Source organism: Motilibacter aurantiacus, assembly GCF_011250645.1.
Classification (GTDB): domain Bacteria; phylum Actinomycetota; class Actinomycetes; order Motilibacterales; family Motilibacteraceae; genus Motilibacter_A; species Motilibacter_A aurantiacus.
Window position 1 is genome coordinate 848245 of the sequence record NZ_JAANNO010000001.1, and the last position, 44596, is coordinate 892840.

Below are 44596 nucleotides of genomic sequence, written 5' to 3' on the forward strand. Positions count from 1 at the left end.
ACGGCGTCTGGCGGGTGCAGCCGTTCGGCGGCCCACCGCGGGACGGCGCACCCGACCCGGAGGCCGCGCCCGGCCTGGCCGCGGCGTACTCGGCCGGGCTGGCCCTGGGGCGCGGCGGGCTGGCGGTCGTCGGCCGCGCGGACGACGACTACGGCACCGAGGTGTCCGTCGTCGCGCCGGGCAAGGAGCCGCGCCGTCTCTACGCGCACGCCGAGAGCGCGACGGTGGGTGACCTGTCCGAGGACGGGGCCTGGGTCGTGCTGGCCCACTCCGAGCACGGGGACTCGCGCCACCCGGCCCTGCGCGTGCTCCGGGTCGCCGACGCGGCGACGGTCGCCGAGCTGTCCGACGCGCCGGGCAAGGGGCTGCACCCGCTCGGCTTCGCGCCCGTCGACGGCGACCCCCGGCTGCTCGTGGCGCACGAGCGCCGCGGTCGCTCGGAGCTGCTGTTGTGGGACGTGGCGAGCGGCGCGGTCGACGAGCTCGACCTCGGCCTGCCCGGCGAGGTGGGCGCGGAGTGGTTCCCCGGCGCCGCGGCGCTGCTCGTCGAGCACGAGCACGCGGCGCGCAGCGAGCTCTACCGGTTCGACCTCGCCGAGCGGTCGCTGACCCGGCTGGAGACCCCGCACGGCGTGGTGGGCGCCGCGACCGCCCGCCCCGACGGCGTCGAGCTGTCCTGGTCGTCCTCGGCCGAGCCCTCCGTCGTGCGCGACCTCGCCGGCCGCACGGTGCTCGCCCCGGCCGGCCCGCGGCCGCCGCGCTCGGTCCCCGTGCAGGACGTCTGGGTCGACGGGCCCGGCGGCCGGATCCACGCCCTCGTCTCGCTGCCGGCCGGCCCTGCGCCGCACCCGGCCGTCTTCCTGGTCCACGGCGGCCCGGCCTGGCAGGACTTCGACTCCTTCGCCGCCGATGTCGCTGCGTACGTCGACTGCGGGCTCGCCGTGGTGCGGGTCAACTACCGGGGGTCGACCGGCTACGGCTCGGCCTGGCGGGATGCGATCGAGCACCGGGTCGGGGTGACCGAGCTCGAGGACCTCGCCGCGGTCCACCACGAGGCCGTCTCCCGCGGGCTGGTCGACCCCGGCCGGGTGGTGCTGTCCGGTGGGTCCTGGGGCGGCTTCCTGACCCTGCTCGGGCTGGGCCGACAGCCGCAGCTGTGGTCGCTGGGCGTCGCGGCCGTGCCGGTGGCCGACTACGTCGCGGCCTACGCCGACGAGATGGAGCCGCTCAAGGCGTACGACCGCTCGCTGTTCGGCGGCTCGCCGGAGGAGGTGCCGGAGCGCTACCGGGAGTCCTCGCCGATCACGTACGTCGACGACGTGCGCGCGCCGGTGCTCGTCATCGCCGGCGAGAACGACCCGCGCTGCCCGATCCGGCAGGTGGAGAACTACCTGCAGCGGCTGCGCGGGCGGGAGGCGCCGCACGAGGTCTACCGCTACGACGCCGGTCACGGATCGCTCGTCGTCGAGGAGCGCGTGCGCCAGATGCGGGTCGAGCTCGACTTCCTCGCCCGGCACGTCCCCGGCGTCCGGGCGCCGGGGTGACACCTGCGCTGGCCCGATCGGGTCAGGAGTTCTACACAAGGCCGGGTGAAGCCTGCGCTGCTGGGCAGACCGTTTGCTGTGGGGGACGGTCCGCCCGACCGGATAGCGGCGGCGCTCGACGCGACGAGCGACGCCATTCTCTTCGTCGATCACAGCTGGGTCGTGCAGTACGTGAACAGCGCGGTGAGCGCGGTGCTGCGCCGCCCCGCGTCGGAGCTGCTGGGCAGGCGGCTGTGGGACGAGTACCCCGACGCGGTGGGGACCCGCTTCTGGGAGGCGTACCACCGGGCGATGGACACCGGCATCCCCACCACGGTCGAGGAGTACTACAAGCCGCTCGACGCCTGGATCGAGGTCCGCTCCTTCCCCGGCCCCGAGGGCCTGACCTTCTTCCTCCGTGACGTGACCGGCCGTCACCGGGCCTTCGCCCTGCTCGCCGGGCAGACCGCGGCGCTGCAGGGCATCGTGGCGGGGGTCGACGTCTTGCGGACCTTCGAGGAGGTGACCCGGCTGGCCGAGGAGACCCTGCCCGGCTCGGTGGCCGCGGTGTTCGTGCTCGGCCCTGCCGGTGATCTCCTCGAGCTCGCGGCCGGGCCCCGGCTCCCGCCGCCGCTCGCCGATGCGGCCCGCCGCCTGGCGGTCGGGCCTGCCGGTGGGGCGGTCGGCAGCGCGGCCGAGCGCGCCGAGCTCGTGGTGGGGGACGCCGCGGGCACCTGGCCTGCGGACGCCGGGCTCGCCGTCCGGGCCGGTCACGGCGTCCTGGCGTCGTGGTGCCATCCGCTGCACGGGCGCGAAGGCCGGGTGGTCGGCGTCCTCGGCTGCTTCCTCGACCGCCCCGGCGGCCCCGACGAGGTCGAGCAGGCCCGGCTCCGGCTCATCGCGGAGCTGGCGGCGCTGGCCCTCGAGCGCAGCCGGCTGGACCAGGAGATCCGGACCCAGGCCCTGCACGACCCGCTGACCGGCCTGCCGAACCGCGCGCTGCTCATCGACCGGCTGGAACAGGCGCTCACGTCTGCCCGGCGCGACCGCTGCGGCGTGGCCCTGCTCTTCTGCGACGTCGACCGGCTCAAGCCGATCAACGACTCGCTCGGGCATGCCGCGGGCGACGAGCTGCTCCGGGCCCTGGCCGAGCGCCTGCAGGCCACGGCCCGCTCGGCGGACACCGTCGCCCGGCTCGGCGGTGACGAGTTCGTCGTGCTGTGCGGGGCTCTGGGTCAGGAGCTCGAGGCGGTGGCGATCGCCGACCGGCTGCTCGCGGCGGTGACCCAGCCCCTCGCGCTGCTCGGGCAGGAGATCCGGCCGTCGGTGAGCATCGGGGTCGCCTTCAGCGAGCCCGGCCGCCACCAGCTCCCGCCCTCGACGGCCGCCGCCCTGCTCCTGCGCGACGCCGACGACGCGATGTACCGGTCGAAGGCGGACGGCGGCGAGCGCATCAACGTCTTCGCCGAGCCGATGCGGGCGGAGGCCGAGCGGCGGTGGGAGCTCGAGCGCGGGCTTCGCGATGCCCTGCGGCGCGGGGAGGGGCTCTCGGTGGCGTACCAGCCGCAGGTGGACCTGCGCACCGGCCGGGTCGTCGGGGTGGAGGCCCTCGCCCGCTGGACCACCGATCGGGGGACGATCGTCCCGCCCGGCGAGTTCATCCCCGTCGCCGAGGGAACGGGGCTCATCAGCGACATCGGCGCGCGGGTGCTCCACGAGTCCTGCGCCGCGCTGGCTGCGCTGCCGTCGGCGCTCGGCCGCCCGCGCCTCTCGGTCAACCTCTCGGCCCGCCAACTGCTCGACGCCGGGCTCCCGGCCCTCGTGCAGTCGGCGCTCGCCGGCGCCGGGCTGCCGGGGGACCGGCTCTGCCTGGAGATCACCGAGACCGTGCTGATGGAGGACGCGCCCGGCCTGCTGGAGACGCTGGGCCGGCTGCGCGACCAGGGCGTGGCCATCTCGATCGACGACCTGGGCACCGGCTACTCCAGCCTCGTCTACCTCAAGCGGCTGCCCGTCACCGAGCTGAAGGTGGACACCTCCTTCGTGTCCGGCCTGGGCCGCAACGCCGACGACGAGGCGATCGTCGGCGCGGTCGTCCAGCTGGCCGCAGCCCTCGGCCTTGACGTCGTCGCGGAGGGCGTCGAGACCCGCGCGCAGCTGGACAAGCTCGTCGAGCTCGACTGCGCGACGGCACAGGGGTTCTTCTTCACTCCCGCCCTGGAGGCCGGGCGGCTGCAGGCCTACCTGCAGGACGCGCTCGCTCGCGGTGCCACCCCCACCACCGACCCCGCCGGGCGCTGATCCCGCAGCCGGCCGAGCCGCTCACAGCCCGCTGGCCGCCCACCGACCGCGGGAGGCAGGATGGTCACATGGCCCGCCGCGACGACCCCGACGACATCGACGCCCTGCTCGCCGAGGTCGACCGCACGCTCGGCGACGCGCCGAGTGGCGGCGCTCCGCGCGCGGGCAAGGGCGCGAGCCCGGTCCCGAGCGGTCGCTCCCCCGAGCCGCGTGCGCGCGGCAGTCTCCCCGACCGTGCCCGCACCGCTGCGCTGAGCGCAGCGGCCGGCGCGGCCGTCGTGTTCGCGCTCTTCGCGTTCCTGCCGTTCCTCGGGGCCTGGTCGGGCGCGGCCGGCGCCTTCCTCGCGACGTTCGTCGCGGTGTTCCTGCTCCGGCGGCGCTGAGCCGCAGCCGCCGGAGGACCGTGGCGCCCGGACGGGGGTCAGCCCTCCCACTCCAGGCCGTCGTCGAGGTCGCCCTGCCGGACGAAGCGCCAGGCCGCGCGGACGGCCGCGTCCGGGCCGACGACGTAGCGCAGCTCGTACTCCCCCGGCGTGCCGGCCGCGACCACGGTGGCTGAGCCCTCCGGCGCTCCCGGGTCGACGAGGGAGTACACCTCGCCCCCCGCGTACGTCACGTAGACCACCAGCCCGGCGTACGCGGAGCCCCCGCAGGCCAGGTGCGCCCCGTCCGGCCCCGCGAACACGACCGCGGTCGTGTCGATGCCGTCCAGGGCTTCGACCAGTTGACGGACGGTCCCCTCGTCCCAGTCCGGCTCCCACTCGCGCTCCACGGCCGAGCCGCGGATGGCCGACGCCACACTCGTCACGAACATCGGGTCAGCGAATCATGGCGGCCGCGGGCCGGCGTACGCCACCCGGCGCCCCTGCGTCCCGGCCGGGCAGCGGGGCGACGCGACGCCGGCTCGGTGAGGCCGGCTCGGTGAGGCGGGTAGCGGGGCTCGGGCAGGAGCGACGGCGCGCCCGCCTGCACCGGCCCCCGCCCCCCGGTCACTGCTCGACGAACTCCTCGGCGACCAGCTCGGCGATCTGGGCCGTGTTGAGCGCGGCGCCCTTGCGCAGGTTGTCGCCGCAGAGGAACAGGTCCAGCCCGTTCGGCTCGTCGAGCGAGCGCCGGACGCGGCCGACCCAGGTCGGGTCGGTGCCGACGACGTCGGCGGGCGTCGGGAACTCGTGGTTGGCCGGGTCGTCGGAGAGCACCACGCCGGGCGCCTCGGCGAGCACGGCCTGGGCCCGGGCCTGGTCGACCTCGCGCTCGAAGACCGCGTGGACGGCGAGGGAGTGCGTGGTGACGACCGGAACCCGGACGCAGGTGGCGTTGACCTTCAGGCCCGGCAGGCCGAGGATCTTGCGCGACTCGTTGCGGACCTTGAGCTCCTCGCTCGACCAGCCGCCGTCCTTGAGCGATCCCGCCCACGGCACGACGTTGAGCGCCAGGGGCGCGGGGAACGGGCCGGTGTCTCCGATCACCCGGCGCACGTCGCCCGCCTGGGTGCCGAGCGTCGCGTCGCCGGCGACCTTGGCGATCTGCTCGCGCAGCGCGTCGACACCGGGCTGCCCGGCGCCGGACGCCGCCTGGTACGACGCCACGACCAGCTCGCGCAGCGTGTACTCGCGGTGCAGCGCGCCGAGCGCGACGATCATCGACAGCGTCGTGCAGTTGGGGTTGCTGATGATGCCGCGGGGACGCTGCCGCGCCGCCTCCGGGTTGACCTCGGGGACGACCAGCGGCACGTCGGCGTCCATCCGGAAGGCGCCGGAGTTGTCGACGGCGACGGCGCCCTTCGCGGCGGCGACCGGCGCCCACTCCGCGGACACCTCGTCCGGCACGTCGAACATGGCGATGTCGACGCCCTCGAACGCCTCCGCGGACAGCGCGACGACCTCGAGCTCCTCGCCCCGGACGCGCAGCTTCTTGCCGGCCGAGCGGGCGGACGCGATGAGGCGGATGTCGCCCCACACGTCCTTGCGGGTGCTGAGGATGTCGAGCATCACGGTGCCGACGGCGCCCGTGGCCCCGACGATCGCGAGCGTGGGGCGCCCGTCGCGGCGCCGGAGGGTCGGAAGAGCGCTCATCGGCCGGTCCCTGCGTAGACGGTGGCGACCTCGTCGGTGGCGTCGAGGTCGAAGGCCGTGTGCAGGGCCTGCACCGCGGCGTCGAGGTCGTCGGCGCGCACGATCACCGAGATCCGGATCTCGGAGGTCGAGATGATCTCGACGTTGACGCCGGCGCCGGCCAGGGCGTCGAAGAACGTCGCGGAGACGCCCGGGTGGGAGCGCATGCCCGCGCCGATGAGCGACACCTTGCCGATGGCGTCGTCGAACAGGATGTCGTCGAAGCCGATCGTCGGCTGCACCTTGCGCAGCGCGGACACCGCCGTCTGGCCGTCGGACTTGGGCAGGCTGAAGGAGATGTCGGCCCGGCCGGTCGCGACCGAGGAGACGTTCTGCACGATCATGTCGATGTTCGTGCCGGCGTCGGCCAGCGCGCGGAAGACCGCCGCGGCCTCGCCCGGCTTGTCGGGCACCCCGACGACCGTGACCTTGGCCTCGCTGCGGTCGTGAGCGACGGCGGAGATGATCGGCTGCTCCACGTCCTGGCCTTCCTCGGTTGCGCGCGGGGTGTTGGTGACCCAGGTGCCCTCACGCTGGCTGAACGACGAGCGCACGTGGACGGGCAGGTCGAAACGGCGGGCGTACTCGACACAGCGCAGGTGGAGCACCTTGGCCCCGCTCGCGGCCATCTCGAGCATCTCCTCGTAGCTCACCCGGGCGAGCTTGCGGGCGGTCGGCACGACCCGGGGGTCGGCCGAGAAGACGCCGTCGACGTCGGTGTAGATCTCGCAGACGTCGGCGTTCAGCGCCGCGGCGAGCGCGACGGCCGTGGTGTCGGAGCCGCCACGGCCGAGCGTGGTGATGTCCTTGGTGTCCTGGCTGACGCCCTGGAAGCCGGCGACGATCGCGATCGCGCCCTCCTCCAGCGCCTGCGAGATGCGGCCCGGCGTGACGTCGATGATCCGTGCCTTGCCGTGCGCGGAGTCGGTGATGACGCCGGCCTGGCTGCCGGTGAAGGACCGGGCCTCGAGGCCGAGGTTGCCCAGCGCCATGGCGACCACGGCCATCGAGATGCGCTCGCCGGCGGTCAGCAGCATGTCCAGCTCACGGCCGCCCGGGATCGGCGTGACCTGCTCGGCCAGCTCGATGAGCTCGTCGGTCGTGTCGCCCATCGCGGAGACGACAACGACGACGTCGTTGCCGGCGCGCTTCGTGGCGGCGATGCGCTGCGCGACTCGCTTGACGCTCTCGGCGTCGGCGACCGACGAGCCGCCGTACTTCTGCACGACCAGGCCCACGGCTATTGACTCCAGATCCACGGCGACACGGGCGAGGGTCACTCTACCGGCGCGCACCTGGCGTCTTCCTCGAGTTTCCACGGTGTTACGGCACGCCCGCCGGACAGGCCCGGCCGAAGCGGACGTCCCGTCACGCCCACCCCCGTCGCGTCGGGCGTGCCCCCGGGTCCCGCGGTTCGGCTGAATGACACATCCACCCGATAGGTCCGTCTCGATGTCGCATTCGGCCGTGGGCGGTCCGTGACAGTGGCGCATCGTGGCGAGGGCGGTCGGTCCCGGTGGCGCACCGTGCCCAGACGGTCCGTCCCGATGCCGCATCCACCCGCTGGGCCCGCCCCGATGGGGCATCGTCGCTGCCGGGGCGTGGCTCAGACGTCGGCGAACCGCTCCGCGTGCACCTGCTCGGCGGGCACCCCGAGCTCCCGGAGGGCCTCGACGGTCGCGACCACGAGGGGAGGCGGCCCGCAGACGAAGGCGTTGCGCTCCCGGACGTCGGCCGGCAGCACGCGGGCGAGCAGCCGCGCCTCGACCCGCCCGCGCTCGCCCGGCCAGCCCTCGGGCGGGTCGGACAGCACGTGCACCACGCGCAGGTCGAGCCGTCCGGCCAGGTCGTCGAGCTCCTCGCGGAACGTCACGTCCTCCCAGCGCCGGCTGGCGTAGACGAGCACGAGCGAGCGCGGGTCGCGCTCGTCCGCGAACGTCCGCAGCAGGCTCATCACGGGCGTGATCCCGATGCCGCCGGCCACGAGGACGTACGCGGCGTCCGGCCGGGCCGGGGAGAAGGACCCGTGCGGGCCGTCGAGCAGCACCCGCGATCCGGGCTCGAGGGCGCGCACGCCCGTCGTGAAGTCGCCGACGGCCTTCACCGTCAGCTCGACCTGCGCCGGCCGGGCGGCGCTGGAGGCGAACGAGAAGGGGTGCTCCTCCAGGGCGTACGGCGAGCCGGCGGTCTTCAGCCAGGCGAACTGGCCGGGGCGGAAGGGCACTCCCCCGTGCCCCACGGCGCGCAGCCGCAGCGTGGTCGCGCCGCCGCGCTCGGGGGTGACCTGCTCCACCTGGTACGGCCGTCCCGCCGCGGCGAACGGCCGGGCGACCCGCAGCGCGAACACCGCTCCCGCGCCGAGCACGGCCAGGGCGGCGACCGACGCCTGGACCGCCCCGAGGCCGAGGTAGCCCCCGACGCCCACCACGTGCCCGAGCGCAGCGGCGACCACGAGCACGCCGAGCAGCAGGTGGCTCCCGCGCCACGCCTCGTACGGCATACGCAGCGGGCGCCGCCACAGCGACAACGCCACGAGCAGGGCCAGCGCGCCCGTCGCGACGACGCCCGCGCGCGCCCGCCACGGCGCGGTGACCGGGTTCAGCAGGGCGAGCCGGCCGGGGTCGTCGGCCATCAGCAGGACGACGTGCAGGACGGCCAGGGCGAGCGCGCAGCCGCCGATCAGGCGGTGGAAGCGGAGCAGGACGTCGACGCCGAAGGGGCGGGTGAACAGCCGCAGCCGGGCCGGGAGGACGAGCTGCAGGGCCAGCATCGCCAGGGCGGAGAAGCCGATGCCGTCACTGGCGTTGGTCAGGCCGGAGCGGCGGGCGGCGTCGGGGGCCACGAGCACGAAGGCCATCGGCGCGAGCACGAGCAGGACGTACGCCGCCAGCCAGAGCACGCGCCGGCCCGCGGCGTCACCGGTCAGCCGTCCTCCGGCTGCGCCTCGTCACCACCGCCGGACCCGTCGTCCCCGCCGCGCCCGCGGCCGCGGCCGCGTCCCCGGCCGCCGTCCTCCTCCGGGGTGGCCGACGGGGAGGCGGTCGCCGCGGGCGACGTCCCGCCGGTGCGCGGCGCGACGGCCGGCGACGACGGCGCGACGGACCGGGTGGCATCGCGGTCGGCCGGGGCCGCGCCGGACGGCGGGGCCGCCGGGCTCGCGGGTGCCTGCGGTGGTGGGTCGGCGTCGCCGTCACCTGCCGCGATCGTGAACGCGACCCCGGCGGCGACGGCGACGATCAGCGCGACCAGCCCCAGGACCAGGCCGAGGGCTCCTTCGCGGCGTCGCATGGGCGGGGTCTACCCAGCCCGTCGCCGTCCCGATCCCCTGCGGAGGGAAGCGACGGGCCGAGGGCCCGCAGGCCTCAGGGGGCGGTGCGCGGGACGAAGTCCTGCGGCGGGGCGACGGCGCTGGCCGCGGTCTCGGCGAGCAGCCGGTCCTCGACCGCGAGCTCGGGGTCGTCCGCGAGGGCGTCGAGGCGTACGTGGGACACCACCGACTGCAGCGCGCGCAGCGCCGCGCTGGCGGTGGAGCCCCAGTTGGACAGGTAGGAGAACTGCCACCACCAGAGCGCCTCGACGTGGCGCCCGGCCTTGTAGTGCTGGAGCCCGTGGACGAGGTCGGACACGACGTCGGCGAGGTCGTCCGAGAGCGTGGTCGTCACGACCTCCGGCGGCTCGCCGTACGGGTCGAACACCTCGGAGTACTCGTCGACCGGGTCGAGCAGGTTGCCCAGCGAGGACCGGATGCCCTCGACGTCGGCGTCGTCGCCGGTGTCCGGCTCGAAGCGCTCGTCCGGGACGATGTCCTGCACCGCCCCGAGCCGCCCGCCGGCCAGCAGCACCTGCGAGACCTGCAGCAGCAGCAGCGAGACCGCGGTCTCCGGGCTCTCGCCGGCGGCGATCTCGCGGACGGCCAGGACGAAGCTCTCGACCTGGTCGGCGATCTCGGCGGCGAAGTCACCCCAGTCCTCGGCCGGGCCGACCGGGGGCCCCTCGTCCCCGGCGAAGTCGGTCGTGAGGTCGGGGGTGTAGCCCCCGCCCCAGTTCGCAGTGGTCGGGTCAGACATCGAGCAGCCGCCTTCCTTCGAACGCACGCCCCAGCGTGACCTCGTCGGCATATTCGAGGTCGCCACCCACCGGGAGCCCGCTTGCGAGCCGGGTTACCCGAAGTCCCATCGGTTTCACCAGCCGGGCGAGGTACGTGGCAGTGGCCTCGCCCTCGAGGTTCGGGTCGGTGGCGAGGATGAGCTCGGTGACCGTACCGTCCGCCAGCCGGGCCAGCAGCTCGCGGATGCGCAGGTCGTCCGGGCCCACGCCCTCGATCGGGCTGATCGCCCCGCCCAGCACGTGGTAGCGCCCGCGGAACTCGCGGGTGCGCTCGATCGCCACGACGTCCTTGGGCTCCTCGACCACGCAGATGACGGCGAGGTCGCGGCGCGGGTCACGGCAGACCCGGCACTCGTCCTCCTCGGCCACGTTGCCGCAGATGCGGCAGAAGCGGACCTTCTCCTTGACCTGCTCGAGCGCCACGACGAGCCGGCGCACGTCGACCGGGTCGGCCGCGAGCAGGTGGAACGCGATGCGCTGGGCGCTCTTCGGCCCGACCCCGGGCAGCCGGCCCAGCTCGTCGATGAGGTCCTGGACGACCCCTTCGTACACGGTCCGGCCTACTCGGCGCCCGGGAGCGCCGGGCCGCCCGGCAGCCCGCCGGGGAAGGCCGCACCGAGCCCCTCGCTCATGGGGCCCATCGCCCGGGCCTGCAGCTCCGCCGCGCGCGTCGTGGCGTCTCGGACCGCGGCGACCACGAGGTCGGCCAGGGTCTCGGTGTCCTGCGGGTCGACCGCCTCGGGCGAGATCTCCAGGCCGAGCAGCTCGCCCGCGCCGGACACGGTCGCCGTGACGAGCCCGCCGCCGGAGGTGCCCGAGACCTGCGCCTCGGCCAGCTCGGCCTGCGCGTCGAGCACCTGCTGCTGCAGCTGCTGGGCCTGTCGCAGCACGGCCTGCAGGTCGAGCGAGCCGTCACCTGGGAACACGTCGGGCCTCTTCTTCACAAGACGTCGGTAGGACGGCGCGTGGAGCGCCGTCTCGGGGTCGAACGCGCGAGGCGCCCGGGCCGTGCCAGGCTCCGCGACGAGCCTCGGCAGGGGGCCCGGAGAGCCCGCGGCGAGCCTACGCGTTGTCGTACTCCTCGATGACCCGCGCGCCGAGGTCGCGCTCGAGCAGCTGCACGCCGCTCAGCCCGCTGTCGTCGAGGTCCGGGTCGTCGGCCGCAGGGGTGTCCTGCTCCGGCGGGACGGAGGGCGTACGCGGGGGCGGGGCCGCCGCTGCCGCCGCGCGTCCCGGTGCCCGGCCGAGATCGTTGCCGGCCGCTGACGCGGCCGGGCCCGGGCCCGTCGGGGCGCCGGGGCCCGGGGCGGGCGGCGCGCTGGCGACCGCGTCGCCGGGCGCACCCTGTCCTGCGCCGGAGAAGGGGCCGCCGGAGAAGGGGCCGCCGGACGAGGGGCCGCCGGGCCAGGAGGCCGGGCCGGGTGAGCCCGCGGTGGCAGGAGCCGGCGGCGGCGGGCCGTAGCCCTGCGCGTCGGTGGCCGGCGGGGCGTACGCCGGCGGGCTGTAGGCCGGCTGCCCCGACGGCGCGCCGGACCGCGGTGGCGCTGCCGGCGGCCCGCCGTCCCCGGGGCCGCCGACGATCGCCTCGACCCGCCAGTCGACGCCGAGCACGTCGATGAGCGCCTGCCGGACGTACTCCTCGTGGTCCCCGCGGGAGCTGAACCGGTCGCGCAGGCCCGCCGTCGCGAACGAGAGCGTCAGGCGGCCGTCGGACAGCCCGGCAACCGTGGCGTTCTGCGCGACGAGGCTCCACGTCGTCCGCTTGAGCCCCGCCAGCGTGGACAGCACCACCGGCCACATCCCGCGGACGCCGGCGAGGTCCATCCCCCCGGGGCCACCGGGGCCACCGGGGCCACCCGGGCCACCCGGCCCGCCGGCCCGGCCCGCGGACAGCTCCGGCACGGGGGCAGAGTCGGGCACGGGGGACTGTGTGGGGGCGGGTGAGGGCTGCGGGGTCGGCGACGGTGTGGGGGCGGGTGAGGGCTGCGGGGTCGGCGACGGTGCGGGGGTCGGCGACGGAGCAGGCGTCGGGGACGGCTGCGGGGCCGGCGACGGGGCGGGCGTCGGCGACGGGGCGGGCGTCGGCGACGGGGCGGGCGTCGGCGTGGCGGCCGCCGGCAGCGGCGTCGGGGCGGGCATCGGCCCACCGCCGCTGACCCGGCGCTCGAGCCGGTCGAGCCGGGCGGCCAGCGAGCGCTCGTCCCCCTCGGCGGCGGGCAGCAGCACCCGCGCGCACATGAGCTCCAGCTGGAGGCGTGGCGCGGTCGTCCCACGCATCTCGGTGAGCCCGGCACTGAGGATGTCGGCCGCCCGGGAGAGCGCTCCGGTGCCGAACCCGCCGGCCTGGGCGCGCATCGCCTCGAGCTGGTCGGGGGGGCAGTGGCTGAGCAGCGCCTCGGCCGAGTCCGGCACCGCGTCGAGGATGATCAGGTCACGCAGCCGCTCGAGCAGGTCCTCGGCGAAGCGGCGGGGGTCGAGCCCGCCCTCGATCACGCGGTCGACCATGGTGAACACCGCCGCGCCGTCACCGGCGGCGAATGCGTCGACCGTCGCGTCCAGCAGTGAGGCGTCGGTGAAGCCGAGCAGCGCCGTCGCCAGGGCGTACGTCACGCCCTCCGGCCCCGCGCCGCCCACCAGCTGGTCGACCAGCGGCGCCCACGCGCGCACCGAGCCGCGCCCGGCGCGCACGACGATCGGGAGCACGCCCTTCTCGACGGTCACGCCCTCGCGCGCGCAGATCGCCGCGAGGTGCTCCTGCAGCTTGCTCGGCGGCACCAGCCGGAACGGGTAGTGGTGGGTGCGCGAGCGGATCGTCCCGATGACCTTCTCGGGCTCCGTCGTCGCGAAGACGAACTTGACGTGCTCGGGCGGCTCCTCCACGACCTTCAGCAGTGCGTTGAAGCCCTGCGTGGAGACCATGTGGGCCTCGTCGACGATGTAGACCTTGAAGCGCGAGGAGGCGGGGGCGAAGAACGCGCGGTCGCGCAGCTCGCGTGCGTCGTCCACGCCGCCGTGGCTGGCGGCGTCGATCTCGATGACGTCGATGTTGCCGGGGCCGCCGCGGGCGAGCGAGACGCACGAGTCACAGACCCCGCACGGCGTGGGCGTGGGCCCCTGCTCGCAGTTGAGGCAGCGGGCCAGGATCCGGGCGCTCGTCGTCTTGCCGCAGCCGCGCGGGCCGGAGAAGAGGTAGGCGTGGTTGATGTGGCCCTTGCGCAGCGCCTGGCCGAGCGGGCCGGTCACGTGCTCCTGGCCGATCACGTCGGCGAAGGTCTCCGGCCGGTAGCGGCGGTAGAGGGCTTGGGACACGCTTCGACAGTAGCCGGGCGGGCGGACAGCCGGTGCCGCCCCGGACGGTCCCGTGGACGACCGGGAGAGGGCTGGGGACGGGCCGGGGAAGGGCCGGGGAAAGGCCTCGGGACGCACAGGGCCCCTCGCGCACCCGCCAGAGCCTGCCTACCCTTGCTGCCTTCCGGCCCTGGGGGGGTTCAGCGGGATAGCGCCACGCGAGGGGCTGGGCCGAAGCGTACCTGCTGGCGGGCCGGCGGGGCTCGCCCGTCACCCCGGTGGGCCGTCTCCTGCGTGCGGAGCGGGGCGGGCCCGTCGGCCACCGCGGCGGTGCCGCTATCCTCGCCGACGGAGGATTCGCCTAGTGGCCTAGGGCGCACGATTGGAAATCGTGTTGGGGGCAACCCCTCGCGGGTTCAAATCCCGCATCCTCCGCGTCCCGACGGCGCCGCGGCTCCCCAGCCGCGGCGCCGTCGTCGCGTCCGGGGCACGCACCGCCGGGCCGGCCGCCCGTCCGCCCTGCCTCACCAGGACGCCGTCAGCCCGCCGGGCACCGCGGCGCACGCCGGGCAGAAGGTGCCGGATCGGCCTCGACTAGGCTTCGCGGGTGCTCTTCAAGGCGGTGGGCGACGGCAGGCCGTACCCGGAGCACGCCACCTCGCAGCGCGACTGGGCCAGGGTGCCGCCGCGCCAGGTGCGGCTCGACCAGCTGGTGACGACGAAGCGCACGCTCGACCTTGCGGCGCTCCTGGCCGAGGACTCGACCTTCTACGGCGACCTGTTCGCCCACGTCGTGGCGTGGCGCGGGGAGCTCTACCTCGAGGACGGGCTGCACCGCGCACTGCGGGCCGCGCTGCAGCAGCGCAACGTGCTGCACGCCCGGGTCCTCGAGCTCGAGCCGGAGGCGACGCCGTGAGCATGCTCACCCCGCGCGGCTTCGACCCCTCCCGGCTCGGCCGCTCCCACGGGCGCCGCCGCAGCCGGGCGCGAGGCCTGCTGGCCGCCGTCCTGGCGCTCGCGCTGCTGGCCGGTGCGGGCTACGGCGGCTGGTGGGCGTACGACCGCTGGCAGGGCCGCGAGGACGGCAGCCCGGCGGCCGGCTCGGCCCCCGTCGCGTCCAGCACGTGCGCGCCCGGCAGGCCGTCGCCGGCCGCGAGCCCGCAGCCCACCCCGCCGGCGCCGCGCCAGGTCACCGTGAACGTCTACAACGCGACGACGAAGGCCGGGCTCGCCGCCACGGTCAGCAGCCGGCTGCAGGCGCGCGGCTTCCGGGTGGCCGAGGTGGGCAACGACCCCGTGGGCCGGCCGCTGCGCGCGACCGCCCAGGTGCGCTCCGGCCCGCAGGGGGCCGCCGGTGCGCGGACGGTCGCGGCGCAGGTCCCGGGGGCCGAGCTGGTGACGGACAGGCGCCGAGGCACGACCGTGGACCTGGTGCTCGGCAGCTCCTACTCGCGGCTGCGCGCTCCCGGTGCTGCCGCCGCGGCGCTCGCCCCGTCGCCCGCGCCCACCCCCGGCTGCTGACGGCGGGCGGCGGCGCGCTTCAGCACGGCCCGTCCCCTGCCGAAGGCAGGGGGACGTCCGCCGCGCCGAGCACGAGGAGCGCCTCGCCCATGGGAAAGCACTCCCGGCCCCGCACCCCGCTGCGCCCGTTCGCCCGGGCGGTCTCCTGCGCCCCGGCCCGCCCGTTCGCGAGCGCAGCCGCCGTGTCCGGGCTCGCCGCCGCCGGCGGGCTCGTGCTGTCGGCGCTGGCCGCGGCCCCGGCCTCCGCCCTGCCGGACGGCACCGTCTACGCGGTCGCGGCCTCCCAGGTCTACGCCGTCGACGAGCCCGGGGGCGCACTGGTCCCGCTGCCCGGCGCGCTTCCCTTCGCCACCGATGCCGCCGCCCGGCAGCCGGGGACGGGCCTGCTGTACGTCGTCTCCGCCACCCCCGGCCCGGACGGCCGCTTCGCGGTGGCGGCGTACGACCCGGCCGCCCAGTTGCCGGCCGTCCTGCCTGCGACGCTCGACGTCCCCCTCACCGGGCTCGCGTTCGCCCCCGACGGCCGGCTGCACGGCATCGCCGGCGACTCGCTCGTCGAGATCGACCCGACGACCGGGGCCGAGCTCTCCCGCTCCCCCGTGGCCGGCCTTCCCTCCGGCGCCCGCGCCGACCTCGCGTACGCCCCCGACGGCACGGCCTACGTCCTCACCGACGCAGGGCTCTTCGCCCTCCCGCCCGGCGCGACCGTCGCGGCGTACGCCGCCGCGCCGGGGGCCGCTACGGCCGCCTCCTCCGGGCTCGCGGTCACGGCCGACGGGCGCGTGCTCAGCGGCACCGCTTCTGCGGACGGCAGCTCCCTCGTCACGGACGCCCAGGGGCTGCCCGTCGCCACCGGCACGGCGCTCGCACTGACCGACCTCGCGTCCGAGCCCGGGGCCCCCGCGCCACCCCCGGCTGCTCCCGGCGCGGGGGCCGTCCCGCCGGTGGTGGCCGCCACGCCGGCGGCCCTTCCCCCCGCCCCGGCGGCGGCGACCTCACCGGCGACTGCCGCCCCGCCGACGCCCGCCGTGCCCGCTCCCGCCCTGCCCGTTCCCGCCCTGCCCGCTCCCGCCCTGCCCGCTCGCGCCCTGCCGACGCCGCTTGCGGCCACCGCGGCCCCCGTCCCGGCTCCCCCGTTCTTCACGTCGCCGACGGCCCCCACGTCCCCGGCAGCCTCCCCCAGCCACCTGGAGCCGGCCCCGGTCGCGACTCCCGCCGGCGGGGAGGGAGCGGCACGCCCCGCGGCCGCTTCCCGGCCCCGGTCGCTCGCACCCGCGGGCACCGCCGCGCTGCCGGCTGCGGCCCCGACGGCACGGCCGGACCGCCTCACGCTCCCCGCGGGAGAGCGCACCGGGACCGCCACGGTGCTCGCCAACGACGCGCTGCACGACGTCTCCTATCCCGTCGTCGTCGCCAAGGAGCCCGACCACGGGTCCGCCGAGGTCCTGAGCGACGGCCGGGTCCGCTACACCGCCGAGCGCGGGTTCTCCGGCGACGACAGCCTCACGTACGCCCTCGTCGGCCCGGACGGCGAGCCCTCGGTGGCGGTCCTGCGCGTGAGCGTTCCGCCGGCGGCCATGACGGTGGCGCAGAGCGCCCCTGCTCGACTGGCGAGGACGGGTGCCGACGTGCGCACGCTCGCAAGTGCCGCGATCGTCCTGCTCGCAGCCGGTGCCGGGCTCTGCGCGGTGGGTCGACGCCGCCGGCAGGAGCGCTGAAACGCGAGGACCGTGGAGTGCCGGCCGCGTGCCGGCACGGTCAGCGCTCCACACGAACCCGGGCGGAGGCCGGCGCGGGCTAGAGCCAGCCGTTGCGGCGGAAGAGCCGGTGCAGCACGACGCAGGTCGTGACGATGACGCCGAGGACCACGAAGTAGCCGTACTGCCAGCGGGTCTCGGGCATGTTCTCGAAGTTCATCCCGTAGACCCCGGCGATGGCCGTGGGCACGAGGGCGATGGCGGCCCAGGCGGAGATCCGCCGCATGTCCGCGTTCTGCCGCAGCGCGATGGCGCTGTGCGCGGTGGTGACGCGGGCGGCGTTCGCCTGCAGCACGTCGGTCAGCTGCCGCTCGAACCCCTCGACCTGCTCCGCCGCGCGCAGCAGGTGGTCGTGCACGTCCCGGAAGTACGCGCGCGCCGCCGTCGGGACGTGGGGGAGCGCCCCGGTCATCAGCCGCTCCAGCGGGCGCGCCAGCGGCAGGACCGCGCGGCGGAACTCGGCGACCTCGCTCTTGAGCTTGTAGATGCGCTCGGAGTGGTCGTCCCCGCCGGGGCCGAACACGAGCGCCTCGATCTCGTCGATGTCAGCGTTGATCCGCTCGACGGCCTCCTCGTAGCCGTCGACGATCAGGTCCGCAGCGCGGTAGAGCACCGCTGCGGCGCCGAACCCGTCGAGCGGCTCGTCCAGGCCTGCGTCGAGCTCGAGCCGCACGCGGTGCAGGACGTCGGACTCGCCGTGCCGCACGGTGACCACGAAGGACTCCCCGAGGAACACCGCGAGCTCCGCGACGTCCACGACCTCGTCGTGGTCCACGTACCGGACGGGCTTGAGCACGGCGAACAGGACCTCGCCGTACACCTCCAGCTTCGGCCGCTGGTGCGCGTTGACCGCGTCGTCCACCGCCAGGGCGGGCAGCCCGAACTCGGCCGCGGCTTCGGCGATGTCCTGCTCGGACGGCTGCTGCATGCCGATCCACAGGAAACCGTCGGTCCCGCGCGCCGCCTGCCCCGCGTCGACGAGGGGGATCCGCTCGCCGCGTCGCCGGCCCTGCTCGTAGACCGCGCAGTCGCCGACCACGGCGTCGGCGCCGCCCCGCCCGCGGCTGCCGGAGCCCCGGGCTCCCGTGCCGTCCTGCTGCTCGGTCACCTGCCGGCCCTCCTCTCGTCTCAACTGACGTGAACCCGCGGCCGGCGCCCGACGTCGGGCTCGGCTTCGCGGAGCACCTCGCGCGTCACCGGCGCCACCTCCCCGGCCCCGACGAAGAGGAAGCGGAGCAGGTTGCGGAAGGGGCTCCCCTCGGTCCAGGTGAAGTAGACGTGCGGGATGGCGCCGGTCAGGCCGCGCATCTCGAGCAGGAGCTCGGCGATGGTGTTCGGGATGACCGAGCTGGCGACGCGGAGGATCCGGTACCCGAAGCGCTCTTCGCCCTTGACGACGAGGTCGGTCTCGAAGTCCGAGGCGTCGGTGACCGTCACCTCGAGGAAGACCAGCGGCGCCCACGCGGGCAGGTCGTTGTCGAGCCGGACCTCCCGGGCCTTCTCGCGGTACTCCTTCGCATCGCGCGCGCCCGGCTCGTTGGCGACGATGCGCAGCGTCCCGGACTTCGCCGCCTCCCGGAGGTACTGCACGGCCGCCGGGTCGAACCGTACGCTCGCCGCGCGCAGCTCGAAGGCGCGTCGCGTGCGCGAGGCGATCGACACCGCGAGGATCGCGACGATGAAGCAGGCGCCGATGCGCACGCCGTCCGGTCGTTCCACCACGTTGGTAGCGGTCGTGTAGACGAAGACGGCCGCGACGGAGCCGAAGAAGACGGTGAGCCGGCGCTGCCGCTTGCGCCGGGCCGACAGGGTCACGGCGACGGAGGCGGACGTGATGAGCACGAGGACGCCGGTCGCGTACGCCCCTCCCTGGGCGTCGACGTCCGCCTCGAAGTACCACGTCACGAAGAACGCGACAGCCGTGAACACGAGCACCAGCGGTCGGACGGCCCGGGCCCAGCGCGGGGCCATGCCGTAGCGCGGCAGGTAGCGCGGCACGAGGTTGAGCAGCCCCGCCATCGCCGACGCCCCGGCGAACCAGAGGATGGCGATGGTGCTGATGTCGTAGACCGTGCCGAAGGCGTTGCCGAGGTGCTCGTGGGCGAGGTACGCGAGGGCGCGGCCGTTCGCCTCGCCCCCTTCCCCGAACTCCTCCGCCGGGATGAGCAGCGTGGTCGTGAAGCTCGACAGCACCAGGAAGACGCTCATGATGAGCGCGGCCGTGGTGAGCAGCTTGTGGGTGCCGGCGATGCGTCCCAGTGGCCGGTCCTCGGTGTCGTCCGGGCCGCCCTTGACCTGCGGCATGACCGCGACGCCGGTCTCGAAGCCGGACAGCCCGAGGGCCAGCTTGGGGAACACGATGAGCGCCATGCCGAGGACGCCGAGCCAGTGGGGGTGCTCGGCGACGAGCAGGTCCTGCCAGTCGCCGACGACGTGCGGGTGCGCGGCGACCTCGGCCAGCGCGACGGCCACGACCACCGCGTTGAGCGTGAGGTAGACGCCGACCAGGACCACGGCGATGCCGATCGCCTCGGTGAAGCCACGCAGGAAGACCGCGCCCAGCAGCGCGAGCAGCCCCATGGTCAGCAGCACCTCGTGGCCGTCGACCCAGGACGGGGCGTACGGGTTCTCGATCGCGTGTGCGGACGCGTCGGCGGCCGAGAGCGTGATCGTGATGAGGAAGTCGGTCGCGGCGAAGCCCAGCAGGACGAGCACGAAGAGCTTGCCGGCCCACCACGGCAGAACCCGTTCCAGCATCGCGATCGACCCCTCGCCCTTCGGGCTCTCGCGCGCGACCCTGCGGTAGACGGGCAGCGCCCCGAGCAGGGTGAGCGCGACGAGGACGAGGGTGGCGATGGGCGCGACGGCCCCGGCCGCGAGCGCAGCGATGGCCGGCTGGTAGCCGAGCGTGGAGAAGTAGTCGACGCCGGTGAGGCACATGACGCGCCACCAGGGCTTGCGGTGCTCCTCGCCGGTCGTCCGCCCGTGCGGCCCCTGGATCTTGGTGGCGCGGTCCGACAGGCCCTCGAGGAGCCAGGCGCGCAAGCCCGGCCGCTCCGGGGCAGGCGGGGATACGGGAGCAGTGGCCGTGCTCATTCGCGGGTTCCTTCGCGGCGTCCGGAGGGGCTGGCCGCGGGCAGGGTCAGCGTCATCGTCAGTCCGCCCCCGGGGGTGTCGTCGGGGACGAGGGTGCCACCCATGGCCTCGGCGAGCCCGCGCGACAGGGCGAGCCCCAGCCCGACCCCGGTCGCGTTGTCGGTGTCGCCGAGGCGCTGGAACGGCACGAATGCGCGCTCGCGGTCCTGCTCCGGGATGCCGGGGCCGCGGTCGACGACGCGCAGCTCCACCGAGTCACCGAGCGTGCTGGCGGCCAGGTGCGGCGGCTTGCCGGGCGGGGAGTAGCGCAGCGCGTTCGAGACGAGGTTGGCGACGACTCGCTCGAGCAGGGCGGGGTCGGCCCGGACGGCGGGCAGCGTCTCCGGTACGTCGCTGGTGACGTCCAGCCCGGCCGGCCCGAGCGTGTCGAGCGCGAGCGGGATCACCTCGTCGAGCGGCACGTCGCGGAGGAACACGCTCAGCGCGCCGGCCTCGAGCCGGCTGAGGTCGAGCAGGTTCTCCACGAGCCGGGTGAGCCGGTCGAGCGACTCGTCCGCGGTCTCGAGGAGCTCGGCCTCGTCCTCCGGGCTCCACTCGACCTCGTGCGAGCGCAGGCTCGCGACCGCCGCCTTCGCCGAGGCGAGCGGCGTGCGCAGGTCGTGGCTCACCGCGCGCAGCAGCGCCGAGCGCACCCGGTCCGCGCGGGCCATGCCCTCTCCTGCGGCAGCGGCCTGCGCCAGCCGCTGGTGCTCGAGCGCAGCCGCCGCCTGGGCCGCGAACGCGCCCAGCACCCGCCGGTCCTCGCTCGGCAGCGGCCGGCCGCGCAGGGCCAGGGTGAGCCGCTCCCCCACGGGCACCTCCACGTCGGCCTCGCCGGGGGCGCGGCAGGCCAGCGGGCCGCTGGAGCCGGCCACGGCCCACCGCCCCGTGTCGTCCCGGCGCTCGAGCAGGCTGACCGAGGTCATGCCGAAGGTCTCGCGCAGGCGGTCCAGGAGCGCGGCCAGGGCGGTCTCCCCGCGGAGCACGCTCCCGGCGACCGCCGACAGCGTCGTCGCCTCCGCGGTCGCCCGGGCCGCCTGGCTGCGGCGGCGCGCGGCCAGGTCCACGATCGTGCTCACCATCGCCCCCACCGCCAGGAACACGACCAGGGCGAGCAGGTTGTTGCGCTCGGCGATGGTGAAGGTCCGGACGGGCGGGGTGAAGAACCAGTTGAGCAGCACCGTGGACAGCACGGCCGCGACGGCGGCCGGGATCGCGCCGCCCACCAGCGCCACCGTGACCACGGCCAGGAGGTAGAGCAGAACGTCGCTGGTGAGGTTCAACGCGTCGTCCGTGACGAGCAGAGCGGGGGTCAGCAGGCCCGGCAGCAGCACCGACAGCAGCAGGCCCCACCACCGTCGGCGTACGTCGACGCCCGTCGTGGGCATCGGCAGCCGCCAGCTGCCGGCGGCGTGCTCGTGCGTCACGATGTGGACGTCGATGTCGCCGGACATCCTCGTGACGGCCGCCGTCGTGCCGGGCCCGCGCAAGAGATGGGCCAGCCGCGAGTGCCGGCTGACGCCGAGGACGAGCTGGGTCGCGTTCTCGCCGCGCGCGAACTGCAGCAGCGCGCGCGGCACGTCGTCGCCGACGACCACCGAGTACGTCCCGCCCAGGTCCTCGACGAGCCGCCGCTGCTTGGCGAGGGCCGCCGGCGAGGCCCCGGTGAGCCCGTCGGACCGGGCCACGTAGACCGCCCGCAGGTCCGCGCCGCTCGACCGGTCCGCGATGCGGGCGGCCCGCCGCAGCAACGTCTCCCCCTCCGGGCCGCCGCTGAGCGCCACGACCACGCGCTCGCGCGTCTCCCACGTCTCCGAGACGCCGAGGTCCGCCCGGAGCTTCTGCAGCCCCTCGTCGACCTTCTCGGCGAGCCAGAGCAGGGCCAGCTCGCGGAGAGCGGTCAGGTTGCTCGGCCTGAAGTAGTTCGAGAGGGCCGCGTCGACGCGCTCGGCCGGGTAGATGTTGCCGTGCGCCATCCGGCGCCGCAGCGCCTCCGGGGTCGAGTCGACGAGCTGCACCTGCTCGGCGCGGCGGGCCACCTCGTCGGGGACGGTCTCCCGCTGCGCGACGCCGGTGATCTTCTCGACGACGTCGTTGAGCGACTCCAGGTGCTGGACGTTCAGCGTCGACAGCACGTCGATTCCTGCATCCAGCAGCAGCTCGACGTCCTGCCAGCGCTTGTCGTTGCGCGATCCCGGGATGTTGGTGTGCGCGAGCTCGTCCACCACGGCGACCTGTGGCCGTCGGGCGAGGACGGCGTCGACGTCCATCTCCTCGAACTCACCGCCGCGGTAGGGCACCCGGCGGCGTGGCACGACGTCGAGGCCGTCGACCATCGCCGCGGTCTGGGGCCGGCCGTGGTCCTCCACGAACCCCACCACGACGGAGGTCCCGCGCTCGGCCCGTCGGCGCGCCTCGCCGAGCATGGCGTACGTCTTGCCGACGCCGGGTGCGGCACCCAGGTAGATGCGCAGCCGGCCGCGGGTCACGCCACTCATTGTGCGTGCCCGCGGCCGGCCGACGGCCGTCCCATGCTCAGGAGCCCAGCTCCGCGAGCGCGATGTTCAGCTCGAGCACGTTGACGCGCGGCTCCCCGAGGAAGCCGGCCTCGCGCCCCTGCACGTGCTGCTCGACGAGCCGGCGCACCTGCTCGAGGTCGAGGCCGCGCTCGCGGGCCACCCGCGCCACCTGCTGGCGGGCGTACTCCGGGGAGATGTGCGGGTCCAGGCCGGACCCGCTCGCCGTGAGCGCGTCCGGCGGCACCTGGGCCGGGTCGACCCCGTCCGCCGTCGCGGCCGCCGCCCGCCGCTCCTCCACGAGGGCGAGCAGGTCCCGGCTCTCCGGCCCGAGGTTCGACGCCGAGCTGGCCCTCGGGTCGTACCCGTCGCCGGCGGCGGAGGGGCGCGGCTGGAACCACTCGGGCAGGGCGTTTCCGTCGGCGTCCGAGAACGCCTGGCCCAGCAGGCGGGAGCCGACGACACGGCCGTCGGCCTCGACGAGGGAGCCGTCGGCCCTGTCGCCGAGCGCCACCTGGGCCACCCCGGTCACGGCGAGCGGGTACGCCACGCCGAGCACGACGGTCATGACGAGGAGGGCGCGGACCGCGGCCACGATCTGCCGGGTCAGCGGGGGGCGGCTCGAGGGCAGGGCAGCGTTCTCGGGCAAGGGGGAAGGGCGGTCGATCGTGGAGGTGCTCATGGTCAGGACATCCCGGGAAGCTGGGAGATGACGAGGTCGAGGAGCTTGATGCCGACGAACGGCGTGACGACGCCGCCCAGGCCGTAGACCAGCAGGTTGCGGCGCAGCAGGGCCGACGCGGAGGACGGCACGTAGCGCACGCCGCGCAGCGCGAGCGGGATCAGCGCGACGATGACGAGGGCGTTGAAGACGACCGCGGACGTGATGGCGGACTCAGGGCTGTGCAGCCGCATGATGTTGAGCGCGTCCAGGCCGGGGAAGGCCGCGACGAACATCGCCGGCAGGATCGCGAAGTACTTCGCGAGGTCGTTGGCCAGCGAGAACGTGGTGAGCGCGCCGCGGGTGATGAGCAGCTGCTTGCCGATCTCGACGATGTCGATGAGCTTCGTCGGGTCCGAGTCGAGGTCGACCATGTTGCCGGCCTCCTTGGCGGCCGACGTCCCCGTGTTCATGGCGACGCCGACGTCGGCCTGTGCGAGCGCCGGGGCGTCGTTGGTGCCGTCCCCGGTCATCGCGACCAGCCGCCCGCCGGCCTGCTCGCGCCGGATGAGCGCCATCTTGTCCTCGGGGGTGGCCTCCGCGAGGAAGTCGTCGACGCCCGCCTCGGCGGCGATCGCCCGTGCAGTGAGCGGGTTGTCCCCGGTGACCATGACCGTGCGGATGCCCATGGCGCGCAGCTGGTCGAAGCGCTCGCGCATGCCCGGCTTGACCACGTCGCTCAGCGCGATCACGCCGAGGGCGCGCGCCCGCCCGTCCACGGACTCGGCGACGACGAGCGGGGTGCCCCCGGCCTCCGACACCCGGTCCACCTGGGCCTCGACGTCCGGCGGGATCGTGCCGCCCTGCTCTCGCACCCAGGCCCCGACGGCCGAGGAGGCACCCTTGCGGACGAGCCGCTCGGGACGGCCGGCGTTCCCCGGCAGGTCGACGCCGGACATCCTGGTCTGCGCCGTGAAGGGGACGAACTCGGCCCCGGCGAGCTCCGCATCGCCCTCGCCGGGCAGCCCGAACCGTCGGGCGAGGGTCACGATGGACCGGCCCTCGGGCGTCTCGTCGGACAGGCTGGACAGCTGCGCGGCCTCGGCCAGCTCGGCGACCGGCACCCGCGGCACCGGGAGGAGCTCGGTCGCCTGCCGGTTGCCGAAGGTGATCGTCCCCGTCTTGTCCAGCAGCAGGGTGTCGACGTCCCCGGACGCCTCCACGGCGCGGCCGGACATGGCCAGGACGTTGCGTTGCACGAGCCGGTCCATGCCGGCGATGCCGATGGCGGACAGCAGGGCGCCGATCGTGGTCGGGATGAGGCAGACGAGCAGCGCGACGAGCGTGACGAGCGACTGCTCGGCGCCGGAGTAGACGGCGAACGGCTGCAACGTCACGACCACCAGCAGAAAGATGATGGTCAGGCTCGAGAGCAGGATGTCGAGGGCGATCTCGTTGGGGGTCTTCTGCCGCGAGGCGCCCTCGACCAGCGCGATCATCCGGTCGATGAAGGTCTCGCCGGGCTTGCTCGTGATGCGGACGAGGACCCGGTCGGAGAGCACCCGCGTGCCGCCGGTCACGGCCGAGCGGTCGCCGCCGGACTCGCGAATCACCGGGGCGGACTCGCCGGTGATCGCCGACTCGTCGACGCTGGCGACGCCCTCGATCACGTCGCCGTCACCGGGGATGACCTCGCCCGCCTCGACCACGACGACGTCGCCGAGCCGCAGCTCCGTCGCGGGGACGTGCTCCTCGGCGCCCCCGCGGCCCAGCCTCCGCGCGGTCGTGGTGGTGCGGGCCTCCCGCAGGGTGGCCGCCTGCGCCTTCCCCCGGCCCTCCGCGGTCGCCTCGGCGAGGTTCGCGAAGATCACCGTCAGCCAGAGCCAGACCACGATCGCCCAGGCGAAGACGCTCGGGTCGGTCACGGCCAGGACCGTCGCGAGCACCGAGCCGGCCTCCACGACGAGCATCACGGGGTTGTGCACCAGCTGGCGCGGGTCGAGCTTGCGGACCGCGTCCGGCACCGAGCGGAGCAGCTGCTGGGGATCGAGCAGGCCGCCGCTCACCCGGCGCTCCGGCTGGTGCGTGCCCCCGCCCCCGGTGTGGCCCTCGCTCGAAGCCTCGCGCGCGGCGACCGGCGTCATGACAGCAGTTCCTTTCCGGAGTTCGAGGATGGTCGGGCGGCCCCGCCAGCGGTGAGCTGTGGAGACCTGCGCTCGCTGTGGCGAGCACGGCCTTCCACGAGACCGCCCGGAGCGGGTCGTCCGGTCACAGCCCCTCCGCGAGCGGCCCGAGCGCGAGCGCCGGCAGGAAGGTCAGCCCCGCGACGATGAGGACGACGCCGCTCAGCAGCCCGACGAAGAGGCCGCGGTGGGTCGGGAGCGTCCCGCCGGTGGCCGGCACCGGTGCCTGCTTCGCCAACGACCCGGCCAGCGCCAGCACGAGGATGATGGGCACGAACCGGCCGATGAGCATCGCGAGCCCGAGCGTCGTGTTGTAGAAGCCGGTGTTGACGCTGATGCCGGCGAAGGCGCTGCCGTTGTTGTTCGCCGCCGACGTGAACGCGTAGAGCACCTCGGAGAAGCCGTGCGCCCCGGTGTTGAGCATCGAGGAGCGCGGCCCGTCGAGAGCGACCGCGACCGCCGTGAGCGACAGCACGGTCGCCGGCATGACGAGGATGTAGAGCGAAGCCAGCTTCATCTCCCTCGGGGCGAGCTTCTTGCCGAGGTACTCCGGCGTACGCCCCACCATCAGGCCGGCGAGGAAGACCGCGACGACCGCGAGGACCAGCATCCCGTAGAGGCCGCCGCCGACGCCGCCGGGCGTCACCTCCCCCAGCTGCATGTTGAGCAGGGTCAGCCCGCCGCCCAACGAGGTGAAGGAGTCGTGGAACGAGTTGACCGCACCCGTCGAGGTCATCGTCGTCGACGTGGCGAACAGCGACGACAGCCCGACGCCGAAGCGGGTCTCCTTCCCCTCCGAGGAAGCCCCGACCGCCTGCGGGACCGTGCCGGGGTGCGCGGACTCCACGACGTACATCGCGACCAGCGAGGCGGCCCAGATGAGGCCCATCGTGGCGACGATGGCGTAGCCCTGGCGTACGTCGCCGACGAGCTTTCCGAAGGTGCGCGGCATGCTGAACGGGATCAGCAGGATCAGGAAGACCTGGAACCACGAGGCGAAGGCCGTCGGCCCCTCGAACGGGTGGGCCGAGTTCGCGTTGAAGAACCCGCCGCCGTTCGTGCCGAGCTCCTTGATGGCCTCCTGCGATGCGACGGGGCCGCCCGGGATCGACTGCGAGCCGCCCGCGAGAGTCTGCACGTCGGTGAAGCCGTGGACGTTCTGGATGACGCCGCAGGCGACGAGAGCCACCGCCGCGACGAACGAGAGCGGAAGGAGGACCCGGATGCAGGTGCGGGTCAGGTCCACCCAGAAGTTGCCGAGCCGCTCGGTGCGCGAGCGCGCGAACCCGCGGACCAGCGCCACCGCGACGGACATGCCGACCGCGGCCGAGACGAAGTTCTGGACCGCCAGGCCGCCCACCTGGGTGAGGTGGCCCATCGCCGCCTCGCCGGAGTAGGACTGCCAGTTCGTGTTCGAGACGAACGACGCGGCCGTGTTGAACGCCTGGTCGGGCTCGACCCCGGCGAAGCCGAGCGAGAGCGGCAGGTGATCCTGGACGCGCTGCAGGGCGTACAGGGCGAGGACGCTGACCACGGAGAAGGCGAGGACCGAGCGCAGGTACACCGGCCAGCGCTGGTCGGCCTCCGGGTCCACCCCGACCAGCTTGTAGACGACCCGCTCCGCCCGCAGGTGGCGAGGAGCGGCGTACACCCGGGCCATGTGGTCCCCGAGCGGCCGGTGGGCCAGCGCGAGCGCCGCGACCAGCCCGGCGACCGAGAGGACGAACGACGTCGTTCCGTTCACGTCAGAGCCTCTCGGGGAAGAGCAGCGCCACGACCAGGTAGCCGATGAGGCCGACCGCGACGATCAGGCCGATGACGTTCTCGGCGCTCACAGCCGCTCAACCCCGCGGACGATGACACCGCACGCGACGAAGAACGCCACGGTGACGAGGACGAAGACCAGATCGGCCATATCAGAGCTCCCGAGCAGCCGCATCAACTCCGCGCGGCCGGGTCACGGCCCGCGGTGCCCACGGTGGGCACGGCCCAGAGAACCTCCGGCCGCAGCCCCGGAGCCGCCTCTTGACGCGTTCCTGACGCCGCCGCGGCGCACCTTGACGAGGCACTGACGACCTCTCGCCGCGACCGGCCGGCGGCCGTGTGAGGCTGTCGGCCGTGACCCGGGCCCTGGTCGTGGACGACGAGCCGCAGATCCTGCGCGCGCTGCGCATCAACCTGCGGGCGCGGGCGTACGAGGTGGAGACCGCCGCCACCGGGGCCGAGGCGCTGGCGGTCGCGGCACGCGCCCGACCCGACCTCGTCATCCTCGACCTCGGCCTGCCGGACATGGACGGCGTCGAGGTGATCCGCGGGCTGCGCGGCTGGAGCACCGTGCCGATCCTGGTGCTGTCCGGCAGGGCCGACTCCCTGGACAAGGTCGAGGCCCTGGACGCGGGGGCCGACGACTACGTGACCAAGCCCTTCGACATCGAGGAGCTGCTGGCGCGCGCCCGGGCGGTGGCGCGACGGGCGGCACCGGGCGACGACAGCGCGGTCGTGCGCATCGGGACGATGACGGTCGATCTCGCCGCCCGCCGGGTGATCCGCGACGGCGACGGCCCGGAGGAGGACCGGCAGGTACGCCTCACCCCCACCGAGTGGGGGCTGCTGCAGGCGCTGCTGCGCCACCCCGGCCGGCTGGTGTCGCAGCGCCAGCTGCTGCACGAGGTGTGGGGCTCGGCGTACAACGACGAGACGAACTACCTGCGCCAGTACATGGCCCAGCTGCGGCGCAAGCTCGAGCCGGACACGGACCGGCCGCGGCACCTGCTCACCGAGCCCGGGATGGGCTACCGGTTCCAGCCGTAGCCTCCCTCCGTCCGGCGGGAGGGGCCACGTCCCGGTGAGGACGTTGGCCCGGACGGGTGCCGCCCGGCTCGTTCGCTAATCGGTGCCCTCTTCCGGGCGATATGCCGCCCGTGCCGACGGACACCTCCACCGCGCCCCGGGGCACGACCCCGGCGGAGCACTGCTCGGCGCCCGTGCGGTGCGCGGAGCACGGGGACCGGCACCGACGACGTGTGTCCCCCGGCGACCTGCGCGTCTACGGCCTCAGCGCCGGCCTGGCCCTGCTGACGGCGGGCCTGCTCCCGGCGATGCCGGCGGCGGAGGCGACCTGGGCGCTCGCGCTGCTGCTCGCCGTCGCGTTCTTCTGCACCGAGAGCATGCCCGTGCACTTCGGGATGCGGAAGAACGCCATCTCGGTGACCTTCACCGAGGTGCCGCTCGTCGTCGGCCTGGCTCTCTGCTCGCCGATGCTGCTCGTGACGGCGCGGACGCTCTCCATGGTGGCCGCGGTGGTCCTCACGCAGCGGCAGCGAGGCAGCAAGGTCGCCTTCAACAGCGTGCAGGCCGCGTTCGAGACAGCCGTCGGCGTGCTGGCCTTCGCCGCGCTCCGCCCGCACGGCACCGAGGAGGTGCTCCCCCTGTGGGGCACCGCGCTCGCCGTGACGCTCGCGGTCTGCCTCCTCAGCAGCGTGACGTTGACACTCGCCATCTCGCTGCACGTCGGAGCGCTCGAGCTCGCGGCGTTCGACCGTGGCCTCACGGTCAGCCTCACCGCGGCGGCCGGCAATGCGACGGCCGCCGTCGTCATGCTCGGGGCCTACTGGCACGACAGCGCCACGGTGCTGCCCATCGTGGCCGTCAGCGCGGCCCTGGTCCTCGTCTACCGGGCGTACTCCGGGCTGCGCAACCGCCATCGCAGCATGGAGCGGCTCAACCACTTCACCCGCTCGGTGTACGTCGGCGCGAGCGGCGACCGGGCGCTGGAGACCGTCCTGCTCGAGGCGCGCGAGCTCGTCGAGGCCGAGTACGCGGAGATCGTTCTGCCCGGGCCCGACGGCGGCGCCGAGCGGCTGGCCCTGCGCGGGGACGGCACCTTCAGCGTCGACCGCGCCTGCGCGATCTGGACGTCAACGACCGACGCGCACGCCTTCCACGTCGCAGCCCGCGGGACCCAGCGCGGGGAGCACGACCGGGCGCACCTGGCCGCACGGGGCCTGCGCGACTGCGTCGTCGCGGTCCTTCCCGGCGTGCACGGGCACCTGCTGGTCGGCAACCGGCTCGGGGACTACTCGACGTTCGGCGACAGCGACGGGCGCCTGCTCGAGACCGCGGCGACCCACGTCGGCATCGCGCTGGAGAACGCCCGGCTGCTGGAGGACGTGCGGCTCTCGGCAGAGGCCGCCGAGCTGGCGCGGGACGAGGCCGAGCGGGCGCGGGACGAGGCCGAGCAGGCCCGTGCCGCGGCCGAGCAGGCCAGCTCGGCGAAGAGCGAGTTCCTCTCCCGGATGTCGCACGAGCTGCGGACGCCGCTGAACGCGATCCTCGGGTTCGGCCAGCTGCTCGAGCTCGGGGACCTGGCCGCGGAGGACCAGGAGAACACCGAGCAGATCATGAAGGCCGGGCGGCACCTGCTGAACCTCATCAACGAGGTGCTGGACGTCGTACGCATCGAGTCCGGCCGGCTGTCGCTCTCCCTCGAGCCCGTCGTGCTGGAGGAGGTGGTGCAGGAGAGCGTCGACCTCGTGCGCCCGGCCGCGCTCAGCCGGGACGTGCGCATCGAGTGCACGGCCGGTGGCATCGCCGTGCGGGCCGACCGGCAACGGCTGAAGCAGACATTGGTGAACCTGCTGTCCAATGCGGTGAAGTACAACGTCGACTCCGGCCGGGTCCGGGTCCGCGCCGAGCTGGTGGCAGGGGCGGGTGGCGCGCGCCCGCGGGTGCACGTGTCGGTGGAGGACACCGGCCGGGGCATCGCGTCCGAGCACCTCGACGACGTGTTCACGCCGTTCGAGCGCCTGGGCGCGGAGGCCACCGACGTCGAGGGCACCGGCATCGGCCTGTCGCTGACCCGCACGCTGGTCGAGGCGATGGACGGCCGGATCGGCGTGGAGAGCGAGCCGGGCCGCGGGAGCACCTTCTGGTTCGAGCTGCCGTACGCCGGGGCGGGCGACCTGCCGGCCGTCACCGGCGCGGGAGCGGCGGTGCCGGCACCGGACGGGACGGCACCGGACTCCCGCAAGACCGTGCTCTACATCGAGGACAACCCCTCCAACGTCCGCCTCGTACGACGGATCCTGGAGCGCAGGCCGCACCTGCGGCTCGTGGTCAACGGCGACGGCGCGCAGGGGCTCGCCGCGGCGCGGGCGCTGGAGCCCGCGATGGTGCTGCTGGACCTGCACCTGCCGAGCCTGCACGGGGCCGAGGTCCTGGCCGAGCTGCGCGCCGACCCCTCCGAGCTCGTCCGCGCGACCCCCGTCACCGTGCTCACGGCGGACCTGTCGTCCGGCAACGAGCGCCGCCTGCTCGAGGCCGGCGCCACGCACTTTCTCCCGAAGCCGCTGGACGTGCAGCGGTTGCTGGACATCGTCGACCAGGAGGTACCGGCACCATGAGCGCAGCGACCCCGGGGAGCGCCCAGCTCAACCGGCTGCTCGGGCAGACGATGGGCAGCGCCGTGCGCACGCCCCTGCACAGCCTCCTGGGCTTCCTCGAGCTGCTGGCGGCCTCCGACGTGGACGCGGACCAGCGCCGGCTGGTCGACCAGCTGGTGAGCAGCGCGGAGGAGCTGCTGTCCGCGAGCAGCCGGGTGACCTGGCTGCTACGGCTGGCGGCCGGTGACGCGACGCGCCACGACCAGCGGGTGGACCTCGCCGATGTCGTCGCCGAGCTCGCGGAGGTGCCCGGGGCCCGCGTCCGGGCGGTCGTCGCCGGCACCGCGCCGGGCTCCCTCGTGACGGACGCGTCCGCCCTTCACCAGCTGCTCGGCGAGCTGCTGGCCAACGCGGCGGTGCACGGCGAGGAGCCGGTCACGCTCGACGTGACGCCGGTCGAGGGCGCGGTCCGGTTCACGGTCGCCGACGCCGGTCCGGGGCTGCCGGCCTGGGCGGCGACGCTGCTCAGGGCCGGCGACGCCCCCGCCGGGCCCACGACGGTCGGGCTACTGCTCGCCCGACAGCTCGGAGAGCTGCTCGGCGCCTCCTTCGACGTCGACCGGGCCCGGGTCTCGGTCTGCGTCCCCGTCGGCGCGGCCACGTCTGCCGGCGGGCGGAGCCGCGACCGCTCCGGTGCGGTCGAGGGAACTGCGACTCGCGCTTTGCAGGTCCTCTATGTCGAGGACAACGCGACCAACCGGCTGCTGACCCAGCGCCAGCTCAGCCGGCTGGGGCACGAGCTCGTCGCCGTCGCGACCGGTGAGGCCGGCGTGGAGGAGGCCCTGAAGGGGAGCTTCGACGTCGTGCTCATGGACCGCCACCTGCCGGACATCGACGGCTGCGAGGCGACGCGACGGATCCGCGCGGCCACCGCGGACGGGCCGCGGCTGCCGGTCCTGGGTGTCACGGCAGACGTGACGGACGAGTCCATCGAGGCGTGCCTCGCCGCCGGGATGGACGAGGTGCTGACCAAGCCGGTCGACCTCAAGTCCCTCGCGGCCGCCCTCGCCCGGGCCACAGCAGGCTCCACGGCCTCCGACGCGGCCGTCCGGCCGGCGCCCGCGCCACCGGTCCTGCACCGGATCGCCGAGCGGCTGGACGGCGAGGCCGACGCGGTCGCGGACGTGGTCTCGACCTACCTCGCGGAGCTCCCGGGCCGCCGACTGAAGATCCAGGCGTCGGTGCGCCGGCAGGAGCCGCGCGCGCTCCTCGCCGCGGCCGAGTCCCTGCGCACCTCGAGCGAGTGGCTGGGCGCGTCCGCAGTCGCGGGCTCGTGCGCGGCTCTCAGCGCGGCGGCGCAGGCAGGAGCCCTGGACACGGCCCGCGCGTTCCTGCCGCGCCTGCTCCTGCACTGCCAGCAGGTCCAGGAGGAGCTCGCGCCCTACACGGACGGGCAGCTGGTCAGGACGGCGCTGGCCGCGCGCTGAGGCACGCGGCGCGGCCTGCTGTACGCGCTCGCCGCACATGCCTGCCCGGTTGCCTCAGGACTCGGATCGGTAACAACGCTTGACTTGGTTGTTTGCCTAAACTTACCTTCCTGTCGGGGTGCCGCCGCGGTGCCCCGGGCCCCACGCAGCCAGGCCGACGGGTGTCGGCACAGGAAGGTGTCGTGTGCGCAGGACAGCCAGACTAGGGATCACCGCCATGACGGCCGTCGCCGTTCTCGCGAGCGGCGCGACGGCCCAGGCCGCGTCCACTCGGGGCCACGGCTCGGGGCGCAACGCGAACGCTCAGGGCGGCCACTACGTCAACCTCTTCGATCAGGCCGGCTACTCGCACAAGGCCGTGAAGACGAAGATCGAGGCGGCCTGGGACCAGTTGTTCCACGGTGACCCCGGGACCGCTCCCGACTACTTCGACGGCCAGTCGATCTACTACCAGGTCAGCCCGGACATGGCCTACGTGACGGACGTCGCGAACCACGACGTGCGAACCGAGGGCATCGGCTACGCGATGATGATCGCGCTGCAGCTCGGCAAGAAGCACGAGTTCGACTCGCTGTGGAACTTCGCCAAGACCAACATGCAGCTGCAGAGCGGGCCCACGAAGCACTTCTTCGCGTGGCACACGCGCATCGACGGCACGGTCATCGACACCGGCATCGCCCCCGACGGCGACGAGTGGATCGCCGCGGCGCTCGCCTTCGCCGCGGGACGCTGGGGCAACGGCGACGGCATCTACGACTACGAGGCCGAGGCGAAGCAGATCCTGCGAGCCATGTGGCACCAGTCCGACACCGGCGGTGTCGACATGTTCGACCGCACGACCTACCTGCCCCGGTTCTCCCCGCCCGGCGTCAACGACTTCAGCGACGCCTCGTACGTCCTCCCGGCCTTCTACCGGGTCTTCGCCAAGGTGGTCCCCGAGGACGCCAAGCTCTGGGGCAAGGCCGTCGTGGCCGGCGAGCAGATGCTGCAGAAGGCCTACAACCCGAGCACGGGCCTGGCCTCGAGCTACGCGAACTTCGACGGCACCCCGCGCCGCGCGCCCTGGGAGTCTCCCGCCGACAGCGAGGCGTACGGCATCACCTTCCAGGAGGACGCCTGGCGCGTCATCGCCAACGTCAACCTCGACGCGTCGTGGTGGGGCGTGAAGCCGTGGCAGACGAAGTACTCGAACACCCTGGAGAGCTTCTTCCTCAAGCAGGGCGTCTCCACCTACGTCAGCCGCTACCAGGTCGACGGCACGCCGCTCAAGGGCGGGCAGAACACGTACGAGCCCCCGCACGCGGAGGGCTTGGTCGCCATGAACTCCACCTCGGCGATCACCGCGACCAACCCGGCGCGCCTCGACTTCGTGCGTGACTTCTGGCAGACCCCGGTCCCGACGGGCCGCGCGCGCTACTACGACGGCATGCTCTACCTGCTCGGCATGCTCTACGACAGCGGTAACTTCCGGATGTGGGGCGTTCACGGGGACCGCGCCTCCGGCAGAAGCTGATCCAGGGGTCGCGTCTTCCGGTTCGTGTGGCGAGGGAGGGGCCGCGGCCCCTCCCTCGTCGCGTTCGCACGGCGCGGGTCGGGAGCCATCCGCGGGAGCTGCCCGTCCGAGGCGGCGCGGCTCCCTCGGACGGGCAACGCTGTGCGCTCAGCGCCGCGCCCCGCGCCTGCGGCCCCCAGGTCAGCCGGCCACGCCGCCGCGCAGGAGGCGTCCGCGCCGCTCGTCGTCGTAGTGCTTGACCAGCTCGCGCACGGTGACACCCGACATGCGGGGCCGGCGCCCCAGCGCCCACTCGTAGACCTCGTCCGGATGGTCCTTGCTCACCTCGCGCAGCACCCAGCCGATGGCCTTGCGCACGAAGAAGCGCCGGTCCTCCAGGACGGGGTCGACGACCTCCCCGAACACCGGGAAGCACGCGGCGAACGCGTCCGTGCGCAGGGCCCGGAGGAAGCCGAGGATCCCCAGCCGACGTACCCACATGTCCTCGTCGGCGCCCCAGGCCCGCAGGCTCGGCTCCAGGGCACGGTCCCGCACCATCACGCGGCCCGCCACGGACGCGGCCAGGACGTCCACCAGCGCCCAGGTGCCGCTGCGACGGACGAGCTCCTCGACCAGCCCCGCGTCAGCAGCGGAGAGCACCTCGGCCCTGGCCTCGAGCAGCAGGGCGCCGACCGTGCGGAACTCGTGCACCGGCGGCCTCCAGAGCTCCCGGGCGAGAGTGACCAGCTCGTCGTGGCTCAGCTCGGGGTGTGCCTTCACGTATGCCTTGACCAGCGCGCGCATGGCCGGGAGCGGGACGCCCAGGTGCTCCATGTCGCTCTTGAGGTACGCCCTGTCCTGCTGGGCACGGACGGCGTCGCCCCGCGCCCGCAGCGCTTCCCGGAGCTCTCGGCTGCCCCCGGAGTCCGGCACAGGAGGCATCCTGCCGCAGCACCGCCGCCCGCGCCATCGGGCTCAGGGCTCGACGACGACCCAGTCGGAGTGCTTCGGCGTACGCCGGTCACCCGAGGACTGCCCTCTGACCCGCCTGCCCACCCAGGGGCCGACGTGCTCGCGGTAGTAGCGGGCCTCCTCGAGCAGCCGGCGCCGCTGCACCGGGCCGGCCGGCACCACCGAGGCCGGGGCGTCGTGGCCGAGGGCCGACAGGACGAGGCCGGCCACGCGGGCGTGGCCCGCACTGTTCAGGTGCAGCCGGTCCGGAGACCAGTAGCCCGGGCGCCGGACCTCGCGGTCGTGCCAGGCGTCGGCGAACACGAGCCCGTGCCGGGTGGCGAGCTCGGCGACGGCCGCCGTCAGCTGCTCACCACGCCGGTGCATCACGCGCCCGAGCGGAAGCCGCGCGGAGGGGTCCGCGCCCGCCAGCAGGAGGAGCGGGATGCCCGCCTCGTCGCACCGGCGCACGGCCTGCCCGGTCATGCGCGCGAGCCGCGCCATGTCGGCGCTCGGCCGGAGCATGTCGTTGCCGCCGCCGTTGAGCGAGATCAGGGTAGGTGCCGGGGACAGGGAGAGGGCGGCGTCGAGCTGCTCCCCCACGATCGCCTCGAGCAGGCGGCCGCGGACGGCGAGGTTCGCGTAGGAGACGGGCCCGCCCGCTGCGGCGGCGAGCCCCGACGCGACGAGGTCGGCCCAGCCGCGGGGCGAGCCGTCGGGCCGCTCGTCCCCCACTCCTTCGGTGAAGCTGTCGCCGATCGCGACGTACCGCATCGCCGTCCCCTCTTCGTGCACCGCGGCAACAGTACGACGTGCCCCTCGGGCCGCCTCGCTCGACACGGACGGGCGCCAGGGCCGAAGGCCGGCCCTGGCGCCCGGGTGGTGTCGGAGGCGTCGGGCGGCTAGGGGTGCTCGATCTTCACGTTGTCGAACCAGGCACCCGCGCCGCCGGCACGCAGCCCGTTCGCGCCGACGGTGTGCGAGGTGTCGACCGCGCTCAGCACGGGAGCGGCGGAGCCGTCCACGTACACCTTGATCGACGAGCCCACCGCCTCGACCCGCACCCGGTGCGACCGGTCGCCCGCGACCGTCAGCGGCGCGGACGCGATCGGGGTACGCGTGCCGCCGCGCCAGCTGCTGATGCTCACGCCGGAGGGGGTGAGGGCGGCGTAGTAGCCGGAGAAGCCGCTCGCGCCGCCAGGGCGGTTGCCCACCCGGAAGACCAGGCCCGCCTCGCTGCCACCGGCACCGAGCCGGACGTCGGCCTCGTACTCCAGATTGCCGAAGTTGGTTTCCTGCAACGCCATGGTCCCTGCCGTGGCGGGAGCGGCGTACGTCCCGTCGGCCGCCGACCAGAGCCCGCCGTACGTCCGCCAGCCCACGGAGTTCCGGTCCTCGAAGTCGTCCTGGACCAGCATCGTCACGGGTCGGATCGTGCCGTCGGGGTTGAAGTACATCCGGTCGTACGACAGCGCTCGCGAGTTGCCCTCGGACTCGGTCAACGGGCGGCGGTGGTAGAAGATGTACCAGATATCGGTGCCCGGGACGTTGATGACCGAGTTGTGGCCGGACCCGCGGGCGACCGCCGCGTCCTGCTGCAGCACCCGGCCGAGCCGGTTGAACGGGCCCGTCGGGGAGTCGGCGATGGCGTAGGACACCGCGTAGTTCGGGCCGGTCCAGCCGCCCTCGGACCACATCAGGTAGTACTTGCCCCCGCGCTTGAACATGAACGAGCCCTCGACGTAGTTGGTCGGGGTGATCTCCTTGAAGGTCGTCCCGTCCGCGAACGTCCCGAGGCTGATCATGTCCGGGTTCAGCTTGACGACGTTGGCGTGGCTGTGGCCGCCGTAGTACATGTACGCCTGGCCGTCGTCGTCGATGAAGACGTCCTGGTCGATCGGCTGCGCCCCGTTGTGGAACTGCCCGATCAGCGGCTTGCCCAGGGCGTCCTTGTACGGCCCCTCGGGACGGTCTGCGACCGCGACCCCGATGCCCCCGAGCTGGTTGTTGTTCTGGATGTCGTTGGCGGCGAAGTAGAGGTAGTACTTGCCGTTGCGCTCGACCGGCGCCGGCGCCCACAGCGCGCGTCGCGCCCACGGGACGTCCGCGATGTCGAGGATGTTGGAGTGCTTCGTCCAGTGCACCAGGTCGGTGGACGAGAAGGCATCCATGAACGTCTGTTCGTCGTACCCGCGCGACGTCGTGGGGTAGACCCAGTAGCGGTCGTCGTAGAGCTCGATGTCCGGGTCGGCGTACCAGCCGCTGACGATCGGGTTGCCCGCCTCCGCCGTGCCGAGGTCGAGCGGGTGGCCGCGCTCGATCATCGCGTCGAGCTGCGGCAGGAGCGCCCCCTTGGCCGCAGGGCTCACCTTGCCGGCCTTCGCGCCCGCCACGGCGGCCCGCGCCTCCGCGAGCTTGCCGGCGCCGCTCAGCTCGAGCAGGTCGCGCGCCGTGCTGCCCGCGATCGAGCCGTCCCGCGACAGGGCTGTGATGTCCGCCGACAGCCGCTGGGCCGGCGTCCGCGGGGTGAGCAGCGCGTCGAGCGGCACCGTCAAGCGGCTGCGGGCGTCGGCGCCCAGCTTCGAGCCGGCCGCAGTGTCGAGCCACTCGCGGGCGGCCTGCAGGTGCTCGACCCGGGTGTCGTAGTCGTCGGCGGACTCGGCGGCCGCGAGCAGCGCGCGCAGGTCCCGCTCCGCCGACCGGGCGATCGCCTGCTCCCCCGCGAGGGCGTCGAGGACCGCGGTGACGTCGGAGACCGCGGGGACGACCGGGACCTCGGGCACGAAGCCCTCGGGCAGGAAGAACGCGTCGGCCGGGATCGGCTCGCGGGCCTGGCTCGCGCTCGACCAGTCGACGTGGAGGTTGGAGCCGCCCCAGTTCTCGAAGTACTCGACCTTGAACTCCACGCGCTGCCCGGCGGTGAGGCGGATCGGCGCGCTCGTCTGCGGGCGGTCCCAGTCGTCGACCCAGTGGTCGATCACCAGCCGGCCGTCGACCCAGATGCGGAACCCGTTGTCGCCGGTGACGTGGAAGCGGTAGTCCTCGGTGAAGCCGGGCAGCAGCTGCCCGGTCCAGCGCACGGAGACCTCGTCGTTGTAGCCGGTCGCGTCGAGCAGCGGGCCTTCGAGGCTGTCGAAGTCGAGGTTGGCGTCGACCCGGGTGGACCGGTACTCGACGAAGTCCCCGAGCCCGGGGCCGCTGGACAGGTAGTAGTCGCCCTTCAACCCGTGGCGGTCCTGCTCGGCGCCGGTCGCCGGCGCGCCGGAGATCGCCGGTGCGATCAGGGCGGCGAGCGCGAGCGGGATCGCGCCTCTGCGCGCCAGTCGCGCGCGTGGGGAGCGTGGGTGCATGGGACGGCCTCCTGAGCCCTCGTTGGTTCACTGGGTGACCAGCGCGAGCACCGGGTCGGCGGCGCGCGGTCACGGCGGCGCCTGGAGTAAACCGTGGCTTACCGGGGGCTTGTCAACGATGTCACGCAGATTCGGACGAGAATCCACAGCGAGGCCGACCGGAGCGCACATGCGCGAGGCCCCGCCCGCGCGGGTGCGCAGGCGGGGCCTCGGGGGCGTAGGGGACGAGGTCAGCCGTTCTCGATCGCCTCGACCGCCCGGTAGTAGGCGAGCAACTGCTCGGCCTGCGCGACGAGGTCGTTGCGCACCTCGACGTCCTGGGCGTCGCCCTTGATCTGGTTCTTCGCCTTGGCGATGAACTGCTCGAGGTTCGCGATCGGCACGTCCTCGCTGTCGCGCAGGGACGCGGTCGACGCCCGCGTGACCCGGTCGGCCAGGTTGTCCCTGACCTGCGCCTTGAGCCGGCCGGCGGTGACGTACGCGTTCATCGCGTTCTGCAGGGAGGTGAACGTGACGCTCGGCAGGGTCGGCCACGTCGTGGTGGTGAGGTCGCGGTTGATGACGCGCCCGTCATACGCCTCGGCGTAGTCGTAGGCGTAGCCGAGCAGCTCGGCCTCGCTCCACTTCACGTCCATGAACAGCAGGTTGAAGGGCTTGCCGTTGGCGTAGGCGCCGTCCGGCACGACCACGCCCGGGAGCTGGGCGATGTTGATCTCGGAGACGGTGCTGGCCGAGACGCTGCCGTTGAAGATCGGGCCGACCTCCTGGACCTGCTGCGGGAACATCAGGGCGTCGAGGTCGTTGTCCGCGATCACCCTGTTGAACACGCTCAGGTAGCGGTCGCGGTTCGCGAGGAAGCCGGACAGGTCCGGCGGCGTGCTGTGGTCGCCGAGCATCCCGTTGATGCGGGTGTCGCTCGCGAAGCCGTTGGCGTCCGCCCACGCGTTGAGCTCGGCGATGGAGTGCACGGCGGCGCTGGGGCCGAGCCGCTTGAGGTACTGCTCGATCGCCCAGTTGTTGCCCGCGTTCGTCACACCGGAGCTGCGCAGCTCGTTGAAGCCGGAGCCGGCGAACGGGTCCTCGACCACGATCGCGCCCTGCTTCTTGAGGTTCTCGACGGCCTTCGCGTAGAGCTTCGCGGTCTCCGGCGACAGCGCGCTGTTGTTGCCGGTGCGCCAGCCCGGGCCGTACAGGCCGATGCGCTTGCCCTGCAGGGCCGTCGTGGACAGCTGCGAGGTGTAGCCACCCGCGGGCACGACGGCGCCCTCGGTCAGCGGGTCCTCGGCGGTGGAGCCGGCCAGGACGTCGAGCATGATCGCGGCGTCCTCGACGCTCTTGGTGAGCGGGCCGAGCACGTCGCGGGTCAGGCCCGCCAGCGGGAAGTTGCCGGTGTTGGGGATCAGGCCGAACGTCGGCTTGACGGCGTAGAGGCTCTGCGCGGACGCGGGGTTCTGGATCGAGCCGCCCGTCTCCTCGGCGATGCCCGCGACCGCGAAGTCGCCGGCCACCGAGGTCGCCGAGCCGCTCGACGAGCCGCCCGGCGCCCAGGCCTGGTTGAGGGCGTTGTACGTCGGGCCGTAGGCGCTGTTGTTGGCGTTGCTGCCGCTGCCGGCGAGGATCGGCAGGTTGGTCTTGCCGATGAAGACGGCGCCGGCCTCGCGCAGCCGCTTGACCAGCGGCGCGTCGGTCTCCGGGACCAGCGCGATGCCGCCCGTGATGGGGGACGTGAGCGGCCAGCCCGACGTCGTCGGCATCTTCTTGACGTCGAGGGAGTCCTTGATGACGATCGGCACGCCCTCGAGCGGGCGTGCGGCCGCCCCGCTCCTGCGGCGCTCGTCCGAGGCGGCCGCGTCGGCGAGCGCCTCGGGGTTCATCTGCGTGAACGCGTTGTAGTACGGCTCGTAGGCCGCGATGCGGGCCTGGAAGGCCTGGACGAGCTGCACTGAGGTGTACGTCCCGCTCTTCAGGGCCTCGAGCGTCTCGGTGATCGTGAACGTCGTGGGGTCCGCGGCCGCCGCGCTCGCCGCGGCGGGAGCGGGCGCCGCCTGGGCGGTCGGCGCGCCCGTGGCCACCAGGCCGGTGGCCAGGAGCGCGCTCGCGGCGAGCCCGGCCGCTCCGGCCCGTCGCCGGGAAACTGCGTGCATCAAGGAGTCCTCCAGTGCGCATGTCGCTGGTGCGCACGAACGTAGAAGCCGCGTGTTTCTCCCCCGTTGCTGACGTATTCCGGCTTTTCCGATGGCGTCCGGCATTCGGACGGGCCGGGACGGCGCGGTCGGTCGGCCGGTGGCAGCACGCGGGCTTGGGTCGGCGCGCGACCGACCCGACACCTTGACCATGCAGAGCGCTCCCCGCGAACTCGCCGTCGTGCAGCGCCGCCGCCGGCTCCGGCTCGTGCCCGCTGCGGTCACGGCCACTGCCGGCGTCGTCGGGCTGGCCCGGGGCGTCCTGCCCGGCGGCCCCGGGGACCTGCTGCACCTGGACGCGTCCGACCTCGGTGACGCGACCCTGGCCGGGCGGGTGCTCGCGGCCCAGGTGGGGGTGTCGCTGCTGCTGTCCGCCCGCTGGCTGCTGCGCGGGTCGCGGGACGCCTGGGTGGTGGCGGTCACCGCCTCCGCGGTCGGAGCCGCGCTCGGCGTCCTGGAGGCACGCTTCGTCGTGCTGTCGGCCGCCTGCGTGCTGGCCCTGGCCCTGCTCGTGTCCACGCGCGCCAGCCACCGGCTCGTGGAGCGGCCCGACGCGTGGCGGGAATGGGTCTGGCCGGTCGCGCTCCTGCTCGGGCTCTGCGCGTACGCCGCGTCCGCGTACGCCGAGATCGCCCTCCACCACCCCGGCCCGTCGTGGACGCCAGGGGCGGTCGCGCGAGCCCTGCTGCCCGGGGCCGAGGCTCCCACCGCGGCGCTGTCGGCGTTCGCGCTCTCGGTCCAGGCCGGGGTGTGCGCGGTCGTGCTGGCAGCGCTCGCCGCGTGGTGGCTACCGGGCCACGTCGTGCACCGGATGCCGCGCGCCGACGTCATCGACTTCGCCCGGCGGCACGGCACCGCCTCGAGCGCACCGCTGCTCGGCCTTCCGGACAACACGGTGCTCGAGCTGTGCGGGGGCGAGGCGCTGGCGGCCGTGGCGGTCCGCAACGGGATCGCCGTGTCGCTCGGCACGCCCGTGGCTCCCGGGGACCTGGAGACCGCCGCCCTCGGCGAGCTCACCTCGACCTGCGAGCGGGCCGGCTGGGTGCCCGCGCTGCTCGCCCTCGACGAGCGCCAGCGCGGCCTGGCCGAGAGCGCGGGCTACTCGGTCCTGCAGATCGGCGTCGAGGCCCGGCTCGACGTGGCGGCCTTCAGCACCGCCGGCAAGCGCCGGGCGAACGTACGGCACTCGGTGACCCGCGCCCGCAAGGACGGCGTGCAGGTGCTGCGCTACTCGGACGCCACCCGCACGCCGCAGCGCGACGGCCAGCTGACGGCGATCAGCGAGCGGTGGCTCGCGGACAAGGGCGGGCCCGAGCTCGGGTTCACCCTCGGCAGGTTCGACCTCGCCCGGCTCGAGGACCAGGAGGTGTACGTCGCCGTCGTCGCCGCCGGGGAGCCGGGCGAGCAGGTGGTGGGCTTCGTGACGTGGCTGCCCTACCGCGGCGGCGCGGAGGCGGTGCTGGATCTCATGCGCCGGGTCGACGACGCGCCACCCGGCACCATGGAGACGCTCATCGTCGACAGCATCGCCGACTTCGCCCAGCGGGGCCGCCAGGGCGCGAGCCTGGGCGGGGTCCCGCTCGCCACCGTGGGCCAGCGCGAGGGACGGATCCAGGAGCTGCTGGGCTGGCTCTACGAGAACGGCGGGAAGGTCTACCAGGCCCGCGGCCTCTTCAGGTTCAAGGACAAGTTCGACCCGCAGTGGGCGCCGATGTACCTCGCCCACGCCGGCAACGCCGACCTCCCCCGGGTCGCCCTCGCGGCGCTGCGCGCGTACCTGCCGCCCGGCTCGGTCCGGCAGGTGCTCCCGACCCTCGCGTCGGCGCGCGCCGCGTGGGCGCGCCTGGTGGGCCGTGCCCGCGACGAGGCCTCCGCCGTACGTGCCCGGCACCGCGAGCTGCGCTCGCCCGTCGCCCGGCCCACCGCGGCGGCGTGGGGCGTCCCGGCCGCGCTCGCCGTCGCGGCCGGCGCGGCGGGCTCCTTCCCCGGGCCGCTGGGCCTGGAGGTCGCGTCCCGGTGGGGCTGGTCGGTCGACCGCACGCTCGCCGGCGAGCCGTGGCGCGCGCTGACGGCGATGCTGCTGACCCGCGACGCGTTCATGCTGCTCTCCCTGGCCGCCCTCACCGGGCCGCTGCTGTGGGCCCTGGCCCGGGTCGTCGGGTCCCCGCGGGCCGTGCTCGTCTTCGCCGGCGGGGCCGTCTGGGGGTACGTCGGCACGACCCTGCTCGTCGCCGCGCTCGCGGCCGGCGGCTGGGACGTCGCCGAGCGCGCCCGCGCGACCCTCGACTACGGCCCGTCCGGCGGCACGGCGGCGGTGGCGGCCGTGCTCGTGGCCCTGCTGCGCCGACGCCTTCTCACCCGCGCGGCCGTGGGCGCCCTGGTCGTCGGCTCGGCGCTGCACCACCAGATCGCCGACGTCGAGCACCTCGTGAGCTTCGGGACGGTGCTGCTGATCGCAGCGGTGGTCGGGCGGCGGGGTGCGGTGGCCGCTGGGCCCGACGGGGCGGAGCCGGGCTCGCCGGCGACGGCGGCGGAGCCGGGCGCGCCGGCGGCGGCGGGGCGCGAGCTCGCTGCTCGGTGAGATGCCCGGCCCGGCCGGTGGTGGGCGTGATCGTTCGGCGTCCGCGGCTGTCAGGGCAGCCGGCCGCGCCAAACGATCACCGGGCGGCTGACTGCAGGCGCGGCGTCAGCCGATGAAGCCCGGCAACTGGACGACCGCTGCGTCGTCCACCTCGTCGAGCAGTCGGGTCGCCTGCCCCGTGGCCGTTCGACGGTGAACCATCCGGCGTTGCCCGTGTCGGGCGAGCCCGGCTGCCCGATGACGCTGACGACAAGGCCCTCGGAGGTCCAGCCGCGGATGCCGATGCCGTTGTCGCCTGCGGGTGTGAACGGAGGCCGTGACAGCTCGGTCCGGGTGCTCGCTCCGCCGTCGACCGGCGCCCTGAGGAGGTACCAGCGTCCGCTGCGGTCGCTCGCCGCCGTGGCGACGCTCGTGCCGTCCGCCGACCACGTCCACCCGGCTTGCTGGAACGGCGACGCCGGCTCCGGCACCTCGACGGTGACGTGAGTGGCGAGGTCGCGGTCGAAGACCCCGACGCCGAATCCGCCCGACTGCGCCTCCTCCACCGCGATCCGCGAGCTGTCGGGGGACCAGGCGACCTTGAAGCCGAACCCGGGGGGCGGCGTGGTCAGCTGCCCCGTCGCCAGCTCCACGACGGCGGCGCTGTTGCCCTCGGTGACGGCGATCGCGGTCCCGTCGGGTGACCACTGCAGGCGCAGCAGCCACTGGCTGTGGAGCTCGTCACCGCGCAGGGCGACCTCCTGCAACTGCCTGGTGGCGAAGGTGAAGACCGAGATCGACGACAGCGCCTCCCCCTCGGCGCACCGCACCCACGCCAACCGCGACCCGTCCGCAGAGATCACGCTCGTCGCCTCCGTGGCCGCGGTCGCCCTGACAGCTGCGGCCGCGGTGTCCGTGTGGCCGGACCGCCAGGGTGTGGCGCTGTCGATGGCCCCACACCTGAACCAGGGCTCCCCACTGCCGGCCGAGGAGGTCCAGTGATCCCGCAACTGCGCGAGTCCCTGCACGAGGTCGCCACGCACGCGCCTCTTCCCGACCCCTCCGGCTGCGGTCCTGGCCAGCGCCGGGCCGCGCACGGCGACGAACTGCTCGAAGCTGATGTCGTCGCGCCGGCGAGTGCTCACGTACACGTAGACGCGAGGCCGAGGTGGAAGGGTTGCAGCCGCCTCCTACGTCGCGCCGCCGGCGACCGCCGACCCGACCGCGACACGGCCGCCGGCTTGCACCGGGGCGGCGACTACTGATCGACGGTGCGGACGGTGACGCGGAAGCTGCGGCCACCGCTCGTCGCGAGGGCCTCGCCCGTCTCCAGGTCCTGCAGACGACCGTCGTCCGGGGCCGCGCCGGCCAGCGCGCGCCCGCTGGGCAAGCGGAGCAGCGGCCGGGTGGCGCCACCCTCCTGGACAAGGCGGATGTCCACGACTCGTCCTCGCACCTGTCGGCGGGGCTGGACGTCCAGGTCGTGGTGGGTCTCGATCAGGCGCACGTGGCCGTCGGGGTCCGTCCAGCAGATGCAGTCCAGGTCGACGAGTTGATCGCGGGCGATGGCCTCGCCGCAGCACTCGTGCTCCCAGTCGCCCACCTCGACCTCGACGTCCACCCGCGCAAGCTTTCCGGTCGGCCCCGCGACGGGCTCCACCGGGACTGCGCGGTGCGGGCGGCCGGCAGGCCGAGCTCTGGCTGCCCGGGCAGCAGCGAGCAGGCCGTGGCGAGGTTCGACGCCCCGTCCGCCGTCCTGTCGTGTCGGCTCTGGCGAGAAGCGGACGTCGTTCGGCGGGCCGGCGAGGCAGGTGGACCTCGAGCCCGTCGTCGTACCCCTACACCCGGCTCCGCCGTCCGTGCGAGTGCTGGACGTACGTCCGGACGAGCACGCACCGTGCCCGGGTGGGAGGCCGAGAGCTCGCCCGGTGAGCAGTGCTCGCATCTCGGCCCGCTCATCGCCGCTGCTGTCGCCCGGCGGTGACGGGGTGCGGGTCACCCGGGCGCCGATGCAGCCGCGGAGGCCCTGCCGGCTGGGGTTGTCAGCAGGGCCTTCGCGGCGTGTCGACCGAGGACCGCGGCGTAC

The 44596-nt window shown here is 74.4% G+C and carries 33 protein-coding genes, 1 tRNA gene and 1 other RNA gene (1 of these 35 cut by a window edge); 12 read left to right on the forward strand and 23 right to left on the reverse strand.

Annotated elements, in window-relative coordinates:
• The 3 genes from G9H72_RS03860 to G9H72_RS03870 form a co-directional block, all read left to right on the forward strand.
• On the forward strand, nt 1–1544 hold the 3' portion of the coding sequence (locus G9H72_RS03860) for a S9 family peptidase (RefSeq protein ID WP_166167499.1). Its footprint begins 265 nt before the window's first position; 1544 of the gene's 1809 nt are visible here — the last part of the coding sequence; the start codon falls outside the window, past its left edge; its stop codon occupies nt 1542–1544.
• A 78-nt stretch (nt 1545–1622) separates the two neighbouring features.
• Nucleotides 1623–3824 (forward strand): putative bifunctional diguanylate cyclase/phosphodiesterase, encoded by a 2202-nt coding sequence (locus G9H72_RS03865; protein ID WP_166167502.1) that lies wholly within the window; start codon nt 1623–1625, stop codon nt 3822–3824.
• Between the two features lie 68 nt (nt 3825–3892).
• Nucleotides 3893–4207, forward strand: a complete 315-nt coding sequence (locus G9H72_RS03870; protein ID WP_166167505.1) for a hypothetical protein — start codon at nt 3893–3895, stop codon at nt 4205–4207.
• A gap of 38 nt (nt 4208–4245) precedes the next feature.
• Here the strand turns inward: G9H72_RS03870 and G9H72_RS03875 are convergent, their stop codons facing one another.
• The 10 genes from G9H72_RS03875 to ffs all read right to left on the reverse strand — a co-directional run bounded on the left by G9H72_RS03875 (nt 4246) and on the right by ffs (nt 13563).
• Nucleotides 4246–4638, reverse strand: a complete 393-nt coding sequence (locus G9H72_RS03875) for an Imm1 family immunity protein (RefSeq protein WP_166167508.1) — start codon at nt 4636–4638, stop codon at nt 4246–4248.
• 175 nt (nt 4639–4813) lie between these two features.
• The gene (locus tag G9H72_RS03880; RefSeq protein WP_166167511.1) at nt 4814–5899 is read right to left on the reverse strand and encodes an aspartate-semialdehyde dehydrogenase; all 1086 of its coding nucleotides are present in this window, start codon (nt 5897–5899) and stop codon (nt 4814–4816) included.
• Nucleotides 5896–7176, reverse strand: a complete 1281-nt coding sequence (locus tag G9H72_RS03885) for an aspartate kinase (RefSeq protein WP_166167886.1) — start codon at nt 7174–7176, stop codon at nt 5896–5898. The genes G9H72_RS03880 and G9H72_RS03885 overlap by 4 nt, the downstream gene beginning before the upstream one ends.
• 368 nt (nt 7177–7544) lie before the next feature.
• Nucleotides 7545–8837: a ferredoxin reductase family protein gene (locus G9H72_RS03890; protein WP_166167514.1), complete on the reverse strand. Its 1293-nt coding sequence runs from the start codon at nt 8835–8837 to the stop codon at nt 7545–7547.
• A 23-nt stretch (nt 8838–8860) separates the two neighbouring features.
• Nucleotides 8861–9226 carry a hypothetical protein gene (locus G9H72_RS03895; RefSeq protein WP_166167517.1) on the reverse strand — a complete coding sequence of 122 codons (366 nt, stop codon included), beginning with the start codon at nt 9224–9226 and terminating at the stop codon, nt 8861–8863.
• A gap of 74 nt (nt 9227–9300) precedes the next feature.
• Complete coding sequence (locus G9H72_RS03900; protein WP_166167520.1) at nt 9301–10005, reverse strand: DUF5063 domain-containing protein; 705 nt, start codon at nt 10003–10005, stop codon at nt 9301–9303.
• On the reverse strand, nt 9998–10597 hold the full coding sequence (recR, locus tag G9H72_RS03905) for a recombination mediator RecR (protein WP_166167523.1): 600 nt from the start codon (nt 10595–10597) through the stop codon (nt 9998–10000). Before recR ends, G9H72_RS03900 begins: the two co-directional genes overlap by 8 nt.
• An 8-nt stretch (nt 10598–10605) precedes the next feature.
• Entirely contained in the window at nt 10606–10989 is a 384-nt protein-coding gene (locus G9H72_RS03910; RefSeq protein ID WP_331271958.1) for a YbaB/EbfC family nucleoid-associated protein, read from the reverse strand.
• Nucleotides 10990–11107: 118 nt separating this feature from the next.
• Nucleotides 11108–13354 carry a DNA polymerase III subunit gamma and tau gene (locus G9H72_RS22215; protein WP_166167526.1) on the reverse strand — a complete coding sequence of 749 codons (2247 nt, stop codon included), beginning with the start codon at nt 13352–13354 and terminating at the stop codon, nt 11108–11110.
• A gap of 114 nt (nt 13355–13468) precedes the next feature.
• An RNA gene (ffs, locus tag G9H72_RS03920) (signal recognition particle sRNA small type) lies at nt 13469–13563 on the reverse strand.
• Between the two features lie 120 nt (nt 13564–13683).
• Here ffs and G9H72_RS03925 point away from each other — a divergent pair.
• The 4 genes from G9H72_RS03925 to G9H72_RS03940 all read left to right on the forward strand — a co-directional run bounded on the left by G9H72_RS03925 (nt 13684) and on the right by G9H72_RS03940 (nt 16572).
• Nucleotides 13684–13768, forward strand: a tRNA-Ser gene (locus G9H72_RS03925).
• A gap of 172 nt (nt 13769–13940) precedes the next feature.
• The gene (locus tag G9H72_RS03930) at nt 13941–14249 is read left to right on the forward strand and encodes a type II toxin-antitoxin system VapB family antitoxin (protein ID WP_166167529.1); all 309 of its coding nucleotides are present in this window, start codon (nt 13941–13943) and stop codon (nt 14247–14249) included.
• A gap of 2 nt (nt 14250–14251) precedes the next feature.
• Nucleotides 14252–14854, forward strand: a complete 603-nt coding sequence (locus G9H72_RS03935) for a LytR C-terminal domain-containing protein (RefSeq protein ID WP_231126414.1) — start codon at nt 14252–14254, stop codon at nt 14852–14854.
• A gap of 89 nt (nt 14855–14943) precedes the next feature.
• Entirely contained in the window at nt 14944–16572 is a 1629-nt protein-coding gene (locus G9H72_RS03940; protein WP_166167535.1) for an Ig-like domain-containing protein, read from the forward strand.
• A gap of 79 nt (nt 16573–16651) precedes the next feature.
• Here G9H72_RS03940 and G9H72_RS03945 read toward each other — a convergent pair whose 3' ends face one another.
• The 7 genes from G9H72_RS03945 to kdpF form a co-directional block, all read right to left on the reverse strand.
• A complete protein-coding gene (locus G9H72_RS03945) occupies nt 16652–17719 on the reverse strand; it encodes a magnesium and cobalt transport protein CorA (RefSeq protein WP_331271959.1) in 1068 nt (355 codons plus the stop codon).
• 20 nt (nt 17720–17739) lie between these two features.
• On the reverse strand, nt 17740–19707 hold the full coding sequence (locus G9H72_RS03950; protein ID WP_166167538.1) for an amino acid transporter: 1968 nt from the start codon (nt 19705–19707) through the stop codon (nt 17740–17742).
• Nucleotides 19704–22244 carry a DUF4118 domain-containing protein gene (locus tag G9H72_RS03955; protein ID WP_196790638.1) on the reverse strand — a complete coding sequence of 847 codons (2541 nt, stop codon included), beginning with the start codon at nt 22242–22244 and terminating at the stop codon, nt 19704–19706. The genes G9H72_RS03950 and G9H72_RS03955 overlap by 4 nt, the downstream gene beginning before the upstream one ends.
• A 37-nt stretch (nt 22245–22281) precedes the next feature.
• On the reverse strand, nt 22282–22944 hold the full coding sequence (kdpC, locus tag G9H72_RS03960; RefSeq protein WP_166167544.1) for a potassium-transporting ATPase subunit KdpC: 663 nt from the start codon (nt 22942–22944) through the stop codon (nt 22282–22284).
• A 2-nt stretch (nt 22945–22946) separates the two neighbouring features.
• Entirely contained in the window at nt 22947–25067 is a 2121-nt protein-coding gene (kdpB, locus tag G9H72_RS03965; RefSeq protein WP_166167547.1) for a potassium-transporting ATPase subunit KdpB, read from the reverse strand.
• 124 nt (nt 25068–25191) lie between these two features.
• Nucleotides 25192–26850, reverse strand: coding sequence for a potassium-transporting ATPase subunit KdpA (gene kdpA / locus G9H72_RS03970; protein ID WP_166167550.1), 1659 nt, complete (start codon nt 26848–26850; stop codon nt 25192–25194).
• 1 nt (nt 26851) lies between these two features.
• A complete protein-coding gene (gene kdpF, locus G9H72_RS03975; RefSeq protein WP_166167553.1) occupies nt 26852–26941 on the reverse strand; it encodes a K(+)-transporting ATPase subunit F in 90 nt (29 codons plus the stop codon).
• Nucleotides 26942–27224: 283 nt separating this feature from the next.
• Here kdpF and G9H72_RS03980 point away from each other — a divergent pair, with 283 nt between their 5' ends.
• The 4 genes from G9H72_RS03980 (at nt 27225) to G9H72_RS03995 (ending at nt 33487) form a co-directional block, all read left to right on the forward strand.
• Nucleotides 27225–27917, forward strand: coding sequence for a response regulator (locus G9H72_RS03980; protein ID WP_166167556.1), 693 nt, complete (start codon nt 27225–27227; stop codon nt 27915–27917).
• A gap of 212 nt (nt 27918–28129) precedes the next feature.
• A complete protein-coding gene (locus G9H72_RS21260) occupies nt 28130–30508 on the forward strand; it encodes a hybrid sensor histidine kinase/response regulator (protein WP_166167559.1) in 2379 nt (792 codons plus the stop codon).
• A complete protein-coding gene (locus G9H72_RS03990) occupies nt 30505–31974 on the forward strand; it encodes a response regulator (RefSeq protein WP_166167562.1) in 1470 nt (489 codons plus the stop codon). Before G9H72_RS21260 ends, G9H72_RS03990 begins: the two co-directional genes overlap by 4 nt.
• Before the next feature lie 217 nt (nt 31975–32191).
• On the forward strand, nt 32192–33487 hold the full coding sequence (locus tag G9H72_RS03995; RefSeq protein ID WP_166167565.1) for a glycosyl hydrolase family 8: 1296 nt from the start codon (nt 32192–32194) through the stop codon (nt 33485–33487).
• A 180-nt stretch (nt 33488–33667) separates the two neighbouring features.
• Here the strand turns inward: G9H72_RS03995 and G9H72_RS04000 are convergent, their stop codons facing one another.
• The 4 genes from G9H72_RS04000 to G9H72_RS04020 form a co-directional block, all read right to left on the reverse strand.
• Nucleotides 33668–34399 (reverse strand): DNA alkylation repair protein, encoded by a 732-nt coding sequence (locus tag G9H72_RS04000; RefSeq protein WP_166167568.1) that lies wholly within the window; start codon nt 34397–34399, stop codon nt 33668–33670.
• 42 nt (nt 34400–34441) lie between these two features.
• Nucleotides 34442–35191 carry an SGNH/GDSL hydrolase family protein gene (locus G9H72_RS04005; protein ID WP_166167895.1) on the reverse strand — a complete coding sequence of 250 codons (750 nt, stop codon included), beginning with the start codon at nt 35189–35191 and terminating at the stop codon, nt 34442–34444.
• Nucleotides 35192–35319: 128 nt separating this feature from the next.
• Complete coding sequence (locus G9H72_RS20890) at nt 35320–37767, reverse strand: family 43 glycosylhydrolase (protein WP_196790639.1); 2448 nt, start codon at nt 37765–37767, stop codon at nt 35320–35322.
• Nucleotides 37768–37997: 230 nt separating this feature from the next.
• Nucleotides 37998–39911: an amidase gene (locus G9H72_RS04020; protein ID WP_166167571.1), complete on the reverse strand. Its 1914-nt coding sequence runs from the start codon at nt 39909–39911 to the stop codon at nt 37998–38000.
• Between the two features lie 190 nt (nt 39912–40101).
• On the opposite strand from G9H72_RS04020, the gene G9H72_RS04025 reads away from it, so the two are divergent.
• A complete protein-coding gene (locus G9H72_RS04025; protein WP_166167573.1) occupies nt 40102–42531 on the forward strand; it encodes a bifunctional lysylphosphatidylglycerol flippase/synthetase MprF in 2430 nt (809 codons plus the stop codon).
• A gap of 50 nt (nt 42532–42581) precedes the next feature.
• Here the strand turns inward: G9H72_RS04025 and G9H72_RS04030 are convergent, their stop codons facing one another.
• Together G9H72_RS04030 and G9H72_RS04035 are read right to left on the reverse strand one after the other, a co-directional pair.
• A complete protein-coding gene (locus tag G9H72_RS04030; protein ID WP_166167575.1) occupies nt 42582–43373 on the reverse strand; it encodes a TolB family protein in 792 nt (263 codons plus the stop codon).
• A 395-nt stretch (nt 43374–43768) separates the two neighbouring features.
• Nucleotides 43769–44131 carry a DUF6578 domain-containing protein gene (locus tag G9H72_RS04035; protein WP_166167578.1) on the reverse strand — a complete coding sequence of 121 codons (363 nt, stop codon included), beginning with the start codon at nt 44129–44131 and terminating at the stop codon, nt 43769–43771.
• Nucleotides 44132–44596 lie beyond the last annotated feature (465 nt).

Bases quoted from the DNA above. Each gene is read 5' to 3' on its own strand.
- G9H72_RS03870 (WP_166167505.1), top strand. From the start codon at position 3,893: ATGGCCCGCCGCGACGACCCCGACGACATCGACGCCCTGCTCGCCGAG.
- G9H72_RS03875 (WP_166167508.1), bottom strand. From the start codon at position 4,638: ATGTTCGTGACGAGTGTGGCGTCGGCCATCCGCGGCTCGGCCGTGGAG.
- G9H72_RS03880 (WP_166167511.1), bottom strand. From the start codon at position 5,899: ATGAGCGCTCTTCCGACCCTCCGGCGCCGCGACGGGCGCCCCACGCTC.
- G9H72_RS03895 (WP_166167517.1), bottom strand. From the start codon at position 9,226: ATGCGACGCCGCGAAGGAGCCCTCGGCCTGGTCCTGGGGCTGGTCGCG.
- G9H72_RS03900 (WP_166167520.1), bottom strand. From the start codon at position 10,005: ATGTCTGACCCGACCACTGCGAACTGGGGCGGGGGCTACACCCCCGAC.
- G9H72_RS03935 (WP_231126414.1), top strand. From the start codon at position 14,252: ATGCTCACCCCGCGCGGCTTCGACCCCTCCCGGCTCGGCCGCTCCCAC.
- G9H72_RS03940 (WP_166167535.1), top strand. From the start codon at position 14,944: ATGGGAAAGCACTCCCGGCCCCGCACCCCGCTGCGCCCGTTCGCCCGG.
- G9H72_RS03950 (WP_166167538.1), bottom strand. From the start codon at position 19,707: ATGAGCACGGCCACTGCTCCCGTATCCCCGCCTGCCCCGGAGCGGCCG.
- G9H72_RS03955 (WP_196790638.1), bottom strand. From the start codon at position 22,244: ATGAGTGGCGTGACCCGCGGCCGGCTGCGCATCTACCTGGGTGCCGCA.
- kdpC (WP_166167544.1), bottom strand. From the start codon at position 22,944: ATGAGCACCTCCACGATCGACCGCCCTTCCCCCTTGCCCGAGAACGCT.
- kdpB (WP_166167547.1), bottom strand. From the start codon at position 25,067: ATGACGCCGGTCGCCGCGCGCGAGGCTTCGAGCGAGGGCCACACCGGG.
- G9H72_RS03990 (WP_166167562.1), top strand. From the start codon at position 30,505: ATGAGCGCAGCGACCCCGGGGAGCGCCCAGCTCAACCGGCTGCTCGGG.
- G9H72_RS03995 (WP_166167565.1), top strand. From the start codon at position 32,192: ATGACGGCCGTCGCCGTTCTCGCGAGCGGCGCGACGGCCCAGGCCGCG.
- G9H72_RS04005 (WP_166167895.1), bottom strand. From the start codon at position 35,191: ATGCGGTACGTCGCGATCGGCGACAGCTTCACCGAAGGAGTGGGGGAC.
- G9H72_RS20890 (WP_196790639.1), bottom strand. From the start codon at position 37,767: ATGCACCCACGCTCCCCACGCGCGCGACTGGCGCGCAGAGGCGCGATC.
- G9H72_RS04020 (WP_166167571.1), bottom strand. From the start codon at position 39,911: ATGCACGCAGTTTCCCGGCGACGGGCCGGAGCGGCCGGGCTCGCCGCG.
- G9H72_RS04025 (WP_166167573.1), top strand. From the start codon at position 40,102: ATGCAGAGCGCTCCCCGCGAACTCGCCGTCGTGCAGCGCCGCCGCCGG.